The organism is Desulfovibrio sp. OH1186_COT-070 (assembly GCF_003860215.1).
Taxonomy (GTDB): domain Bacteria; phylum Desulfobacterota; class Desulfovibrionia; order Desulfovibrionales; family Desulfovibrionaceae; genus Desulfovibrio.
This window is the reverse complement of record NZ_RQYH01000006.1, coordinates 56,269-113,939: the sequence shown is the minus strand read 5'-3', so window position 1 is coordinate 113,939 and position 57,671 is coordinate 56,269. Positions and strand designations below refer to the sequence as shown.

41 protein-coding genes (2 of these 41 only partly in view) are annotated in these 57,671 nt (G+C 62.9%); 22 read left to right on the top strand and 19 right to left on the bottom strand.

What is annotated here, in order from left to right:
* The 3 genes from EII23_RS03595 to EII23_RS03585 form a co-directional block, all read right to left on the bottom strand.
* Positions 1–294 carry the 5' portion of a thiazole synthase gene (locus EII23_RS03595; RefSeq protein ID WP_124792021.1) on the bottom strand. 492 nt of this gene lie to the left of the window's left edge, so 294 of the gene's 786 nt are visible here — the first part of the coding sequence; its start codon is at positions 292–294; the stop codon falls past the left edge of the window.
* Between the two features lie 75 nt (positions 295–369).
* The gene (thiS, locus tag EII23_RS03590) at positions 370–570 is read right to left on the bottom strand and encodes a sulfur carrier protein ThiS (protein WP_124792020.1); all 201 of its coding nucleotides are present in this window, start codon (positions 568–570) and stop codon (positions 370–372) included.
* A 245-nt stretch (positions 571–815) separates the two neighbouring features.
* A complete protein-coding gene (locus EII23_RS03585) occupies positions 816–2,876 on the bottom strand; it encodes a methyl-accepting chemotaxis protein (RefSeq protein WP_124792045.1) in 2,061 nt (686 codons plus the stop codon).
* A 252-nt stretch (positions 2,877–3,128) separates the two neighbouring features.
* Here EII23_RS03585 and EII23_RS03580 point away from each other — a divergent pair, with 252 nt between their 5' ends.
* From EII23_RS03580 to adhE, 7 genes are all read left to right on the top strand, one after another.
* Positions 3,129–4,202, top strand: a complete 1,074-nt coding sequence (locus EII23_RS03580) for a DUF814 domain-containing protein (protein ID WP_124792019.1) — start codon at positions 3,129–3,131, stop codon at positions 4,200–4,202.
* A gap of 128 nt (positions 4,203–4,330) precedes the next feature.
* Positions 4,331–4,693: an RNA polymerase-binding protein DksA gene (dksA, locus tag EII23_RS03575; protein WP_124792018.1), complete on the top strand. Its 363-nt coding sequence runs from the start codon at positions 4,331–4,333 to the stop codon at positions 4,691–4,693.
* Positions 4,694–4,777: 84 nt separating this feature from the next.
* Positions 4,778–6,433, top strand: coding sequence for an NFACT RNA binding domain-containing protein (locus tag EII23_RS03570; protein ID WP_124792017.1), 1,656 nt, complete (start codon positions 4,778–4,780; stop codon positions 6,431–6,433).
* Positions 6,434–6,739: 306 nt separating this feature from the next.
* Complete coding sequence (gene nifJ / locus EII23_RS03565) at positions 6,740–10,279, top strand: pyruvate:ferredoxin (flavodoxin) oxidoreductase (RefSeq protein WP_124792016.1); 3,540 nt, start codon at positions 6,740–6,742, stop codon at positions 10,277–10,279.
* 131 nt (positions 10,280–10,410) lie between these two features.
* Entirely contained in the window at positions 10,411–12,519 is a 2,109-nt protein-coding gene (gene pta, locus EII23_RS03560) for a phosphate acetyltransferase (RefSeq protein ID WP_124792015.1), read from the top strand.
* A gap of 48 nt (positions 12,520–12,567) precedes the next feature.
* Complete coding sequence (locus EII23_RS03555) at positions 12,568–13,788, top strand: acetate kinase (RefSeq protein ID WP_124792014.1); 1,221 nt, start codon at positions 12,568–12,570, stop codon at positions 13,786–13,788.
* 183 nt (positions 13,789–13,971) lie between these two features.
* On the top strand, positions 13,972–16,599 hold the full coding sequence (gene adhE, locus EII23_RS03550) for a bifunctional acetaldehyde-CoA/alcohol dehydrogenase (protein ID WP_124792013.1): 2,628 nt from the start codon (positions 13,972–13,974) through the stop codon (positions 16,597–16,599).
* A 69-nt stretch (positions 16,600–16,668) separates the two neighbouring features.
* Here adhE and EII23_RS03545 read toward each other — a convergent pair whose 3' ends face one another.
* The 6 genes from EII23_RS03545 to EII23_RS03520 all read right to left on the bottom strand — a co-directional run bounded on the left by EII23_RS03545 (position 16,669) and on the right by EII23_RS03520 (position 25,374).
* A complete protein-coding gene (locus EII23_RS03545; RefSeq protein ID WP_124792012.1) occupies positions 16,669–18,378 on the bottom strand; it encodes an FAD-dependent oxidoreductase in 1,710 nt (569 codons plus the stop codon).
* Between the two features lie 49 nt (positions 18,379–18,427).
* On the bottom strand, positions 18,428–20,401 hold the full coding sequence (gene selB / locus EII23_RS03540) for a selenocysteine-specific translation elongation factor (protein WP_124792011.1): 1,974 nt from the start codon (positions 20,399–20,401) through the stop codon (positions 18,428–18,430).
* Between the two features lie 149 nt (positions 20,402–20,550).
* A complete protein-coding gene (locus EII23_RS03535; protein ID WP_124792010.1) occupies positions 20,551–21,543 on the bottom strand; it encodes a chemotaxis protein in 993 nt (330 codons plus the stop codon).
* Positions 21,544–21,657: 114 nt separating this feature from the next.
* Entirely contained in the window at positions 21,658–22,506 is an 849-nt protein-coding gene (ispH, locus tag EII23_RS03530; protein WP_124792009.1) for a 4-hydroxy-3-methylbut-2-enyl diphosphate reductase, read from the bottom strand.
* A gap of 34 nt (positions 22,507–22,540) precedes the next feature.
* Complete coding sequence (locus EII23_RS03525; protein WP_311768150.1) at positions 22,541–23,557, bottom strand: tRNA-dihydrouridine synthase family protein; 1,017 nt, start codon at positions 23,555–23,557, stop codon at positions 22,541–22,543.
* A gap of 2 nt (positions 23,558–23,559) precedes the next feature.
* Positions 23,560–25,374, bottom strand: a complete 1,815-nt coding sequence (locus EII23_RS03520) for a SulP family inorganic anion transporter (protein WP_124792008.1) — start codon at positions 25,372–25,374, stop codon at positions 23,560–23,562.
* Positions 25,375–25,802: 428 nt separating this feature from the next.
* Here EII23_RS03520 and EII23_RS03515 point away from each other — a divergent pair, with 428 nt between their 5' ends.
* Positions 25,803–26,912 (top strand): transglycosylase SLT domain-containing protein, encoded by a 1,110-nt coding sequence (locus EII23_RS03515; protein WP_124792007.1) that lies wholly within the window; start codon positions 25,803–25,805, stop codon positions 26,910–26,912.
* 102 nt (positions 26,913–27,014) lie between these two features.
* On the top strand, positions 27,015–27,617 hold the full coding sequence (locus EII23_RS03510) for an OmpH family outer membrane protein (RefSeq protein WP_124792006.1): 603 nt from the start codon (positions 27,015–27,017) through the stop codon (positions 27,615–27,617).
* An 83-nt stretch (positions 27,618–27,700) separates the two neighbouring features.
* Here EII23_RS03510 and EII23_RS03505 read toward each other — a convergent pair whose 3' ends face one another.
* Together EII23_RS03505 and EII23_RS03500 are read right to left on the bottom strand one after the other, a co-directional pair.
* Positions 27,701–28,882, bottom strand: a complete 1,182-nt coding sequence (locus EII23_RS03505) for a pyridoxal phosphate-dependent aminotransferase (RefSeq protein WP_124792005.1) — start codon at positions 28,880–28,882, stop codon at positions 27,701–27,703.
* A gap of 147 nt (positions 28,883–29,029) precedes the next feature.
* Entirely contained in the window at positions 29,030–29,314 is a 285-nt protein-coding gene (locus EII23_RS03500; protein ID WP_124792004.1) for a DUF1640 domain-containing protein, read from the bottom strand.
* A 111-nt stretch (positions 29,315–29,425) separates the two neighbouring features.
* On the opposite strand from EII23_RS03500, the gene EII23_RS03495 reads away from it, so the two are divergent.
* From EII23_RS03495 to EII23_RS03485, 3 genes are all read left to right on the top strand, one after another.
* Positions 29,426–30,256, top strand: coding sequence for a DNA/RNA nuclease SfsA (locus EII23_RS03495; RefSeq protein WP_124792003.1), 831 nt, complete (start codon positions 29,426–29,428; stop codon positions 30,254–30,256).
* A 186-nt stretch (positions 30,257–30,442) separates the two neighbouring features.
* A complete protein-coding gene (locus EII23_RS13575) occupies positions 30,443–31,930 on the top strand; it encodes a calcium-binding protein (RefSeq protein WP_124792002.1) in 1,488 nt (495 codons plus the stop codon).
* A 63-nt stretch (positions 31,931–31,993) separates the two neighbouring features.
* Positions 31,994–32,260: a hypothetical protein gene (locus EII23_RS03485; RefSeq protein ID WP_124792001.1), complete on the top strand. Its 267-nt coding sequence runs from the start codon at positions 31,994–31,996 to the stop codon at positions 32,258–32,260.
* Between the two features lie 252 nt (positions 32,261–32,512).
* Here EII23_RS03485 and EII23_RS03475 read toward each other — a convergent pair whose 3' ends face one another.
* A complete protein-coding gene (locus EII23_RS03475; protein WP_124791999.1) occupies positions 32,513–33,805 on the bottom strand; it encodes a BPL-N domain-containing protein in 1,293 nt (430 codons plus the stop codon).
* A 38-nt stretch (positions 33,806–33,843) separates the two neighbouring features.
* Here EII23_RS03475 and EII23_RS03470 point away from each other — a divergent pair, with 38 nt between their 5' ends.
* From EII23_RS03470 to argJ, 5 genes are all read left to right on the top strand, one after another.
* Positions 33,844–36,522: a valine--tRNA ligase gene (locus tag EII23_RS03470; RefSeq protein WP_124791998.1), complete on the top strand. Its 2,679-nt coding sequence runs from the start codon at positions 33,844–33,846 to the stop codon at positions 36,520–36,522.
* 118 nt (positions 36,523–36,640) lie between these two features.
* A complete protein-coding gene (rpsL, locus tag EII23_RS03465; protein ID WP_124791997.1) occupies positions 36,641–37,012 on the top strand; it encodes a 30S ribosomal protein S12 in 372 nt (123 codons plus the stop codon).
* A gap of 102 nt (positions 37,013–37,114) precedes the next feature.
* Positions 37,115–37,585 (top strand): 30S ribosomal protein S7, encoded by a 471-nt coding sequence (rpsG, locus tag EII23_RS03460; protein ID WP_124791996.1) that lies wholly within the window; start codon positions 37,115–37,117, stop codon positions 37,583–37,585.
* Between the two features lie 96 nt (positions 37,586–37,681).
* Positions 37,682–39,760, top strand: a complete 2,079-nt coding sequence (fusA, locus tag EII23_RS03455; RefSeq protein WP_124791995.1) for an elongation factor G — start codon at positions 37,682–37,684, stop codon at positions 39,758–39,760.
* A 100-nt stretch (positions 39,761–39,860) separates the two neighbouring features.
* On the top strand, positions 39,861–41,048 hold the full coding sequence (gene argJ, locus EII23_RS03450; protein WP_124791994.1) for a bifunctional glutamate N-acetyltransferase/amino-acid acetyltransferase ArgJ: 1,188 nt from the start codon (positions 39,861–39,863) through the stop codon (positions 41,046–41,048).
* Between the two features lie 91 nt (positions 41,049–41,139).
* Here argJ and EII23_RS03445 read toward each other — a convergent pair whose 3' ends face one another.
* The 7 genes from EII23_RS03445 to EII23_RS03415 all read right to left on the bottom strand — a co-directional run bounded on the left by EII23_RS03445 (position 41,140) and on the right by EII23_RS03415 (position 49,563).
* Complete coding sequence (locus EII23_RS03445) at positions 41,140–41,523, bottom strand: DVU_2496 family lipoprotein (RefSeq protein ID WP_124791993.1); 384 nt, start codon at positions 41,521–41,523, stop codon at positions 41,140–41,142.
* A gap of 56 nt (positions 41,524–41,579) precedes the next feature.
* Positions 41,580–42,437 (bottom strand): zinc metalloprotease HtpX, encoded by an 858-nt coding sequence (locus EII23_RS03440; RefSeq protein WP_124791992.1) that lies wholly within the window; start codon positions 42,435–42,437, stop codon positions 41,580–41,582.
* A 129-nt stretch (positions 42,438–42,566) separates the two neighbouring features.
* Entirely contained in the window at positions 42,567–44,483 is a 1,917-nt protein-coding gene (gene asnB, locus EII23_RS03435) for an asparagine synthase (glutamine-hydrolyzing) (protein ID WP_124791991.1), read from the bottom strand.
* Entirely contained in the window at positions 44,471–45,811 is a 1,341-nt protein-coding gene (locus tag EII23_RS03430) for a glycosyltransferase family 4 protein (RefSeq protein ID WP_124792043.1), read from the bottom strand. The genes asnB and EII23_RS03430 overlap by 13 nt, the downstream gene beginning before the upstream one ends.
* Before the next feature lie 56 nt (positions 45,812–45,867).
* Positions 45,868–46,887 (bottom strand): glycosyl transferase family 1, encoded by a 1,020-nt coding sequence (locus EII23_RS03425; RefSeq protein WP_124791990.1) that lies wholly within the window; start codon positions 46,885–46,887, stop codon positions 45,868–45,870.
* Entirely contained in the window at positions 46,880–48,160 is a 1,281-nt protein-coding gene (locus EII23_RS03420) for a glycosyltransferase (protein ID WP_124791989.1), read from the bottom strand. The genes EII23_RS03425 and EII23_RS03420 overlap by 8 nt, the downstream gene beginning before the upstream one ends.
* 92 nt (positions 48,161–48,252) lie before the next feature.
* Positions 48,253–49,563 carry an aminotransferase class I/II-fold pyridoxal phosphate-dependent enzyme gene (locus tag EII23_RS03415; RefSeq protein ID WP_124791988.1) on the bottom strand — a complete coding sequence of 437 codons (1,311 nt, stop codon included), beginning with the start codon at positions 49,561–49,563 and terminating at the stop codon, positions 48,253–48,255.
* Between the two features lie 263 nt (positions 49,564–49,826).
* Between EII23_RS03415 and EII23_RS03410 the strand changes: the two genes are divergently transcribed.
* The 5 genes from EII23_RS03410 to era form a co-directional block, all read left to right on the top strand.
* Positions 49,827–53,222: an acyltransferase domain-containing protein gene (locus EII23_RS03410; protein ID WP_260424575.1), complete on the top strand. Its 3,396-nt coding sequence runs from the start codon at positions 49,827–49,829 to the stop codon at positions 53,220–53,222.
* A gap of 29 nt (positions 53,223–53,251) precedes the next feature.
* Positions 53,252–54,715 carry a TolC family protein gene (locus tag EII23_RS03405; protein ID WP_124791986.1) on the top strand — a complete coding sequence of 488 codons (1,464 nt, stop codon included), beginning with the start codon at positions 53,252–53,254 and terminating at the stop codon, positions 54,713–54,715.
* Positions 54,715–55,629, top strand: a complete 915-nt coding sequence (locus tag EII23_RS03400) for an efflux RND transporter periplasmic adaptor subunit (protein WP_124791985.1) — start codon at positions 54,715–54,717, stop codon at positions 55,627–55,629. The genes EII23_RS03405 and EII23_RS03400 overlap by 1 nt, the downstream gene beginning before the upstream one ends.
* 9 nt (positions 55,630–55,638) lie before the next feature.
* Complete coding sequence (locus tag EII23_RS03395; RefSeq protein ID WP_124791984.1) at positions 55,639–57,051, top strand: lipopolysaccharide biosynthesis protein; 1,413 nt, start codon at positions 55,639–55,641, stop codon at positions 57,049–57,051.
* Between the two features lie 128 nt (positions 57,052–57,179).
* On the top strand, positions 57,180–57,671 hold the 5' portion of the coding sequence (era, locus tag EII23_RS03390) for a GTPase Era (protein WP_124791983.1). The gene runs 432 nt beyond the window's last position; the window shows 492 of its 924 coding nt (coding positions 1–492); its start codon is at positions 57,180–57,182; its stop codon lies off the right edge, out of view.

Genomic DNA, 57,671 nt, shown 5'->3' with positions numbered 1-57,671 from the left:
CCAGTCGCCGCAGCCCGCGGCGCGCGCCAGCCGTGCAAGACGGACGGCCTCTTCGGCGGTACGCGCTCCGGAGGTATTGGGCAAAAGGCGCATGTGGGGAGGAATGTGCTCCATGACGTCCTGACGGGGCCGTCCGTCCGTGGTTTTGTCTACACGTCGCACAGCCACGGTGATGACCTGGGCGCCGCTGGCTTCGGCTACGGCGGGGATGAAACTGTCCGAAGCGTATTTTCCTGTACCGATAAAAAGGCGGCTTTGCAGCGAAATACCGCCGATGACAAGGGGATCGTGCATGGGATGGTGCCGGAAAGTTGCGGGTTGAAAACGTGCGGCAATGGCCGGAGCCGGGGAGCGTGTGGGACGGCGGGGTTAGCCTCCGCCGACAAAGTGGACGATTTCCAGGCGGTCGCCTGCGTGCAGCAGCGTTGTTTGCCGGGCTTCGTGCGGGACAATCTGCCCGTTGAGCTCCGTGACCACGGTTTGGGCCGTATGCCCCCGCTGGTGCAGCAAGTCCGCCAGACTGGTGTTTTCGGCGCAGGTTTCTGTTTCGCCGTTGACGATGACGTCCATACATTCTCCGCTGCGCCTGGAATGGCGGCAAAAGGCAACTGTCCGAAACAGGCCGGAACGGCTGCGAAAAAGGGATGCGCGGGAAAATTCTTTTCCGCGCGGAGCGCGGGAGGGCGTGCGTTGAGCCGAAAATTTTTCCGCAGGGCAAAGGTAGCCCCGCGTGTGACAAAAGGCAAGAAAAGACTGGAAGGGGAAAGTGTCCGGGGCTCCGGCATTCCGGAGCCACGGACACTTGCGGTGCATGCTTACGCCCGCTTCATTTCATCAATCAGGCCGGAAAGGTTTTGGGCCTGGGCAGAGAGGCCCTGTACGGATTCGGCCGCGCTGCGCATGGCTTCGGCGATCTGGCTCGACATGTCGTTGACAGTGACAATGGTCCGGTTGATCTCTTCGCTGGCCGCGGACTGCTCTTCGCTGGCCGTGGCAATGGCGCGCACCTGGTCGGCCGTGTTTTCGGCATAGGCCACGATGCTGCGCAGGGATTCGCGTGACTGCTCCGTGAATCCGGTGGCTTTTTCCACTGCGGCAAGGGCTTCTTCCATCTTGCTGGCGCTCTGCCCGGCGCTTTCCTGAATGGCGGAAATGGCCTGGCTGACCTCGTTGGTGGAAGCCATGGTTTTTTCGGCCAGCTTGCGCACCTCGTCGGCCACCACGGCGAAGCCTCGCCCGGCCTCGCCCGCGCGGGCCGCCTCAATGGCGGCGTTCAAGGCCAGAAGATTGGTCTGGTCCGCTATGTCGGAAATGACGTTCATGATGCGCCCGATGGCCTGCGTGTGTTCGTTCAGAGTGCCCATGTCCTTCTTGAGTTCAAGAGATACCTGATACGCCTGACCAACGCTTTCCAGGGAGTCCAGCAGAATTTTTTCACCCTCTTCCGCCTTGGCCCGTGTTTCCGCCGAAACCGAGGATGCAGCCGAGGCGTTGCTGGCCACTTCTCGCACGGTGGCATTCATCTCGCCCATGGCAGTGGCAGCCTCAGCCATATGTCGGGCGGCTTCCGCCGAACTGTGGTCGGACTGCTCAATGGCGGACGAAAGTTCTGCGGACCTGGAGGCCACAACGCCTGCCACGGTTTCCAATTGTCCGGCTGCGGCCAGCATGCCTTCGCGTTTGGCGCTCTCGGCGCGGCGCGCGGCGTCCTCGGCCCGGGCTGTGGCTGCGCGGGCTTCTTCGGTGGCCGCCGCGGCCTCGGCGGTTTTTTGCGTGCTTTCGTCAAACAGTTTTCTGAGGTTTTCCCGCATGATGGTCATGTTGCGGACCAGGCGGCCGACTTCATCGGAGCGTAGGCCGTCTTTGTCCAGGGCCGCGGCTATTTCCTGCGGAGTGTCCAGATGCCCCCCGGCCATGTGCTCGGCAAAGGCCGCGCTGTCGCGTATGGCGGTGGAGACATTGCGGGAGAAAAGGAGAATGATCACGGCCACGGCCACGGCGCATACGGCAAAGATCAGGATGCTGCCGCGTATCAGGGCACTTACCGGGGAGAGCATTTCCTCGGTATCCAGCGAAAGAACCATGATCCAGTCGGTGTGGGGAATTTCGGTGAAGAAGGCTTCCTTCTCCTGCCCCTTCCACTGGTAGTGCAGGGAGCCGGTGCGCTGTTGGGTCATCTGGCGCACCCAGTCCAGCCCGCGATCGTCATCGCCGATATAGTCCTTGTTGGGGTGCAGCAGCAGAAGGCCCTCGCCGCTGTAGACCATGCCGTAACCCTTCTGGCCGATCCTGATGCTGTCCACGTTTTTTGTGCTGATCTCCTCAAGGTCCAGGGTCGTGTACAGCACGCCCGCAGCCTTGCCTTTGTCCAGCACAGGCGCGGACAGGATAAAGGCGCTCTTTCCGGTGCTCCGGGAAACGACAGCCTGCGCGCCCGGCTTGCCCGCCATGGACTGCTTGTAGTACTCGCGGTCACTCATGCTTGCGCCGAGCAGCTTGGGATTGGTATGGGCGACAACCCGGCCCGAGGCATCGGTGAGTCCCACATTCGCGAAATCCGGAAAATCCGCCTTCAGATCGTCCAATGCCTTTTGCGCGGCGGGCAGGTCGGCCTGGGCCTCTTCGGGGGTCTCGGCCTTGAGAAAGCGCAAAATGCGGGTACTGCGCGCGGTGTTGGACGTGATTTCATGCAGCAGTTTTGCGTGATTGCCCATTTGGACGGCCTGGGCGGAGACCATCAGGGTGCTGTCGGACACGATTTTCTGCCTCAGGATGGTGGAGGCGGAATTGTAGCTGAACCAGGACAGCGCCCCCAGCCCGATCATGACCGGAACCAGGATGAAAAGCAGCATTTTCCCCATCAGGCCAAGTTTCATGGCGTACCTCTTGTTTTTGTCGAGAATGTGGTGATTCATGCGCGAAAGCTGCGCTGCTTCAGCCTGATCGGCTCTTTCTCCGAAGTCTTTATGGCACGGCAAAAAAATATCGGCGCAAGGCCAACCTCCGGCGGACACGGTATACACCGGACGCCGGCGGAAGTACATATTCGTCCCTGCCGCCGCGAAACCGCTTTCTCGCATGCGGGATACGGCTTGCGGATGCCGCCTTGCTGGCGTACAAAGCCGACCATGAAATCTCATCCGGACATTGTTGTGCTGTTCTCCGGTGGGCTGGACAGCATTCTTGCGGCCAAGGTTCTGGAAGGGCAAGGGCTTTCCGTGCGCTGCCTGCACTGCACATCGCCTTTTTTCGGCGCGCCCGAGGCCGTGGACTCCTGGAAGGCCCTGTACGGCTTGGATGTGGTGGTTCGCGATGTGGGCGAGGATTTTGCGGCGATGCTGCGCGCGCGCCCTGCGCACGGCTTCGGCAAGGCGCTCAACCCCTGCGTGGACTGCAAGATTTTGCTGCTGCGCAAGGCGCGGCTCTATATGGAAGAACAGGGCGCAAAAGCTTTGGCCACGGGCGAAGTGCTGGGGCAGAGGCCCATGTCCCAGCGGCGTGATGCCCTGCATGTGATCACGCGCGAGGCAGGCGTGGGAGATGTGCTGCTGCGCCCTTTGTGCGCCCTGCACCTGCCGCCCACAGGCGTGGAGCAGAGCGGCCTTGTGGACCGCTCCCGCCTGCTGGGCATGTGGGGGCGGGGGCGCAGTGCCCAACTGGAACTGGCTCGTGAATATGGCCTTGCGGACACTCCGACTCCGGGCGGGGGTTGCCGCCTGACCGAACGCGAGAACGCCCGCCGTTACTGGCAGGTGCTCACGCGGCTTTCCCGCCCCCATGCCGGAGATTTTGCCTTGGCCAATATGGGACGCCAATTCTGGCACTGCGCGAACGCTGCCCACTACTGGCTCTGCGTGGGGCGCAACAGCGCGGACAACGAGCGGCTGGCCCGCGCCGCCGGGCCGGAGGATGCCCTGCTGCGCCTGCGCGACATGCCGGGGCCGCTGGCGCTGGCGCGGGGGGGGGCGCTGTGGCCGGAGGAAGTTTTGCGCTCCGCGGCGGGCATGGCGGCTTCGTATGCGCCGAAGGCTGTGGCGGCAGGCACGGTGCATGTTCACATGCGGCGGGGAGAGGAGGTCGAGGATGCGGAGGTTCTTCCCGCACGGCGTTCCGACATCTGGGGGGAGCCTGCCTGGGAGGAAGTCAGAAGCCAGATCCGGGCCGAGGCCAGAGAGCGTGCCGCCCGGGCAGGGCGGAAGTAGGGGGCTTTTTTTCGAGTGTCCGCAGTTGCCGCCGGAATGTCTTTACAAAATGGCTTTGAGCAGATATGCTCCGAGCTTTATGGTCATGACGCGCACCACTGTCTGTACGGCATTGGCGGAGGTTTTGTATGAACCACACGGATATGGAATATTTTCGCAAGCTCCTCACCGAAATGCTGGAAGAAGCCCAGCAGAAGGGAGACAGCACACTTGAGGAACTGACCGACAGCAATGAGGTTTTTGCCGATCCGGCGGACCGCGCCACTGCGGAATCGGACCGGGCCTTCACCCTGCGCATCCGTGACCGCGAAAGGCGGCTGATCCGCAAAATCCAGGCTGCCCTGACACGCATTGACGACGGCACATACGGCGTTTGCGAAGACTGCGGGGACGATATCGGCGTTCCGCGCCTCAAGGCCCGCCCCGTGACGCGCCTGTGCATCAACTGCAAGGCCAGGCAGGAGGCCGACGAGCATCTGCGCGGCGACTAGGCGGCCCCGGCCGCGCCGCACGCCTCCAGCGCCGCGCCCCGCCGATTTCTGCCTTTTTGCGTGCGGGGCTTTGGGGACGCGCCCATGGACGCCCATCTTTTCCGCTCCTTCTGCCGTGCCGCCTGCCCCCTGCTTGCGGGTGCGCGGCTGGAGAAAATCCGCGAGCCGCTTTCCGGCCTGCTGGCCCTGACATTCCGCAAGGCCGGGGAAAAACGCCAATTTCTCCTCCATCCCGGCCGCAAAGACCCTTTCTGCTTTTTTTCATCGGCCCGCCTCAATGCGGGCCGCACTCCCTCCGCCGCAGTCATGCGGCTGCGCAAGTACGCTGCCGGGCGCAAGATCGCGGCCTGCGTGCCGCACGATTTCGGGCGCAGGCTGTGGCTGCTGCTTGAGGGCGGCCCTGCCGTTCCGCCGGAGCAGGCCGGGGCAGAGCCTCTCCTGGTCTGGCTTCTGCTGGATCTGCGCGAAGGGGCATCCCTGCATTTTCTGGAAGAGTCCCGCTGCCCGCAGGAAGAACAAGTCCGCTGGCCGGAGCCGGAGCATCTGGCGCAGGCCCTGGATTTTTGGCGCGACTGGCCTGTGCTGACTCCGGCTCTACGGCGCACCCTGCTCCATCTGGAAGAAGCGGAGCAATGGGCCCTGCTGGAAGATCTGCGCCTCGGCGGAGGGGATGTGTTCTCCTACCACCTTGAGGTGCAGGGCACCTTGCGGGAGGAAGGCCCAGGCCCCGTCAGGGCAATTTTTTGCTGGCCCCTGCCCGGCAAAGCGCAGCAGGCATTGTTGGATAGGGTCGGGGAGGGCACGCGCATACGGGAAATACATGGGCAGGACGTTCTGGCCCTGACGGAAAGAGCCGGGCAAGATCTTGTGCTGGCGCGTCTGGCCGCCGATGCGGCCAGAGATGCGGCGCGTCCGCTGGGCAGGCGGCGGCGCAAGCTGGAGCGTTTGCTGCACAAGCTTGCGGAAGAAGAAGCCCGTCTTGAGGGCATGCTGGCCGGACAGGCCGACGGGCTGGCCCTGCAATCCGAACTCTGGCGCTGTCCTGCGGATTTTCGGGCAGAGAGCGTGCGCGTGGGGCAGGCAAACGGCCTGCCGGAGCGGGAAATCGCACTGGACCAGCGCCTGACGGTGCGCCAGTGCATGCTGCGTTTTTTTCATCAGGCCCGCAGGGGGCGGCGCGGGCTGGAATGTCTGCGACAGCGGCGCGCCCTGCTGAAAAACGAACTGGCGGCTCTGGAAGGTGCGCTGCCTGCGGGACCTGCCGTGCTCCCCGGAGGCGGAGGCTCCTCCCGGCCCGCAGAGCACGGCGAGGCAGTCTGGACTTTGCCGCGCGGCGTGCAGGCTTTTGCGAGTTCCGACGGTTTTGTGCTCCTGCGCGGGCGTGACTCCGGGGGCAACCGCACTGTCCGCAGGCTGGCCGCACCCCACGATATCTGGCTGCATGTGGAAAACGGCCCCGGAGCGCATGTGGTCATTCGCCGGGCACACGGCGCGCAGGAGGTACCTGTGCGCACGCTGGACGAGGCCGGTTGTCTGGCTGCCTGCAAAAGCTGGCAGAAGGACGCGGCCCGCGCCCGCGTCCAGTATGCCGAGGCGCGTCATGTGCGTGCCCTGCGCAACGCTCCCGCAGGGACAGTGCGTATCGACAAAACCCTTTTTTCGCGCGAGGTTTTTGTGGATGCTTCTCTGGAGGAAAAGCTGGCGCAAAAAATACCCGAAAGAAGTGACGAAAAAAAATGAAGAAAAATTTTTTCTCCCGTACGCTTTTTTGACTGTTCAAACAAACAATTCTGGGGTATGGTCACAGCAATTCCGGAGAAACTCCGGGTTTTTTCCTGCCCGGAGTCTGGCGCTTTTTTGTGGACGGGCGCAGACGTTCTGGGATAGGATTTTCACAAAAGGTTTCCCGGCGCATCCGCAGTTGTGAACCCCGAAAATCCGGTGTTCACGGGCCGGACGCGCCGCTCCGGTTTTGAAATTCCGCGGGGCAAGGCGCCCCGAAAGCAACAGTGCCCGCCTGCTTTGCAGGGGCACAAGGAGGTTCAGATGGCTCACATGAAAACCATGGACGGCAATAACGCCGCGGCGTACATTGCCTATGCCCTGTCGGAAACGGCAGCCATTTATCCCATCACGCCCTCGTCGGTCATGGGCGAAGTCATGGACGAAATGGCTGCCAAAGGCGTCAAGAACCTGCTGGGGCAGACCGTCATCGTGCGGGAAATGCAGTCCGAGGCCGGTGCGGCGGGCGTTGTGCACGGCATGCTTGCCGGAGGCACGCTCACTTCCACCTATACGGCGTCCCAGGGCCTTTTGCTGATGATCCCCAACATGTACAAAATCGCCGGTGAATTGCTCCCCGGCGTTTTTCATGTGGCGGCCCGCGCGCTGGCCTCCCATGCCCTGTCCATTTTCGGCGATCATCAGGACGTCATGGCCGCGCGCCAGACGGGCTTCTGCTTTTTGGCTTCCGCTTCGGTGCAGGAGTGTATGGATCTGGCGCTGGTGGCCCACTTGTCGGCCATTGATGCCAGCCTGCCGTTCTGCCACTTCTTCGACGGCTTCCGCACGTCCCACGAAGTGCAGAAGATCGAAGTCATCGACTATGAAGACATCAAGCCTCTGGTGGACTGGGAAAAAGTGGCCGAATTCCGCGCCATGGCCATGAATCCCGAGCATCCCCATGTGCGGGGCACTGCCCAGAACCCCGACATCTATTTCCAGAACCGCGAGGCGGCCAACCTTTATTACGACGCCGTGCCCGGCATCGTGATGAAGAACATGAAAAAGGTCGAGGCGCTCACCGGCCGCAAGTACCACCTCTTCGACTATGTGGGCCACCCCGAGGCCGACCGCGTTGTGATTTCCATGGGGTCAAGCTGTGACGTCATCGAGGAAACGGTCAATTACCTCAACGCCAAGGGCCAGCGCGTGGGTCTGGTCAAGGTGCGGCTGTTCCGCCCCTTCTCCACCGAGCATTTGCTGCGCGTTCTTCCCGCCACGGTTTCCACCATCACCGTGCTTGACCGCACCAAGGAAAGCGGCGCGCTGGGCGATCCCCTGTATCAGGATGTCTGCACGGCCTTCCTTGAAAAGGGTGAGGCCCCCACGCTGGTGGGCGGCCGCTACGGCCTGGGCTCCAAGGACTTTACGCCGGGCATGGCCAAGGCCGTGTTCGACAACATGCTGGCCCTGCAACCCAGAAACCACTTCACCGTGGGCATTACCGACGATGTGACCCACCTTTCCCTGGATGTGGAAGAAGAGGTGGACACCGTCCCCGCGGGCACCGTGCAGTGCAAGTTCTTCGGCCTCGGCGCCGACGGCACCGTGGGCGCCAACAAGCAGGCCATCAAGATCATCGGCGACAATACCGACCTGTATGCCCAGGCCTACTTTGCCTACGATTCCAAGAAATCCGGCGGCTTTACCGTTTCGCACCTGCGTTTTGGCAAAGAGCCCATCAAGTCCTCCTATCTTGTGACCAGGGCTGACTATGTGGCCTGCCACAAGTCCGCCTATGTGACGCAGTACGATATTCTTGAGGGCATCAAGGACGGCGGCACCTTTGTGCTCAATTCCAACTGGTCCCTGGCCGACATGGAAAAGCATCTGCCCGCCGCCATGAAGCGCGTCATCGCCCGCAAGAAGCTCAAGTTCTACAATGTGGACGCGGTCAAGGTGGCTCAGGAGGTGGGCCTTGGCGGCCGCATCAACATGATCATGCAGACCGCCTTCTTCAAACTGGCCAATGTGCTGGACTTTGAAAAAGCGGTGGCCCTGCTCAAGGAGTCCATCAAAAAGACCTACGGCAACAAGGGCGACAAAATCGTCAACATGAACATTGCCGCTGTGGACAAGGGCATGTCCGCTCTGGAAAAGATCGACTATCCCGCTGCCTGGGAAAATGCCACGGAAGGCGCGCAAACCTGCCACTGCGGCGACGACGAATACATCCGCAGCGTGGTGCGTCCCATTCTGGCGCAGCAGGGCGACAAACTGCCTGTTTCCGCCATGGATCCGGCGGGCTTCATGCCTCTGGGCACGGCGGCCTGCGAGAAGCGCGGTGTGGCCATTGACCTGCCGGAGTGGCAGCCCGAAAACTGCATCCAGTGCTGCCAGTGCTCCTTTGTCTGCCCGCACGCCGCCATCCGTCCGGTGCTGGCCAGCGAGGCGGAGTTGGAGGGCGCTCCCGCATCCTTTGTCACCCGTCCGGCCACGGGCAAGGAACTCAAGGGGCTCAAACTCCGCATCCAGGTCTATCCCGAAGATTGCCTGGGCTGCGGTTCCTGTGCCGAGGTCTGCCCGGCCAAGGTCAAGGCCCTGGTCATGAAGCCGCAGGAAAGCCAGATGGAGGCCCAAAAGGCCAATCTGGCCTTTGCCGAGGAAAATATCAGCCTCAAGGACGACCTCCTGCCCCGCGAAACCGTGAAAGGCTCGCAATTCCAGCAGCCCCTGTGCGAGTTCTCGGGCGCCTGCGCCGGCTGCGGCGAAACTCCCTACGTCAAGGTGCTCACCCAGTTGTTCGGCGAGCGCATGCTCATTGCCAATGCCACGGGCTGCTCCTCCATCTGGGGAGCGTCTTCGCCCACCACGCCGTACTGCACCAACAAGGACGGCTTTGGTCCGGCCTGGGGCAACTCGCTTTTTGAAGACGCCGCCGAATACGGCTGCGGCATGGCGCTTGCCTATGTGCACCGCCGCAACGGCCTGGCTTTGGCAGTGGAAAAAGCTCTGAAGGACGAAAGCGCCTCTCCCGCCCTGAAAGAAGCCCTGCAGGGCTGGCTGGACAACAAGGACGATGCTGTTGCTTCCCGGAAGTACGGGGAGATGGTGCTGGCCAATCTGGACGGCTTTGAAAACCATGCGCTGCTCCACCAGCTCTGGGAGAGCGAAGACCTGTATACCAAGAAGAGCGTCTGGATCTTTGGCGGCGACGGCTGGGGATACGACATCGGCTACGGCGGCCTGGACCATGTGCTGGCCTGCGGCGATGACATCAATGTGCTGCTCATGGATACCGAAGTGTATTCCAATACCGGCGGTCAGGCCTCCAAGGCCACGCCTCTGGGCGCGGTGGCGCAGTTTTCCGCAGCGGGCAAGCGCACCGGCAAGAAAGATCTGGGGCGCATGGCCATGACCTACGGTTACGTGTATGTTGCTTCCGTGTCCATGGGTGCGGACAAGCAGCAGATGCTCAAGGCCTTCCGCGAGGCCGAGGCCTACAAGGGACCTTCGCTGATCATCGCCTACGCTCCCTGCATCAACCAGGGGCTGCGCAAGGGCATGGGCAGAAGCCAGGAAGAAGCCAAGCTGGCCGTGCAGACCGGCTACTGGCCCCTGTACCGTTACAACCCCGAGCTGGCCAGCGAAAAGAAAAATCCCTTCCAACTGGACTGCAAGGCGCCTTCGGTGGACATTCAGGAATTCCTGCGGGACGAAGTGCGCTTCGCCTCTCTGGAAAAGAAGGACCCTGAAGCTTCCCGGCGTCTGCGCGAGGAACTGGCGCGGGCCTATGCCGAGCGTTACGCCATGTTCCGGCAGTTGGCGGACCTTCCCTTCCCTGATCCCGAAAACCTCAAGTAAGACCATACCGGGCACGGCCCCCGCAAGGGGGCCGTGCCCGCGCCGGGCCGCAGAGCCGCGCCGCGAGAAAGGCAATGTTGCCGCGGCGCGCTTCATGTTTTGTCGAACCGCAGCGCAAAGAAGGAAAAGCCATGTACAACGGCCTCTATATCACAGCGACAGGCCCCATGTCGGGCAAGAGCTCCATTGCGTTGGGAGCCATGCAGCTTCTTAGCCGCAGCAGGCGCAAGGTGGCTTTTTTCCGTCCCATCATCAACGAGCCGGTGTGGGACGACCGCGACCCTGATATCCATCTGATCCTCGAGCACTTCAAGATCAGGATGGACTATGCGGACGCCTTTGCCTACACCCACCACGAGGCGCGTCAGATCATCAACAGCGGCTCACGTAATGTACTTCTGGAAAACATCATCAGGAAGTACAAAAAGCTCTTGGAAACATTTGACTTTGTTCTCTGTGTGGGCACGGATTTTCTGGGCAAGGACCCGGTATTCGAGTTCGAACTCAATGCCGAGATCGCCGCCAATCTCGGCTGCCCCATCCTGCTGGTTGTCAGCGGGTACGAAACCAGCGCCGAAGACATTCACGATTCCCTGCAAGTCACCATGGAGGGGCTCAAGCCCTACGGGCTGGATGTGGTGGCCTCCATCATCAACCGCCGCAGCCTTACCCAGAGCGAACTGGACGATCTGCGCAACCATTTCAGCACCGAGGAGCGCCGCGCCCTCATCTATTCCGTGCCCAACGAGCCGGCCATCGGTCAGCCCACCATGGCCGATGTCCAGAAAGGTTTGAACGCCAAGGTGCTCTTTGGCGAAAAACGCCTGGACGCTCTGGTGGGGGACTACCTCATCGCAGCCATGCATGTGGACAATATTCTGGGCTATATCGACAAGGATCAACTTCTGGTCACACCCGGTGATCGCAGCGATGTTCTGCTGGCCGCCATCGCGTCGCGCCTGTCGTCCTCCACGCCGGACATTGCCGGTGTGCTGCTCACCGGCGGTCTGGAACCGCCGGAAGTTGTGTGCAAATTCATTGAGGGCTGGACAGGCTCGCCCCTGCCCATCCTGCTTACCGAGCACCATACCTACAAGGCCATCATGGCCCTGCAGGAGGTTTATGGGTTCATCGAACCCGGCGACTCGCGCAAGGTCAACAGCGCACTGGGCCTGTTTGAGCAGTACGTCAACGGCAAGGAAATCGAGAACCGCATCGGGGGGCAGCGCAGCATGCGCATCACGCCCATGATGTTTGAATTTGAACTTATCGAGCGCGCCAAAAGTCGCAAGATGCGCATTGTTCTGGCCGAAGGGCTTGACGAGCGCATTCTGCGCGCCACGGACATTCTGCTGCGCCGCGATGTGGCCGAGATCATACTGCTGGGCAATGTGGAGGAAATCCGCGCCAGAGCCAATGCCCTGGGGCTGGACATAGGCCAGGCAAGAATCATTGATCCCGTGCACTCGGAGCTTTTCGAGAAGTACGTTGCCTCCTACCACGAACTGCGCAAGAAGAAGGGCATCACGCCGGAGCAGGCCCGCGACACCATGAGTGATGCTACCTATTTTGCCAGCATGATGGTCAAGATGGACGATGCCGACGGCATGGTTTCCGGCGCGGTCAACACCACGGCCCACACCATCCGTCCGGCTTTCGAGTTCATCAAGGCCAAGCCGGGTTTCTCCGTGGTTTCCTCGGTCTTTCTCATGTGCCTCAAGGACCGTGTGCTGGTGTTCGGCGACTGCGCGGTGAACCCCAATCCCACGGCGCAGCAGCTTGCCGAAATTGCCGTGGCCTCGGCCTATACGGCGCGGGTCTTCGGCATCGAGCCGCGGGTGGCCATGCTTTCATACTCCACGGGCACGTCCGGCAAGGGCGCGGATGTGGATATTGTGGTGGAAGCCACAAAAATAGCCCAGGAAATGGATCCGGAGCTGGATCTGGAAGGTCCCCTGCAATACGACGCCGCCATTGATCCCGGCGTGGCCAAGACCAAAATGCCCGACAGCAAGGTGGCCGGAAGAGCCACGGTCTTCATCTTCCCCGATCTGAACACGGGCAACAATACCTACAAGGCCGTGCAGCGCGCCGCCGGAGCCGTGGCCATCGGCCCTGTGCTTCAGGGGCTGAACAAGCCGGTCAACGATCTTTCGCGCGGCTGCACTGTTCCCGATATTGTCAACACCGTGGCCATCACGGCGGTGCAGGCCGCCGCAGAAAAAGATGCGGGCAGATAGCCGCGCGGCATCTGCCCCAAGGCTGCACAGCAAAAAAGGAAATCTGTCATGAAAATTCTGGTCATCAATGCCGGTTCCTCCTCCTGCAAATACCAACTGCTGGAGATGGAAAACAGCCAGGTTCTCTGCTCCGGTCTGGCGGAGCGTATCGGGCAGGGGCAGGGCCGTCTCACGCACAAGATCGCGCCCGATACGGAGCGCGAAGAAAAAATCGTGCGCGAAGCGGCTTTTCCCACCCATGTGGAGGCCATGGAACTGGTGATCTCCCTGCTTACCGATAGCGCCAAGGGCGTTATCCGCGACAAGTCCGAAATTGCGGGCATCGGGCACCGCGTGCTGCACGGCGGCGAGGCCGTGACGGACCCGGTGCTGGTGGACGAAAAGGTCAAGCAGATCATCAGGGATTGCGCTGTGCTCGGGCCTTTGCACAATCCGGCCAACCTGATGGGCATTGAAGTGGCGCAAAAGCTTTTTGCGGGCGTTCCCAATGTGGCCGTGTTTGATACGGAGTTCGGCATGGGCATGCCCAAGGAAGCCTTCATGTACGCGCTGCCCTGCGAACTGTATGAGGAACTTCGCATCCGCCGCTACGGCTTCCACGGCACATCGCACAAGTATATTGCACGCAAGACTGCGGAGTTTTTGAAAAAGCCTCTTTCCCAGCTGCGTTCCATCACCATGCATCTGGGCAACGGCTCGTCCATGAGCTGCGTGCGCGATGGCAAGTGCTTTGACACGAGCATGGGCCTCACGCCTCTGGAAGGCCTGATCATGGGCACGCGCTGCGGCAGCATTGACCCGGCCATTGTGCCCTTTGTCATGGAAAAGAAGGGCCTTTCCCCGCGGGAGATGGACACGCTCATGAACAAGCAGTCCGGTCTTTTGGGCCTTTGTGGTTATACCGACATGCGCGACGTGCATGCCCAGGTGGAAAAAGGCAACGAGCGCGCCAAGCTGGCTCTGGACATGCTGGTGCGCAGCATCAGGAAGATCTTGGGCAGCTATGTGTTTTTGCTGGAGGGCAGGGTGGACGCTCTGGTCTTCACCGCGGGCATCGGCGAAAACGACGACATTGTGCGGGCTGAAGTCTGCCGGGGGCTCGAAAAGCTCGGCATCTGCCTGGACACGCAGGAAAACGCCACCCGCAAGCCCGGCGCGCGGGCCATTTCCACACCGGACAGCAACATTCCCGTGCTGGTTCTCCCCACCAACGAGGAATTGCAGATCGCCCAGGCCACGGTGGAGGTTCTGGGCGCATCACGGGGCTGAAACCAGCCTTGAGTCAAAAGACAATCCGGCGGCAAGCGCATGCTTGCCGCCGGATTGTCTTTTGTGTGCGGCCAGGCGTATTCTCCGGCCTTTCCATCAGGATGCCGCACGGGCATGCTCTTGCCGTTTTTTCCGAAGCCGTGCAGACTGCAAAAGCACATCCAACAACACAGAGGTGAACCTATGGGAAATCCCGCCATTGAGGCGCTTGACGCCCTGATCGGGCGCGTATGCGCGGCGCAGCGCCGGTTTGCGGAATACACGCAGGAAGAGGTGGACAAAATTTTCCGCCACGCAGCGGCAGCGGCCACGGCACAGCGCATCAGGCTCGCCCGCATGGCTGTGGAAGAAACCGGCATGGGCATCATGGAAGACAAGGTCATCAAAAACCACTTTGCTTCCGAATATGTGTACAATCAGTACAAAAGCAGCCGTACCTGCGGCGTGCTCGAAGACGATCCCGTTTCCGGCTACCGGCGGATCGCCGCGCCTCTGGGCGTTGTGGCAGGCATCATCCCCACCACCAACCCCACCTCTACTGCCATTTTCAAGGCTCTGCTCTGCCTGAAAACCCGTAACGGCATCATTTTTTCCCCGCATCCCAGGGCAAAGGCCTGCACGCGCGAGGCGGCCATGGTCATTCTGCGGGCCGCGGAGGAAGCGGGCGCTCCCGAGGGCATCATCGGTCTGGTGGAAGAACCCAGCGTGGAACTGTCGCAGCACCTCATGGGGCACAGGGGCATCAGCCTCATCCTTGCCACGGGCGGCCCCGGCATGGTGCGCGCCGCTTACAGCTCCGGCACTCCGGCCATCGGCGTGGGCGCGGGCAACACGCCCGTGGTCATTGACGCCACGGCAGACATCCGCATGGCGGTCAACTCCATCCTGCTGAGCAAGACGTTTGACAACGGCATGATCTGCGCGTCAGAGCAGGCTGTGGTGGTGGAAGCCCCGGTCACGGACGCGGTGCGGCAGGAGTTTGCCTGGCGCGGCGCGCATTTTGCCAGTCCGTCCGAAGCGGAGCAACTGGCGGCTGTGGTCTTCAAAAACGGCAGCCTGAACAGCGCCATTGTGGGGCGTTCGGCGTGCGATATCGCGCGGCTGGCGGGTTTTTCGGTGCCTGAAGACACAAAGGTGCTCATTGCGGAGCGGGAGAGTGTGGACGCGGCGGATCCTTTTGCGCACGAGAAGCTCTCTCCGGTTCTGGGCTTCTACCGCGCGGAGAATTTCAGCGCGGCGGTGGACATGGCGCGTCAACTGGTGCTGTTGGGCGGTGCGGGGCACACCTCCGTGCTCTATACCGACGAGGCGGAGGACGGGCGCATCACCGAATTCCAGAACGCCATGTGCACGGGGCGGGTGCTGGTGAACATGCCCGCCTCGCAGGGCGCCATCGGCGATGTGTACAATTTCCGCATTGCCCCTTCCCTGACGCTGGGCTGCGGCAGTTGGGGAGGAAATTCCGTCAGCGAGAACATCGGAGTCAAGCACCTCATGAATATCAAAAGTGTGGCCTGCCGCCGGGAGAATATGCTCTGGTACCGTGTGCCCAACAGGGTCTACTTCAAGCCGGGATGCCTGCGCCCGGCGCTGGAGGAATACGGCGACCGCCGCCGCGCCCTCATCGTGACTGACGCCACCATGGAAAAACTTGGATACGTTGGCCGGGTGACGCAGATTCTGGAGAGCATGGGCGTGCAGTTCCGGATTTTTTCCGACGTGCAGCCGGATCCGGACATGGCCACAGCTCTCCGGGCGCTGGAACTGGCCAACAGCTTTCAGCCGGACATGTTTGTCGCGCTTGGCGGCGGCTCGCCCATGGACGCCGCCAAGATTGTCTGGTTGATGTACGAGGTTCCCGGCATGCGTCTGGGCGATATTGCCCTGCGCTTCATGGATATCCGCAAGAGGGTGATTTCTTTTCCCGAACTGGGGCGCAAAGCGGTCATGATTGCCATTCCCACCACATCGGGAACCGGCTCCGAGGTGACGCCCTTTGCCGTCATTACCGACGAAACCACCGGGCAGAAATACCCCGTGGCCGACTATGCCCTGACGCCGGACATGGCCATTGTGGACCCGGAATTTGTCACCAACATGCCGCCCTCATTGGTGGCCGGGGCGGGTCTTGACGTGCTGACCCACGCCATTGAGGCTTATACGTCCACCTTGGCCAGCAACTTTTCCGACGGTCAGGCTCTGGAGGCCATCCGGCTGGTCTTCAAGCATTTGCGGACCTCATACCGCAACGAGGCCAATGCCTTGCAGGCCAGGGAAAAAATGCACTATGCCGCGAGCATTGCGGGCATGGCCTTTGCCAATGCTTTTCTCGGTGTCTGCCATTCCCTGGCCCATGCACTGGGCTCTGCCTTCCATTTGCAGCACGGCCTTGCCAATGCGCTGATGCTCTCCCACGTCATAGAATACAATGCCACAGACAAGCCCACCAAGCAGGGCATGCTGCCCCAGTACCGGTATCCGTGGGTCAAGGGCCGCTATGCCCGCATTGCCGACATGCTGCATCTGGCCGACGATCTGGAAGGAGATTCCCCGGAAATCCGTGCGGAAAAAACGGCACGGCTGGTGCGGGCCATCGAACAGCTCAAGCGGGATGTGGGCATTCCCTGCTCGCTGCGTGAAGCCGGGGTCAGCGAGGGAGCTTTTCTGGAAAAACTGGACGCCATGGCCGAGCTTGCCTTTGACGACCAGTGCACCGGCGCGAACCCGCGCTATCCCCTGATCAGCGAATTGAAAGAATTGTACCGCAAGGCTTTCTACGGGGAGCCGCCCGCAGCTCTGCGCGGGGAGTAGGGATGGTTGGCATTTCACTCCGGGGGCAGAGCAGCCCCCGGAGTGAAATATTCCTAATCGCGGCCGTGCTTACGGTTCCAGGCCCATTTTTATCACCGCCTGCATGCCGCCTGTGGCATTGACCACATCGGTGATGCCGTTGCGGGCCAGAATGAGCAGGCTGTCGTAGGCGCGCAGGCCGGTATTGCAGATGATGGCCACGGGCCTGTCGGTGGGGATTTCTCCGATACGCGCGGCGGTTTCTTCCAGCGGGATGGAGTGCCAGAGGGGGTGTTTTTCCTGCACGGCTTTTCCTCCGGCAGCCGGGCGGGCGTCGATGAAGAAAATCTGGTTGGAGTCCCGTTCCGCCCAGAGCTTCATGAACTGGTCGGCCCCCACGGGCGTGAAGCGCCCCGCCAGGGCATTGTCCGCCACATTGGCCACCACATTGACCACATCCATTGCCGAGGCAAAGGGCGGGGCATAGGCCACTTCCAGATTGGAAATGTCCGCCACCGTGGGGCGGGCGTATTGCAGTGCGGCGGCCACGGCATCCACGCGGGCCTTGAGGCTTGCGGAGTCAACGCAGGCTCCCTGCATGCCCAGCACACGACGGCTGGCCCTGTCCACCACCAATTCCAGGCTCATCATGGATTTTTCCGGATAAAAATGGGCGCGGTCCAGTTGTTCCACGCTCACGCTCAGGGCATCAAAGCCTTCCTGCCGGGCGCGGTCCACCGTCATGCCCACTCCGCAGAAGGAGAGGTCAAAGAGCTTGACAGCCCATGTGCCCACATAGCCGGGAAAAACCGCCTGTCCTCCGGCAAGGTTGGTGCCGATAACGCGGCCCTGGCGGTTGGCCATGCTCCCCAGGGGCAGATATCCGGGTTTTCCGGTAAGGAGATTTTTGACAGACGCGCAGTCGCCCCCGGCAAAAATGCAGGGATCTGTGGTGCGCATCTGTTCGTCCACCACCACCGCGCCGGAGGGCGTCACCGCAAGCCCGGCGTCCTTGGCCAACTGGCCGTTGGGCAGGAAACCCGCGGCAAAAATGACCAGTTGCGCCGGGATGCGGCGTTTGTCCGTCACCACGGCAGAGACAGCCCCGTTGACGCCTTCCAGGCGCAGAACCTTTTCGGCGGTGTGCACGGCCACCTTGTGGCTCTGGCAGTCGTGGGCCGCCATGCGGGCCAGGGAGACGGAGAGCGCGCCGGGCAAAAGCTGGTCCGTCATTTCCACCACGCTCACGGCCACTCCCCACATGTCGGCCAAAGCCACCGCTGCCTCAAGGCCGATAAAACCTCCGCCCACGATAACAGCCTCAGCCACCTTGCCTTCCTGACAGGCCGTGCGGATGCTTTGGGCCGCTTCCAGCCGGGTGAGGGAGAGCACATTGTCCAGATCTTTGCCCTCAATGTCGGGCACACGCGGGCGGGCGCCCGTGGCCAGCACCAGCTTGTCGTAGGGCAGGTCTTCTTCCGCTCCGCTTTTCAGGTCTTTGACGCGCAGGGTTTTGGCATCGCGGTCAATGCGCAGGGCGCGGGTCTGGTCCCGCACGGCAACTCCCTTCATGTCGCGGAAAAAAGCCGCATCACGTATGGTGTGGTAGGGGGTTGCGCGCAGATCGTCCAGGTTTTGGACTTCGCCCGAAACATAGTAGGGAATGCCGCATCCTCCGTAGGAGATATAGGAATTTTCGTCCACCAGCGTGACGTCGGCATCGGGCATGAGCCGCTTGCAGCGGCAGGCCGCCTTGGGGCCAAGGGCCACGCCGCCCACCACCAGGATTTTTTCAGACATGCCATACTCCTTTGGGGCAAAATGCCCCGTGCAATTTTTTGCGGCGCGGTCAGCGGCCGCGGTAGCGGCGCTGGTCGCCCACGCGCACGGTGATATGCTCGTTGTCCATATATTCCAGCAAGGCAATGAGATACTTGCGCGAAAGTCCCAGAATTTCCTTGAGAGAGGCCACATCAAGATTGTCGTGACTCTGGAACCAGAGGCGCACGCGCTCCAGAATATCCCCCAATGCAGGGCCGTGGTAGTACATCCCCTCGCGGACGCAGACCAGCAGCCCCTCCCTGACCAGCAGCCGCAGCACGGGCGCGGCCTCCCTGGAGGAGATATGCAGATCTGCCAGCACCTCGCTGATGTTGGGAGGCGTCAGCCCGGCGGCGGCGTGGACGTCCAGCAGCTTCTGGCGCACGGTGGTCTGATCCGCCGCCAGGCTCACGCTGTGGGATTTGACGCGCAGGCCATCGCCTTCTGTCGCAAGTTCTCCGCTTTTCAGCAGATGGTCCAGAATTTTTTGTTTCAGGCGCTGGGGGAGGCTGTTGCTCCAGCCGGTGCAGAGCGCGCCGCGTGAAAAAGCGGGTGCGAGGGGGGTGCGCCGGTGCAGTTCGCGTGCCCTGTCCAGACAGGCGGCGGTCAGTTGCTCAAAGGCGTTTTTTCCGATCCAGGCGCGGTTTTCCTTGTCCCAGCAAAGGGCTGCACCGCGTGTGGACAAAAGATGCAGTCCACTTTCCAGAGCGGGGCGGGCAAGGCCTGTGAGTACGCGCAAATGTGTTTCGTCAGCGCCGTGCCCGGCCTGCACCTCCAGAACAGCCTCCAGCAGGGCGGCCCGGGCCTGGTCGTGGTTTTTGTTTCCGGCCTTGCCGTCGCCGGGGGCATCGGCGGCATCGCGCAGGGCGGTCAGGCCGCGCAGCACTTCCAGCTTGCGCTCCCTTTGCGGGTCCTTGCGACGCAGTTGCGGGGGCAAGGGGCTGACCAGGCTTCCGCCCGCCACGGTGCGTAAGGGAGAATAGGCGCGCAGGACGCAGTGATCGCCAAAAATTCCCACCAGGGGCTCCCGGAAGCGGAGTTCAGCCAGGGCTTCTTCCCCTGGAGCCAGCTTGTCCCTGTCCGGAAAGACCACACGGGCCAGACATTCCCGCGTACCGTGGTGAAAGTGGATTTCTGTGCGCTGGCGCAAGGGGCGGGGAGCCGAGGACAGGCAGGCGAGGTTGACCAGCCAGCGGTCGGAAGGCAGCAGGGTTCCGGGATGCGCCAGCACCTGGCCGCGTTCCACCTGCGCCACTTCCAGCCCCTGCACGTTGACGGCGCAGCGTTGGCCGGGGCGTACTTCCTGCACGGAGGTTCCGTGGTGCTGCAAGGTGCGGGCGCGGGCAGGCAGCCCGGCGGGCATGACGCACAGTGCGTCCCCTGCCCGGCACAGACCGGAAACAACGGTTCCCGTGACCACGGTTCCGTAGCCTTTCATGCTGAAAACACGGTCTGCGGGCAGGCGAAAAATATCGCTGCGTCTGCGGTCGGGCAGTTCTGCGGCAAGACGTATCAGGTGCGCGCGCAGGGCGTCCACCCCTTCTCCTGTCTGGGCGGAAACAGGAAAGACCGGCGCGTCTTCCAGAAAGCTGCCTTCCAGAAAGCGGGCCAGGTCTTCGCGCACCATTGCCAGCCAGTCGGCGTCCGCCATGTCGGTCTTGGTCAGGGCCACAAGGCCGCTGCGGATGCCCAGCAGGGTGCAGATTTCAAGATGCTCGCGCGTTTGGGGCATGACGCCCTCATCCGCTGCAACAACCAGCATGACGCAGTCCACCCCCGCAGATCCGGCCACCATGTTTCTGACAAAACGTTCGTGGCCAGGCACATCCACAATGCCCAGCCGCCCGCCGTCGGGGAGGTCCAGCCAGGCAAAGCCCAGTTCGATGGTGATGCCGCGGCGCTTTTCCTCTTCCAGGCGGTCGCAGTCCATGCCGGTCAGCGCGCGCACCAGGGATGTCTTGCCGTGGTCAATGTGGCCCGCTGTGCCCAGCACTACAGACATGCGCAGTCCTCCTGCGGGAATTTTTCTGCATACTATACCCGAAAAACAGGGATGGCAATTCCCGCGCCTTTTTCCGTGACGTGCGCAGCGCGCAAAAAAGCGGAGCCCCTTGGGAGGCTCCGCCCGTATTCTGTTGCGTGCAGGGACGCCTAGGTATTTTCTCTGGACTTGATAAGATCCACGGCGCGCCGGGCGAGGTGCGTGACTTCGGGCTTGGAGATCTGGTCGTCAGCGCCAACGCTTTCGCCCCGGTGGCGCAGCTTGTCGGTAATGATGGAAGAAAACAGGATGACCGGCAGCTTTTTGAGGACACTGTCCTCCTTGACGCGCTGGGTCAGGTTGAGGCCGTCCATAACCGGCATTTCGATGTCCGAAACCAGAATATGCACAAAGTCCGACAGGGGGCGTCCGTCTTCTTCCACAGAGCGTTTGAAGGTTTCCAGGCGTTCCCAGGCCGCGCGCCCGTCAGAAACCACTTCTACGGTAAAACCCGCTTTTTCCAGCAAATCGCGCAGCATTTCGCGCACCAGGGAGGAGTCGTCCGCCACCAGCGCGCGGTAGCCGGAGTTGGCCCAGTTCTCGCCGAGATCGTCCAGATTCAGCTTGAGCTTGGGATTGAGGCTGGCCACCACTTTTTCCAGATCCAGCAGAAAGCCGATGCGTCCTTCAAGCTGGATCACGCCAATGACGGTATTGTTGGAAGCTGCGGCCACATATTTGTTGGGCGGCTCCACCTGTTCCCAACTGATGCGGTGAATGCGGTTCACGCCCGAAACCATGAAGGCGGTGGTCACGTTGTTGAATTCCGTCACAATGGTCTTGGGTGCGTCGGCGTCCGGCGGCGGTGTTTTGCCCAGCCACATGGCCAGATCCACCAGCGGAATGATGCGCGAGCGCAGGTTGAACGCGCCCCGCACGCTGGGGTGCTGCACTTCGGGCATTTCCGTGACCTTGGGCATGCGGATGATTTCCAGCACCTTGGCCACGTTGACACCGTAGTAGCCCCTGTAAGGCTTGAGGTTGGGGACGCCGTTTTCCGAAACGGGATCTTCGTCCAGCGGCGGGGTCATTTCATCCAGATAGAACTCCACCACTTCCAGTTCGTTGGTGCCGGCTTCCAGCAGGATATTGGTCTGGGCCATGATGCCTCCAGAAAAGAATGAACCCCGTGGGGCAGCATGCGCGGGGCGGGGATTTGCGCACGCATCCCCGCGCATCGCGGCGGCAGGGGTTTGGCCTGCGGTTTGGGGCGGGGGCTAGTGCGCCCGCAGCCATACTTCCGCGGCGTCTATGAGACTTTTCGGTGTAGATGCGCCAGCCGTTAGGCCTGCACGCGTTTTTTTGCAAAAATTTTCTGCCCGCAGGTCTTCGGCGCTCTCCACCAGGTGGGTGGCAATGCCGCACAAGGACGCCACATCGGCCAGGCGGCGGGTGTTCCCGCTCTGTTTGCCGCCCACAACCACCATAACGTCCACACGCGAGGCAATGTGCCGGGCTTCTTCCTGCCGTTCGCGCGTGGCATCGCAGATGGTGGAAAGCACCGTGAGATTGCGGGTGCGGCTGCGCAGGCTTTTTTCGATGTCCTGAAAAAGCTCCTTGTCCTGCGTGGTCTGCGAGGCCAGCACGCAGCTTTCTTCGGGCGGCGGCGCACAGGCGGCCAACTCGTCGACATTGCTGAAAACATGGGCCGGGCCGCAGGCGTACGACACCAGGCCGCGCACTTCGGGATGGTCCGCCTCGCCGAAAAGCAGCAGGCATTCCCCCCTGGCCGTGGCCCGCCCGATGGCGATCTGGGCTTTTTTGACCTTGGGGCAGGTCGCGTCCACAATGGCGACCCCGCTTTCGTGCAAGTCCCGCTCCACTTCGCGTGTGATGCCGTGGGCGCGGATCACGACCACATCGCCCGCAGCCAGTTCCGCCACGTCCCTGACGCAGACCACGCCTCTGGCGGCATAGTCCGCCAGAACCTGGGGATTATGGATGATGGGGCCAAGGGTACAGATGCGCCCCGACGGCCCGGCGGATTCCAGGGCGGTGTTGAGCTTTTGCAGCGCCAGGCTGACGCCCATGCAGAAGCCTGCTGTCTTCGCGCGATATACGTCCATGCTGTTTTTTCCGGGGAGCGCGGCGCCTGCCGTGTCAGGATTCGGCCTCCGCATCCGCGGGGGCTTCGCTGAAAAATCTGTCCAGAGCTTCTTCTGTTTCCTGCCAGTCCTTACACCGGCACAGCGCCTGACGCAAGGCCCGCGCTCCGGGCACAGCCCGGACATAGCGCGGAGCGGCCGAGCGCATTTTCCACACGGCAGCCTGGCCGCAGCCGTGCTCCCGTGCCAGTTCCATATGGCGGAGGATCATGGCCCTGGTGCGCGCCACATCGGGAGGCAGGGGATCCCTGCCTGCCCGCAGGGCGGCATGGTCCGCAAAAATGGCGGGATTGGACATGGCCCCCCGCGCGTACATCACGCCGTGCACGCCGCACTGGCGCAGGCAGCGCAGCCCGTCGGCCGCAGTAAAAAGATCGCCGCTTGCCAGCAGCGGAACAGACAGGCGCGGCGCGAGCCGTGCCAGTTCTTCCGTGCGGGCGTGCCCTCCAAAGCCCTGCCGCGCCGTGCGTGGATGCAGGGTCAGCCAGCCTGCGCCCGCGTCTTCCAGCCGCAGGGCCAGGTCGGGCAGCACCGGGCGGGAATCGTCCACCCCCAGGCGGAGTTTGAAGCCCACCCGTCCAGGCCCGGCGGCTTCCAGCATGGCCCGCGCGATTTCCAGCAGCAGGTCTGTCTGCCCCAGCAGCGCTGCCCCGGCTTTTTGGCGCAGCACCTTGGGTACGGAGCAGCCCACGTTCAGGTCAAACCAGCCAAATCCCGCCTCCCGCAGCAGGCGGACGGCCTGTGCCAGAAAGGGCGGCTCCGCGCCGAAAAGCTGCACCACCAGCGGCTGGTCCTGTGGCAGGGTCTTGAGCAGATCGGCTGTGCCGGGGCTCTGGTAGACCAGACCCTTGGCGCTGACCATTTCCGTCACGCAGACTGCCGCGCCGTATTCTCTGCAAAGCAGTCTGAAGGGCAGATCGCTGTATCCCGCCAGAGGCGCCAGCCAGGGGTGATCCGGGCCCATGGGCAGCGCGGGAGGATTGGCGGGGCAGAGCGGCAGATTGTGGGCCACGGTCAGGCATCCTTGCCCGGCGTGTCCGGCAGGGGAGTGGTTTCATCCGCCCGGTCGTTGTGGGCATGGGCAGCGGCGGGGCTGCTCTTTGCCCGGCATTGTGCGGACGAACATGAGGCCTGCCCGCAACTGCACGTGATGCGGTTGAGCAGGCTGGATGCCTGGCGCAGGGCATCGTCAATATTGGTGGGGGTAAAGCCGTCGCTCAAATGCTCCAGCAGGCCTGTGCGCTGCAAGACGCCGCGCATGGCGGCATTGTCGATGATCAGGATGATGGGCAGGCTGCGCGCGTGGCAGCGTTCCACAAATTGGGCAAGGGCATGCGCGCCCGAAGCGTCGATCCAGAAAACGCGGCTCAGATGCAGGATGACCAGGGCGGCGGGGGGAGAGCTTTCTTCATACAACTGGCGCTCCATCTCATGGATGGCGCCAAAAAAGAGCGTGCCCTCCACCGCGTACACAACAACGCCTTCGGGCAGATCCGGGGGGGCGTCGCGCAGCAGGGTGTCGTTGCGTTCCAGACGGCGCACGCGCGGATGCGCTGTCTTGTAGATGAACAGCGTCAGCGACAGGAGCACGCCGATAAAAATGGCTTTTTCGAGATCCAGCAGCAGGGTGGAGGCAAAGGTCAGCAGCAGGACGGTACGGTCAATGCGGGTGGCCACCAGGCAGAGCCGGATGGATTCCACATGGATCATCTGGAACGCGATCAGCAGCAGAATGCCGCTCAGGGCGGGCAGGGGCAACCAGGCAATGGCGGGGGAAAGCAGAAAGAGCAGGGGCAGGGCCAGAAGGCCCGAAAAAATTGCGGCCATGCGGGTGCGCCCGCCTGATGTGAAGACCAGGGTGCTGCGCGTGAAGGAGCCGCAGCCGGGAATGCCCGAGGTCAGCCCTGCGGCCACATTGCCGAGCCCCTGCCCGACAAGCTCCCGGCTGCCGTCAAAGCTGTCGCCTCTGGCGGCGGCCAGTTGTTTGCCGATGGCCAGGGATTCCACCGTGCCCAGCATGGCCAGGGCCAGCGCGGGCAGAAAAAGGTCGCGCAGCGCGTTCAGGTCAAAGGCGGGCGGCAGCGACAGGGGGGGCACGATGTTGGGCACGGCCCCCACCAGCGCAACGCCGCGCCCCCCTGCGTCAAACAGCGCGGCAATGGCGCTCACAACCACCAGCGCGGCCAGCATGGCCGGGAACTTGCGCGAGATGCGCCGGAAGGCCAGCGAAAGCACAATGGTCAGCAGGGTCAGGGCAAGGCTCGGGAGGCTGGCCTGGGGCAGGCCGTTCAGGGCGGCCAGAATCTGAGCGAAAAAGCCCGAGGGTTTGGGGCCGGGCAGGCCCAGAATCGTGCCCAACTGCCCTGCGGCAATGAGCAGCGCGGCTCCGGTGGAAAAGGCCACAATCACCGCGCGGGAAATGAAGTTGGCCAGTTCGCCCAGCCGGGCCAGGCCCATGCCGATCTGGATGAGGCCGCAGAGCAGCGCCAGACCGAAAACGTAGGCCATGCGCAGGTCTTCCGGCATGTCGGCAATGAGCACCCCCCCCACGCTCACCGTGGCCAGAGTGGAGAAAACCACCATGGAAACAGCGTTGGTGGGGCCGGAAGCCATGTAGCGCGAAGACCCCCAGAGCGCGGCCAGCACCACGGGCAGCATGCAGCTGTAAATGCCGTACTGCGGATGCACTCCCGCAATGACGGCATAGGCCATGGCCTGGGGCACGGCCACAGGCGTGAGGGTGAGCGCGGCCATGATGTCTGCCCGCGCGTCCTTGCCCGTGTATGTGCGCAGGGTTTCGAGAAAAGGGAAAAAGCGCGTCATGCCCATGACTTGCCCCGTGGGAGCGGCACTGCCGCAGAAACATCGGGTTTTGCGGGGTACAAATGCGGAGGGCCGCTGTCCCGCGCGGCGGGCCCTTTGCGTTTGCCGGAACACCCAGTATAGGCCGGAAAACATCCTCGGTCAACGGATGCGGCGTTTTGCGCTGCCTGCTTTTCCCTTCCCTCCCTTTTTTGCGGTATTTTTCTCCGCGTCCTGCCCCCGCATTCCGTTTCGGGGTCGCCGGGAACGCGGGCTGTCAATATCCGGACAGTCCGGCATTGGGGCCGCAGGCGGCGTCGAGCATTGGACCGCGTTTGTCGGGAGGGGAGTTTTCTGGCAAAATATTTGCAAGAGTCATGGCGGGGTTGCACGCCGGACTTTTGTTTTTGTCCGGCCCGCAGCCGCCCGCCGGCTCTGCCCGGCACGGGGGTGGTATGACACATTGCAGAAAATTTTCTTTTTTCCTGCCCGGCCTGGGCTGCCTGGGGGGACTGGCACTGGTGCTGGCTCTGGCAGGTTTTGTGCCGCAGCGCGAAAGCTGGGAGGTACGCCGCAAGGTGAGCGGCCATGTGGCTTCCCTGCATGCGGACGACATGCCTGCGCCCATTGCGCACAGCGGCAGCGCGCAGCAACCGTGGGCGGTGCGCCTTCCGGCGGGCGACCATCCTCCGCCGGAGGATGTGCCGCAACTGCCGACATTTTCTTCCGGGCGCGGCGGCCCTGTGGTGGTTTTTGTTCCCGGCGGCGCGTATCCGGACACGGGAGGGGGCATGCCGCCCGGATCTTTGGCGGAAAATTTTGCCCCTCTTCTGGCGCTGGACGGCCGCATGCCGCACTTGCTCGTCCGCCAGCCGCAGGGCTATGGCGATGCGCTGGATGCCAGAGGCAGGCCCGTGCGCTGGCAGGCGTCCGCGGCGCTGCTCGGCGGCTATGCGCCCCTGCCCGCAACCAGCCGCGACAGCCGCGATGCGCATGCGGGCGAGTTTTTTTCGCTTGCGCACAGCGGGAGGGTGCCCGGCAGCGCGGGACGCTACCGGGAACTGGTGGAAAACTTTGCGCAACGCTACGGGCTGGACGTGGATCTGGTCTATGCCATCATCCACAGCGAAAGCAATTTTTCCACAACTCTGGTCAGCCACAAGTCGGCCATGGGCCTCATGCAGCTCATGCCCGATACGGCGGGCGGCGAGGTGCACAGGTATCTGTACGGCAAATCCGGCGTTGTGAGCTTTGAGGAACTGAGCGTTCCGGAGATCAACATCCGCTACGGCACCACCTACCTGCACCTGCTTTTTTCCCGCTATTTCGGTGGGGTGCGCGACGCCCGCGCGCGGGAATACTGCGTTGTGGCCGCCTACAACATGGGGCCCAACCGCTTTTTGCGCTTTTACGGCCAGAGCGGTGCCGAGGCCGTGGAGCGCATCAATGCCATGAGTCCCGCAGAACTGTACGAAGACATCACGGCGAGGCTGCCTGTGCGCGAAACGCGCTTTTACCTGGCAAAGGTGCAGAGAATGAAGGAGCACTACGCAATGCTGCGTTGAGCGCTCACCAGAAAAAAGCTTGTGAAGCGCGGCGAAAGTCTGTATGCAGGAAGACTGCATGTACATTTTTTGAGAGTATTTTTGCGAGGAGTGGGCAATACCATGCAAATCCGTCTGTTTCTGCCGTTGATTCTGGTGCTGAGCCTTGGCCTTCTTGCCTGCCAGCAGGCCGACAATGCGGCTGCCAAACCGGGAATCGCGGTTGTGGATATGGCGCGCGTCATGCGCGACAGCGAGCCGGGCAAGGCTGGCGTCAAGTTTCTTGAAGGCCTGCAATCCGACATGCAGGAAAAACTCACGGGCATTCAGAACCGCCTGGAAGCCAAACCTGACGATGCGGAAGCCCAGAAGGAACTGCAAGCCACCTACATGGAGGCGCAGCAGCGCATGCAGGCCGAGCAGCAGAATGTCATCAACCTGCTCTATGACACCATGCAGCGCGTCATCAACGCCTACCGAGCCGAAAAGGGCTTTTCGGTTGTTTTGAATGCCGAAGCCGTGGTTTCCTTTGACTCCGGGGCTGACGTGACCGGCGACATCATTGCCGCCGTGAACAAGCAGAAGATGGATTTCAAGCCCGTGACCGCCTCTGGCGCGGCTTCCAACGCCGCTGCCCCCGTCCCGCAGAATGCCGACAAGGCCGACAGCGAAAAGGACGCCCCTGCGGACAAAAAACCCGAAAGCCCCAAGAACGGCAAAAAATAGCTGCCTTTCAGGCACACGTTTGCGCCCCGCCGAAATTTTTTCGGCGGGGTTTTCTTTTTCGGGCTACAGATGGTGCAAAGCTGTCAGGACGCCAGCCTGCCCAGCACGTGGCCCATGCGTTCCAGCCCCTGGGTGAGCGCCGCATCGGCCACGGCATAGGAAATGCGGATGCAGTTGTCGTCCCCAAAGGCCGCGCCGGGCACAACAGCCACACGGGCCTCGTCCAGCAGCAGGGTGCACAGTTCCGTGGAGTTGCGACAGGTTTTGCCGTAACACGCGCGCACGTCAGGGAAGAGATAAAATGCTCCGTCCGGTTTGGGGCAGACGGCAAAGGGCCACTCCCGGATAATGGCAAGGGCCGCGTCGCGGCGGCGGGCAAAGGCCGCGCGCATTTCCTCCACGGGCTGCATGGGGCCGGTGAGGGCAGCCAGCGCCGCCCTTTGGGAGATGGAACAGATGCTGGACGTGCTGTGCCCCTGCATGCCCGCAATATGTTTGACAAGATCGGGATGCGCGGCCAGAAAGCCCACGCGCCAGCCTGTCATGGCAAAACTTTTGGACAGGCCGTTGAGCACGGCCACCTGCCGGGGATAGCGGGAAAACCATTCAATGGCGCTGGTCATGACAGCCGGAGCAAAGACCAGTTGGTCATAGATTTCGTCCGAAAGCACAAAAATGCCGCGCTCCATCGCCCAGTCCATGATGGCCGTGAATTCCTCCCTGCCGTACACTACACCGGTGGGGTTGCTGGGCGAGTTGAGGACAAGCAGCCGTGTTTTGGGCGTGAAGCGGGCCTCCAGCATGGCGGGAGTGACCTTGAAGCCCGCTTCTGCTCCGGCGGGAACCTCCACCGGCACGCCGCCCGCCAGCAAAACCATGTCCGGATAGCTGACCCAGCAGGGAGCGGGAATGAGCACCTCGTCGTCGGGATCAATGGTGGCCTGAAGAAAATTGTACAGACAGTGCTTGCCGCCTGCGCCGATGGCAATGGCCTCCCCCGGCACGGCAACGCCATAATTTTTTTCAAAATAGTCCCCGGCGGCCTTGCGCAGCGCCGGTATGCCGGACACTTCGGTATACCGGCAGAAATTTTCGTCAATGGCGGCCTTGGCCGCAGCGCAGATGTGGGGGGGGGTGGGAAAATCCGGCTCGCCCACAGCCAGGCTGGTGACGGCAATGCCACGGGCTTTCAGTTCCAGGGCGCGGCTGTTGACGCTGAGGGTCAGGGACGGCTTGATGCTGCTCAGGCGGCGGGAGATCTGCATGCAAAGGCTCCTGAAAAGGATGTGCGCTCCCGCCCGCAAATCGCGTCACTGCGCAAAGCGGGCTGAAGCGCCCGCAACGTATCAGTTCTGCATACGGGTGTAAATGTGTTCCCGGCGGGGCTGCGTGCAACGGCAGGGACAGGAGGGCTATTTGAGAAAGGCCATGACAGCGACGATGAGCGCGGTCTGGGCAACCATCGTGCCGATGACCCATTTCAGGACTTCATGTTTGTTGGCTTCGATCTTTTCGGCAAGCCGCATTTCCGCTTGAACTACATCAACTTTGGTGGCGAGTTCCTTGCGGGCATTTTCTTCCTGTATGACCGTAAACTCACGAAAAGCGGCGGCCTGCACCTTGGCCTGTTCTTCGGGCACTCCTGCGGCCTTGAGCTTTTCAAAGTATCCCAAGGTATCGAATGTTGCGGCGGTCATGGCGTGGCCTCCTGCATACCGTACAGATAAGCGCCTTTGTGCCGCTTGTCAAAGCTCCCGGCGTGGGGTAGGCACGGGCAATGCCATTTTTGCGCGCAGGAGTAAAAACGCATGCCTCATAGAGCGGAAACAACAGGGCCCAACGTGGGGCAGACGGGCTCTGCGCCCCTGGTTCCTTTTTCGCCGGGGTGCCGGGTAGGTTCTCTTGTGCGCCGGGTCAAGCGCTTCAGCGTGGAACTTGTGCTGGACAATGCCTCTGCCTGGGCCCACAGCAACAATTCCGGCAGCATGCTGGGGCTGACCCGCCCCGGAACACCCGTGCTTGTTTCTCCGGCGTCCACGCCCGGACGCAAGTTGCCCTGGACGCAGGAGTGCGTCTGGCTGTCCGGGCAGCCCCAGCCGCCCGCAGTCACAACATCTTCCGCTGCCTTTGCGCCCGGCGGGCAGGGCTTTTGGGTGGGCGTCAATACTTCCGTGCCCAACAGGATGCTGGCGGCAGCCTTTGCCGCCGGGCGGCTGCCCTTTGCTGCGGGCTATACCTCTCTCGCGCGCGAGGCCGTGCGCGGGGCGAGCCGGCTTGACGGGCTGTTTACCGACCCGAATCTGCCGCCGTTGTGGGTGGAATGCAAAAACGTGACCATGGTGGAAGACGGTATTGCCTGCTTTCCCGATGCGGCATCCGCGCGGGGGCAAAAGCACTTGCGCGAGCTCATGGACATTGCGGCCCACGGGGAACGCGCGGCCATGTTCTATCTGGTGCAGCGTCCGGACGGAAAGTGCTTTGCGCCCGCAGACTTCATTGATTCGGAATATGCGGCCCTGTTTTATGCCGCATTGGCTGCCGGGGTGGAAGTTTTTGTTTTTCGCGCCCTCGTCAACTCCACTGGCGTGGATTTGGGGGGCCGGCTGCCTGTGCTGCCTGCGGAGCACATGCGTGCCTGACGCGCAACTGCATGTGAAATTCTTTTTCTGTTCTCCCGGGCGCTGTTTCCCCAAAAAGGCCCTGTCCGGGCCGCACAGCTCCTGCTCCGGACACTCTGAAGCATTGACGAAGGGTATTTTGCAGGCTATATTTAAGGGCGGCGTTCTCCCGCGTGGTGCGGAAGCCTTTTTCACGGGAGCCTTGTCATGGCAGATCTTCTTCTTGAGCGTCCTTTGGCGGGTGAGCAGCGTGCTGTTTCGGTTCAGGCGGATTCCCGCCTTGTGCTGCAATTCCCCGTGGAGCAGGCCGCCCTTGAAAAAGTGGGGGATGGCCTGCTCTTCCGTTTTGCCGACGGCTCCAGCGTGCAGATATACAATTTTTACACGCAGTTCTCCGGGGCGATCCTTCCGGTTTTTGTGGTGAATGGCCAGAGCATGCTTGGCACAGACTTTTTTAGTGCCTTCGGGCCGGGGCTTGATCCCGATGCCGCCCTGTCGCCACGCGCATCCCGCCGGGAGGAATGGACCGACGATCATGCGGTTTCCGCCCCTCTTGTCCCCGCGCAGGGCGCTGCGGAGGAACAAGCCTCTCCGGAAGGCGGCTCTGCCGCAGTCAGACGGGCCAAGGGGGCTGCGGCGAGCGCGCGCCAGGCCGCTGACGATGATGTGCTGCTTTTTGCTCCCGACATTGGCATGGATATGCCGGAAAAGCCGGACGCTCCGCCCCTTCCTTCCGGCGGCAACAGCGCGCCCCGTATCACCGCTCTGGCCGAAGGTGCTCCCTGGTGGGGACAGTACGCAGTGGATGCGGACGGCGACCTCCTGACCTTCACCCCGGCCGAACCTGCGGGCACATGGGGGCACCTGACCACAAGCGGGGACGGCAGCTACACGTACTCCCTGAAGCTTGACGAAGATTCCCTTGCCGTGCTCAACGCTGACCTGCGCAATAGTGCCGACCACAAGCTCACCGACAGCTTTGTCTTTACGGTGAGCGACGGGCACGAAACGGTCAGCGGTGTTCTGGGGCCGGACATTGTGGGGCATATGGGAGAAAAGGACGATATTTTCCGGGTTGACCTGGATCTTGAGGACCGCCACTTTCTGTTTTTGGGCGGCGAGGACGGGGACGTGATCAACGCTGGAAGCGGCAACGATGTGCTGTACGGCGGTAAAGGGGCCGACACCCTGCACGGCGGCGCGGGCAACGACGTCCTCTGGGGTGGTGACGGAGACGATATCCTTCACGGCGGCGATGGCGACGATATGCTCTGCGGCGGTGGCGGCAACGACTTGCTTTATGGCGGCAACGGCAACGATATCCTCTGGCACAGCTATGATGATACCATTGACGGCGGCGCGGGCACGGACGTGTTGTTGGCCTCTATTTTTAAAGACGACACCTTCTCTGAATCCGTGATGAAGAGCTTTTTGCACACGCTTGGCGGTACCGGACCCCAAAATATTGAAATTGTGGTCAACGGAAAGGGCGCTGGCAGCCTGACCGACATGGGCAAGCTGGGTGCTGCAGGCCTTACGGTATACGCTGACGGCGAGGTTGAGGTGAATGCGGAACTGTGGAGCACGAGTGAAGATGTACACGGCTTCACGGTATACACGCCCACCTCTGAAAACAGTGCCTCCCTGACATTTTTGGCCGTCAAGGCGGCGGAATTGGAACTGGGTGGCTGCTGACCCAGCGCTCTTTACGGCGGCGACGGCACGGAGGCGCTGCTTACGTCCGTCAACAACAGCGATTTGCAAGGCCTCAACAGCGGCAACACCAGGGCCATTGACATTGTGCCCAACGGGGTGGATACCGCCAGCCTGACCAGCATGAACGATCTGTCGGGCAAGGGCATCAATACCGGGGAGGACGGCACGTTCAGCCAGAACACCGCCGACGGCTGGACCAGCGCCGGAAGCAGCACGGACGCCGCAGGCACATCCTCTGGGGGCTATACCAACGAGGATCTTGATCTGACCCTTGCCGTGGAAAGCGCAAAAACCGGAACCGGCGTCTGAACGCGGAAAAAGCTCAAAAAGCCCCGTCCCGGCCAGGAGTGCCGGGGCGGGGGGATTCCGGGCAGGTTGGCCTTCAGCGGTTCGGGTTTGCCTGCATGCCCGCTGCATATCCTTGATGGCATGCGGATACGCTTGAGTGTCTGCCTGTTGGTACTGTGCCAATACAGCCAGTCGTCCCAAGCGGCCATGCGCGCTGCCGGGCGGAGTTTTTATGCCTGCAAAGCCCCAAGAGGCTGGTGGGCACAAGGCGGGTTACAGCTTGTGGGGGAGCAGGTCGCAGGGCGTGTTTTCCTGCGAGAGGTAGATGAGTTCCTCGGCCATGTGCAGCAGCTGGTTTACCAGCCCGCCCCCGGTCATGGGATGGCCGAAAATTTCCTGCCGCCGGTGGTCCAGTCCGCGCCGCCCCACGGCATCGGGCACAATGGGCGAAAGCGTGTCTGCCAGGCGGCAGGCCAGCAGATAGTCCTCGGCGCTGGCAGCGAACAGGCGCATCAAGGGCTCAAAACGGGCCCGCGTTTCTTCCCACCAGGCAAGGGCTTTTGCGGAAGGCGGCAGGGCGGCGGCCGTGCAGAGCGCGGCATACAGATTGTTGCAGGCCGCTCCGGGCAGGCCGCTCCGCCAGCCCCAGAGCCAGTGGGTGCGGGCAAAAAACAGGCGGTGCTCCACAGCCAGATCCAGAAGGGCGCGCACACGCTCAAGCCCGTGCAGCAGGGGCGCGCCGGGGCCATCGGGCCAGACGGCGCGGGGGGAGCGCAACTGCCAGAGGGGCACACGGCAGCCCGCAGGCTCCAGCCCCGCGCTTTGCAGCACATGGGCAAGCCATGCGTTGGCGTCGGGGCTGTGCGGCGTTTCCAGATGGGAATAGCTCAGGATGTATTGGCCCCTGCCGTACTGCCCGCTGACGATCATGGGCTGGCCTTCCAGAAAATCCGCCGAAAGATCAACACCGTACATGGCCTGCCAGCTTTCAAAGATATGGCGCGGCACAAGGTGCAGGGGCAGGTCTGCCAACCAGAAGTCGTCGTCGGGCCTGCCGTAGGAGGCCAGAGTCCGCACCTGCGGGTCAGGGGTGGGCGCAAAGCGTCCCGGCCACCACACGGGCAGGGCCGGAGCGTCGGGCAGGCCCGGAGCCGGAGCTCCGCCTTCGCAATGCGCCCGCACATGGCCGGAAACAAGATGGTGCAGGCGCTGACGGTATCCGGCTCTCTGCCAGGGGCAGAGGCCCAGCCCGTGGTCAGAGTCCGCATGGGTCAGGGCCAGTCCGGCCCCGCCGCAAAAACCCAGATACCGCCCCCCCTCGGCGACCCAGCGGCGGACGGCCTCGCGCCCTTTGGCCCCCAGAGCCTGCGCCTTGAGCCGCGCGGAACCGCCGGGAACAAGCAGCAGGGCCGTGCCCGCCTGCTTGCGTAAAAACGCGCCTTCGGCTATTTCTTTGCCCTTCACCAGGCGGCAGGGCAGCCCCAGGGCGCGCACGGCACGCCAGGCCATAAGCCCCCAGATATGGGAGGCATCCCACAAAAGACAAATCGGATGCGCGGCAGACATGGTGTTGCAGTATCCTCGCCTTTTACGGAGAAAGCAAGATGGCGGAATCCCTTTCCAAGGGCTATGAGCCCCATGACGTTGAAGCTCGCTGGCGCAGGCACTGGGAAGAAAACCGGACGTTTGTCGCCAATCCCGAAAACGGGGGCGAGCCTTTTGCCATTGTCATTCCGCCGCCCAACGTCACCGGAGCCCTGCACATCGGCCACGCGCTCAACCTCACGCTCATTGACGTGCTCTGCCGCCATGCTCGCCAGAAGGGAAAAAACGTCCTGTGGGTTCCGGGCACGGACCATGCGGGCATTGCCACCCAGAACGTGGTGGAGCGAGCCTTGGGCAAGGAAGGCCTGAGCCGCGGGCAACTGGGGCGCGAAGCCTTTGTGGAGCGCGTGTGGGCGTGGCGCGAGGACTACGGGCACCGCATTCTGGATCAGATCTCGGCCATGGGAGCTTCCGTGGACTGGTCGCGCCTGCGCTTCACCATGGACGAAGGCCTTTCTGCGGCGGTACGCAAGGTTTTTGTGCAACTCTACCGTGAGGGGCTGATCTACCGCGGCGACTATATCATCAACTGGTGCTCGCGCTGCCATACGGCCCTGGCCGACGACGAGGTGGAGCACGAACCGTCGCGGGGGCGCCTCTGGAAGGTGCGCTATCGCCTGGCGGACGGCAGCGGCCACATCACGGTGGCCACCACCCGCCCTGAAACCATCCCCGGCGATACGGCGGTTTGCGTACATCCTGAAGACGAGCGCTATGCCCAATATGTGGGCAGAACGGTTCTGGTCCCTGTGCTGGGGCGTGAAGTGCCTGTTATTGCCGACAGTTATGTGGATCGTGAGTTCGGAACAGGCGCGCTCAAGGTGACGCCCTGCCATGACCCCAACGACTGGCTGCTGGGCAAAAAACACGGCCTCGCCTTTGTGCAGGTCATTGACGACAACGGCGTCATGACTGCCGAAGCCGGGCCTTGCGCGGGCATGCGCAAGGAGGAATGCCGCGATGCCATTGTCGCCCGCATGGAGGCTGACGGCCTTCTTGAGGGCGTGGAGGAGATCGAGCATGCCGTGGGCCATTGCTACCGCTGCCATACGGTGGTGGAGCCGCACGTTTCCACCCAGTGGTTCGTGGCCGCCACAAAAATGGCGAAGGCCGCGCGCGAGGCCGTGCCCGGCCTGACGGAAGTGTATCCCGAAAGCTGGTGCAAGACCTACTACCACTGGCTGGACAATATCCGCGACTGGTGCATCAGCCGCCAGATATGGTGGGGGCACCGCATCCCTGCCTGGACGTGCCGGCAGTGCGGCGAGCTTGTGGTGAACGAAGAGGCTCCCCAGGTCTGCCCCGCCTGCGGGGGAGCAGAGCTTGATCAGGAAGAGGATGTGCTGGACACCTGGTTCTCGTCCGCGCTCTGGCCCTTTTCCACCCTGGGCTGGCCGGAGCGGGGCAGGGATCTTGCGTGCTGGTATCCCACGGCCGTGCTGGTCACGGGCTTTGACATTCTTTTTTTCTGGGTGGCCCGCATGATGATGATGGGCATGCACTTCATGGGCAGGCCGCCTTTCCGGCATGTTTACCTGCACGCCCTGGTGCGCGATGCGTCGGGGCGAAAGATGTCCAAGTCCACGGGCAATGTCATTGACCCGCTGCAAATGATCGACAAATACGGCTGTGATGCCCTGCGTTTCACCCTTGTCTCTTTTGCGGCCATGGGGCGCGACATACGCCTTTCGGAAGACCGCATCGAAGGCTACCGCCATTTTGTGAACAAGCTCTGGAATGCGGCCCGCTTTGCCCTCATGAATCTTTCCGGGGAGGCTCCCGCCGCCGTGGAGCCGGACAGGGTTGCGGGTCTGCACCACCAGTGGCTGCTGCACCGCCTTGAAGCCGTGAAAGAAGAAATGGACCGGGCGCTGGAGGAATACCGCTTCAACGATGCGGCCCAGGTGGGCTACAAATTCTTGTGGAACGAATTCTGCGACTGGTATCTGGAACTCATCAAGTCTGATATGCAGCCCGGGTCGGACGCAGAGTTGGGCGGGGAGCGCCGGGAGCAGGCCCGCCATGTGCTCTGGCTGGCCCTGCGCGAGATACTGGTGCTGCTGCATCCCCTGATGCCTTTTGTCACTGCCGAGATCTGGTCCGCCCTGCCCGTGCCCGCAGGCGGGCAGACCACGGATATTGCTCTGGAGGTTTATCCACAGCCGCGCCCCCGCTGCGTGCGGCCCGTGGAGGCGGCCCGCATGGAATTTGTGCAGGGGGTCATTGTGGCTGTGCGCACCATCAGGGCGGAACTGGGCATCAGTCCGGGGCAGAGGATCAGCCTGCTGCTGCGGCCCGCGGATGCGGCGCAAGGGGCGCTGCTGGAGGAAAACAGGCAGCATGTGACGACCCTGGCCAGGGTGGAGAGCCTTGCCGTGGACGCGGCCCTGCAAACGCCAAAAGCCTCTGCCTCCGCCGTGGTGGACGGCTGCCAGATATTTGTGCCCCTCAAGGGCACGGTGGACCTCAACGGCGAACTGGCCCGGCTGGACAAGGAACTGGCCCGGCTGGCCAAAGACATGGCGGCCGTGAACCTGAAGCTGATGAACGAAAGCTTTGTCAGCCGGGCTCCGGCGGATGTTGTGGCCCGCGAGAGGGAGCGCGCGGAAAAACTGTGCGATACCCGGACGAAACTGGAAGCCCTGCGGCAGCGTTTTGCCGAGGCTCTGGAAGAATAGCGGCAGAGGTTTTTTCGGCGAAACGCGCGGGCACAGCGGCAAAAGGCTTGACTATCTTTTCTGGACGGGATATGTCATGCCTCTTGAAATCATTTCAACACCCCGTATGGAGGGAAGAATGCCCACGATCAACCAGCTTATCCGCATTGAGCGGAAGGCCGTGGTCAAGCGCAAGAAAACGCCCGCCCTGCAGGCCTGCCCGCAGCGCCGTGGCGTGTGTACCCGCGTGTATACCACCACGCCCAAAAAGCCCAACTCGGCCCTGCGCAAGGTCGCCCGTGTGCGCCTGACCAACGGCATCGAGGTAACGGCCTACATCCCCGGCGAAGGCCACAACCTGCAGGAGCACTCTGTGGTCATCATCCGCGGCGGCCGCGTCAAGGACCTGCCCGGTGTGCGCTACCACATTGTGCGCGGCACGCTGGATACCTCCGGTGTGGCCGACCGCCGTCAGGGACGTTCCAAGTACGGCGCCAAGCGCCCCAAATAAATATGTATTCCACCGGCGGACGCCATGCGCCGCTCCGCCCCTTGCGGGGGCGGTGTGTCGCGGGGTTGGTGACGCCGCAGTATTTGCACAAGGAGAAACCCCATGCCCCGTAAAGGTCCTGTTCCCAAGAGGGAAGTTCTGCCCGATCCGCTGTACTCCAGCCGTCTGGTCACCAAATTCGTGAACCGCCTCATGTACAACGGCAAAAAGGGCGCGGCCGAAAAAATTTTTTACAGCTCCCTTGAGGCTCTGGCCGAAAAAACCGGCGACGATGCCATGCGCGCCTTTGAAAAGGCGCTGGACAACGTGAAGCCCCATATGGAAGTCAAGGCCCGCCGCGTTGGCGGAGCCACCTATCAGGTCCCGATGGAAGTGCGCCCCGAGCGGCAGATTTCCCTGTCCATCCGTTGGCTCATCAACTACGCCCGTTCGCGCGGCGAAAAGGGAATGACCGCCAAACTTTCCGCAGAGTTGCTGGACGCGTACAACGGGCGCGGCGGCGCGGTGAAGAAGCGTGAGGACACTCACCGCATGGCCGACGCCAACAAGGCTTTTTCCCACTACCGCTGGTAAGGGGCCTTCTGTTTTCGAGTACCGCCCGACGCCGCCTCCTTACGGATGCGGCGTCGGTTTTGCACCACAGCGCATCCGCAGCATGGAGGAACTACCGTGTCCCGCACCATACCCGTCGAAAAACAGCGCAATATCGGGATCATGGCCCATATTGACGCAGGCAAGACCACGACCACTGAGCGCATCCTCTTTTATACCGGCGTAACCCACAAGCTCGGCGAAACGCATGACGGCGGCGCCACCATGGACTGGATGGAGCAGGAGCAGGAGCGCGGCATCACCATCACGTCCGCAGCCACCACATGCTTCTGGAAGGACTGCCGCATCAATATCATCGACACTCCGGGGCACGTGGACTTTACCATCGAGGTGGAGCGCTCCCTGCGTGTGCTGGACGGCGCGGTCTGCGTTTTTGACGCGGTGGCCGGTGTGGAGCCCCAGTCGGAAACCGTGTGGCGGCAAGCCGACCGCTATCAGGTGCCGCGGATTTGTTTTGTGAACAAGATGGACCGCATCGGCGCCAACTTTTTCCGCTGTGTGGACATGATCCACGACCGCCTGGGCGCCAAGGCCGTTCCCCTGCAACTGCCCATCGGCTCCGAAGACAAGTTCGAGGGCGTGGTGGATCTGGTGCGCGGCAAGGCCATCCGCTTTGACAAGAGCAGCAAGGGCATGGACTTTGTGGTGGAAGACGTGCCCGCCGACATGCAGACCCTGTACGACGAAAAACACCACGAACTCGTGGAAGCCGTGGCCGAAGAAGACGAAGCCCTGCTGGAAAAATATCTTGGCGGTGAAAGCCTGACCGAGGAAGAAATCGTCTCCTGCATCCGCAAGGCGACCATCTCCCGCAGCATTGTACCGGTCATGCTGGGCTCGGCCTTCCGCAACATGGGTGTGCAGCCCCTGCTGGACGCCGTGGTGGACTATCTGCCCTCTCCGGTGGACATTCCGCCCATGCCGGGCCACGAGCCGGATGCCGAAGACAAGATCATCCAGTGCCCCTGTGACGACAAGGAACCTCTGGCCGGGCTGGTATTCAAGCTTTTTTCCGACCCCTTCATCGGGCATCTGTCCTTTTTCCGCATCTATTCGGGCTTTGTCGAATCGGGCATGGCCGCCTACAACGCCAACACCGGCAAGCGCGAGCGCATCGGCCGCATCCTGAAGATGCACGCCAACAAGCGTGAAGATGTCAAATGGGCGGGTGCGGGCGATATTGTGGCTCTGGTGGGCCTGAAAAACGCCTCCACCGGCGATACCCTTTGCGACGAAAAGCGCCCGGTTGTTCTGGAATCCCTGAACATTCCCGAGCCGGTCATCGAGGTGGCCATCGAACCCAAGACCAAGGCCGACCGTGACGCCCTCTCCGCCGCGCTGAACAAGCTGGCCAAGGAAGATCCGTCCTTCCGCGTCAAGGGCGATGAAGAAACCAACCAGACCCTCATTGCGGGCATGGGCGAGTTGCATCTGGAAATCATTGTGGACCGCCTGACCCGCGAGTTCAACGTCAATGCCAATGTGGGCAAGCCCCAGGTGGCGTACCGCGAAACCATTTCCAAGTCCGCCAAGTCCGACCTCAAGTATGCCAAGCAGTCCGGCGGGCGCGGCCAGTACGGCCATGTGGTTATCGAAATCGAGCCCAACCCGGCGGGAGGCTACGAATTCGTCAACTCCATTTCCGGCGGCGTCATTCCCAAGGAATACATTCCCGCTGTGGACAAGGGCATGCAGGATGCCCTGAAATCGGGTGTGCTGGCCAGTTTTCCTGTGGTGGACGTGAAGGTCAACCTGGTTTTCGGCTCCTACCACGAGGTGGACTCCTCGGAACAGGCCTTCTACATTGCCGGTTCCATGGCCATCAAGGACGCCATGGGCAAGGCTTCTCCGGTGTTGCTGGAGCCCATCATGGATGTGGAGGTGGTTACGCCGGAGGAATATCTGGGCGACGTCATGGGCGATCTCAACGGCCGCCGCGGGCGGGTGCAGAGCATGGAGGCCCGCGCCGGAGGGGCGCAGAGCGTGCGTGCCCAGGTGCCGCTGTCGGCCATGTTCGGCTATGCCACGGACTTGCGCTCGCGCACCCAGGGCCGCGCCACCTTTACCATGCAGTTTGACCATTACGAGCGTGTGCCCCAGGCCATTGCCGAGGAAATTCAGAAAACCAGAACGTAGTCGCGTCCCGCGGTACGGTTTTGCGCGTCGCCCGGGGGTTCTCCGGGCGCGTGCTTTTTGGGAACCGTGCGTCTGCGGCGGCGCATCGCAGGAGGCGACCATGCAGAGCGATTTGCCCAAGGGCTTTGCGGCGGGAACGGCCGCCGCCGGATTCCGGAAGGAAGGCCGGGACGATCTGGGCCTGATTGTTTCGGACTGCCCCGCCGTGCTGGCGGGCATGTTTACCAAAAACGTGTTCAAGGCCGCGCCGGTTCTTGTTTGTCAGGAGATACTGCGCGGCAACGGGCCTGTGCGGGCGGTGCTGGCCAATGCCGGTCAGGCCAATGCCTGCACCGGTCAGGAAGGACTGGAAAACTGCCGCGCCACCCAGAGCATGCTCGCCCAAAGCACAGGCCTGCCTGTGGAGCAGATTTTGCCCCTGTCCACCGGGGTGGTGGGAGCGCACCTCAAGATGGATCTCTGGCAAAAGGCCCTTCCGGCGCTGGTGGACAGTTTGGGCAGCCGGGATGCCGAAGGGTTTACGCGCTCTTTCATGACCACCGACGCCTTTCCCAAATTTTCCTCGCGCGATGTGCGCCTTTCCGGCGGGACAGTGCGCCTGACCGTGATGGCCAAGGGCGCGGGCATGATCTGCCCCGACATGGCCACCATGCTTTGTGTGGCTCTTGCCGATGCGGAAGTGGAGCGCTCGGCCTGGCAGGCCATGTTCGCCCGCGCGGTGGAAAGCACCTTCAACCGGGTGAGCGTTGACGGCGATACCTCCACCAACGACACCATACTGGGCCTTGCCAACGGCGCGTCAGGCGTGAGCGCGGCACAGCCCCAAGACGCGGCCCTGCTGGAAGAAGCCCTGACCGACATTCTGCGCACAGTGGCCCTGATGCTGGTCAGGGACGGCGAAGGCGCGCGCAAGGTCATCCACATTACGGTGACGGGCGCGGCAAACGACAGCGATGCCCGGCGCGTGGCCCGCAGTGTGGGGCATTCGCAACTGGTCAAGACCGCCATGTACGGGGGCGACGCCAACTGGGGGCGCATTGTGACCGCCGTGGGCTACAGCGGGGCGGAGGTTGATCCGGAACAGGTCAGCATGAAGCTCTGCGGCATTGAGCGTTTTCGCCACGGATGCCCGGTCAATGAGGATCAGGAGGAAAAGCTGGCGCAACTGCTCGCGGCCGGAGATGTGGAAGTGGAAATCACACTGGGCAGCGGGCCGGGCTTCTATGTTTTTCACGCATCGGATCTGGGGCACGAATACGTTTCGCTCAATGCGGACTACCGGTCCTGACGCAAACTGCCCACAAAATATTCCGTCCGGTCCGGAGGGAGCGCCTTTCTGCTCCCTCCGGACCGGACGTTTTGATCCGCGCAAGGTGCAGCTATATTTCCGTAACCCAGTCCACAATCTGCGCCATGCGGCGCAGCACATAGCGCCGCTGGGGCAGGGGCTGGGCCAGATCCTCCAGATCTCCGGCCAGGCGGTAGATGCGCCAGTCGCCTTCAGGGGCAGCGCCCTGCCGCACAGCTTCGGTAACTGCGGCGCGCGCTTCGCCGGGGGAGCAGAAAAGCTCGAATTCCTGCACGCCGGGGTCCAGAATGACCTGATCCCCCCCCGCAATATCCACGATATAATTGCCCGGCGCGTAGACGTAAACAAAGGGGCACGGCTCCGGCGGCGGATCGTTTTGCGGCGGCAGGGACTGGGAGCGGGCACAGGCCAGCAGGGAGCACAGCAGAAGCGGCAGCAGAAGGCGCGGCAACATATCCACCTCGGTTTTTGGGCAAACTACAGCAAAAGGGTTCGCGGCCGCAACCGTTTTCAGCGGCCCGCAGCCATGGCCCGCAACCGCTGGATGCGTTCTTCCAGGGGAGGGTGCGTGCTGAAGAGGCTGGCCATGCCGCCGCGCCCGAACAGGGGGGCCACAATGAACATCTGCTCCGTGCTGGGATTGCCCTGCTGCATGGGCACACGCCCGCTGGCCGCGCCCAGCTTGGCCAGAGCTCCGGCCAGGGCCAGCGGCTGTCCGCACAGGGCGGCTCCGGTATCGTCGGCCAGATACTCGCGCGAGCGCGAAATGGCCATCTGGATAATGCCTGCGGCAAGAGGGGCCAGAAGGGCCAGCGCCAGTGCGGCCAGCGGGTTGCCGCCGCCTTCTCCGTCCCGGTTACCGCCGCCGAAAATGGCCGTGAACTGAAAAATATTGGCCAGGGTCACAATGGCCGAAGCCATGACTCCGGCAATGGTCTGGACAAGAATGTCGCGGTTGACAATGTGGCCGATTTCGTGGGCCAGCACGCCGCGCAGTTCTTCGGGCGAGAGTATGCGCACAATGCCCTCGGTCACGGCGACCACCGCATTTTCCGGGTTGCGCCCGGTGGCAAAGGCGTTGGGCGCGGCCTCGGGCACCACGCAGACGCGGGGCTTGGGAATACCCGCTTTTCGGGAAAGCTCTTCCACCATACTGTGGATCTGGGGGGCTTCTTCGGGGGCCAGTTCGCGCGCGCGGTACATGGAAAGCACGATCTTGTCCGAATACCAGTAGCTGCCCAGGTTCATGGCAAGGGCCAGGCCAAAGGCGATGATGATGCCGGAGCGTCCGCCCAGCATGCCGCCCAGAGCGATGATGATGCCCGAAAGAAGGGCCAGGAGCAGCAGGGTCTTGAGTTGGCTGGTCATGGTATTCTCGTTGTCTGTAGTGTGCGGCTTGCGGCGTGGATTCCGCGAAGCGGGGTTTGGCATCAGTTTGGAGCGGGCGTTTGCCCGCCTGTTGTGCATGATAAGCACGGAAACGGCACAGGCAAGCTGTCAGGCCCGGCGCGCCCGCCACCACAACTGGAATACCAGCAAGGTCCAGAGGGGCTTGCGCAAATCCTCCTTGCCGGAAAAATGCCTGTCCATCAATGCGCGCACCGCCTGTGGCTGGAATATCCCCTGGGCTTTGAGGGCGGCGGGGGAGAGCAGATCTTCCATCAGGGGCCGCAGGCGGCCGCGCAGCCACTGGGCCACGGGGATCTGGAAACCGCGCTTGTTGCGGTGCAGGATTTCCGGGGGCAAAAGATCGGCAAAAGCTCTCTTGAGAAGCCACTTGCGGCGGAAGCCGCGCAGCTTGTGCTTCAGGGGCAGGCGCGCGGCAAATTCCGCTGCGTCCCTGTCCAGAAAAGGCGCGCGCACTTCCAGGCTGTGCAGCATGGAGCAGCGGTCTACCTTGACCAGGATATCGTCCAGCAGGAACTGGCGCGCATAGACATGAAAAGCCCGCGCCAGCGGGGTGGCCGCCTGCGGGGGCTGCCAGTGCTCGTAGTGCTCGCGGGTGGGCGCAAAAAGGTTTTCCGGGGCAAGAAGCGCGGTGTTTTTTCCCGGAAAGGCCGAATCCAGGATCGCGTGCTGCACGTCCGGGGCAAGGGCCGTGAGCATGGTCTGCACGCGCTGCCAGGCCGGGGCATGGGCCGCGCGCAGAAAGGTGCTCACGGCCAGGCGGGGATTGATGTATCCGGCTCCCGAGGGCAGCAGACGGCACAGCGGTTCGATGATGCCGCGCCGCAAGGGGCCGGGGAGGCGGTTGTACCACTGGGCCAGCAGAAAGCCGATATAGTGCTCGTACCCGGCCCACAATTCGTCCGCGCCGTCGCCGCCGAGAGCCACGGTGACCTTTTGCCGCGTGACGCCCGAAAGCAGCCAGGTGGGGGCCACCGAGGCATCCGCCATGGGCACGTCCATGCTGCTGATGATGCCGGGCAGGCTGTCGGCGCATTCGTCGGCGTCGAGCACGCGTTCGTGGTGTTCTGTGCCGAAGGCGCGGGCGACAATGCGGGCATAACGGGATTCGTCGTAGCTGGCCTCGCGAAAGCCGATGGAAAACGTCCTGACAGGCGTGGGAGACTGGTGGGCCATAAGCCCGGCCACAATGGAGGAATCGATGCCGCCCGAGAGAAAAACGCCCAGGGGAACATCACTGACCATGCGCCGCCGCACGGCGCGGGTCAGCAGAAAACGGAGTTCTTCGCACAAACTGTCCGGATCGCGCCGGTCATCCTCATCGGGGCAGGGGAGATCCCAGTACCGCCGGATGCGCAGGCGGCCGTCCTCCAGAAGCAGCATGTGGGCCGGTTCCAGGCTGCGCGCCTCGGCATAGAGGGTGGCGGGCGTGGGCACGTATTCGTAGGCCAGATAGCGCACAATGGCCTGCGGGTCCGGGGTCAGGGGCAGTTCCCGAATCTGTTCCAGCGCGCTCAACTCCGAGGCGAAGAAAAGGCGTCCGCCCCACAGCGTGTAGAAAAACGGTTTTTTCCCGAAGCGGTCCCGCGCGCAGAACAGGCGCTGCCTGGCCTGATCCCAGAGGGCAAAGGCAAACATGCCGTCAAAGCGGGCCAGGCAGTCAACGCCCCACAGGCGGTAGGCCTCCAGAATGACTTCGGTGTCGGAGTCGGTGGCAAAGCGTGCGCCCTGTGCGGCCAGTTGCTCCTTCAGTCGGGCAAAATTGTAGATTTCGCCGTTGAAGGTGATGGTCAGGTCGCCGTCGGCGCTGCTCATGGGCTGGGCGCCCCCGGACAGGTCAATGATGGACAGCCGCCGGTGGCCGAAGCAGGCCCGCGCGCCGTCCCAAAAACCTTCGCCGTCAGGGCCGCGATGGGCCATGCGGGCGGTCATGGCCCTGACCCAGTGCATGCACTGCGGCGGCAGGGGAGAAGCGTCCGTCTGGCAGATTCCGGCTATGCCGCACATGTGCGTTTCCAGAGGGAAAAATGGTGGATGAAAATGCGGGCTGTCTCAAGGCTGTTGCGCTCGGAGTCAAACATGGTTCTGGCCAGATCCCGGCCGTTGCTGGCCAGGCGGGCGGCCATGCCCGCATCGTCAGCCAGGCATTGCAGGGCATCGGCCAGGGCTGCCGGGTCATTGGGCGGAACGCCCAGGCCGGTCTGCCCGTTGCGCACCACTTCCGGCAGGGCATTGACTGTGGTGCTGACGACCGGCAGGCCGCAGGACATGGCCTCGATGACGGTATTGGGAATGCCGTCGCGGCGGCCCGAGGAGTGCATCACGCAGGGCGCGACAAAGATATCGTGCTCGGCGAGCATGCGCGGCAGGTCGTTGTGGTTGACGAGGCCGGGCAGAAAGATGTGTTCTTCCAGGCCCAGATCCTTGCGCAGACGGAGAATTTGTCTGTCCATGTGCCCCAGCCCCATGGCGGCCCCGCCTCCCCCGGCCAGGGTCAGGCGAAAATCCATTCCCCTGTCGCGCAAAAGTCCGCATGCCCTGACGAGCACGTCAAAGCCCTTGGTCACGTCAAAGCGTCCCAGAGCCAGCAGCCGCACGGGGCGCTGCATGGGCTGTTGTCCGCCGGGAGCCTGCGTTCCACACGTTTTTTCCGGAGCCGGAGCTGGCAGGGGCAGGGTCAGGCAGTTGTAGACCAGCTCCACCTTGCCCCGCGCCTGTCCCTGGTCAAATTCCTCAATGCGCTTTTTGTCCGCGGCATTGTTGGCCCGCAGAAAAAGGGCTGCCCGGAATTTGTCTCCCAGGTCGGGATCGGCCGGGTCCAGATTGTCGCCGCGGGCCGATGTGGCAAAGGGCAGCCCGGCCAAACTGGCCGCGACCCAAGCCGCGCTGGCTGTGCCGCGCGGCCAGGGAGCGTACACCATGTCAATGCCGGCCTCGACAAAGAGGCGGCCCAGATACACCCCGACACAAAAAGCCCACAAATTTTCCCCCAGGGTTTCCAGACTGTTCCAGCGATGCCCCATGGTGCGGAAAAACAGGCGTGACGTGCGCAGGGGATGGAAAAACATCTGGCGGCAGATTTCGGCCAGCAGGCGGGGCAGGGAGCGTATGCCGAAAGTGTGCGTCTGTCCGGCAGCCTCCCGCATTTCTGTGGAGCAGTGCCGCAGGTTGTGGCTGTACAGGCTGAACACGGAAAGAGGCAGATGCTCCCTGAGGCCCTGTACTTCGCGAAAAATGAACGGCTGGGTAAAAAGGGGATACCACAACAGCACATAGGCCACATGGGGCAGTCCGGCCGCATGCGCCTGCCTGTTTTGCCGGGAAGAGGAGGTCATGCATGTCTCCAGTGTGCGTGTTTGCGCGTGGCCGCTGACAGCGGCAAAAGCGGCGTTCATTCTTCCGCGTCCTGCCCGGCGGTCCAATCGCCTTCGCCATGCGGCGAGGGGGCATGGCTTCCGGTCAGGGCGGGCAGTTCGCTCATGCTGACGCAGCGCACGGTATGGCGCGTCCGCAGCCAGTCCAACCATGCGCCAACCTTGCGCAGCAGGCGGTCTGCAGCCGCAGAATCCCGGATGTGCGGCGCTCCTCCGGGCATCATTTCGGAGGAATGCCAGGTCAGGGACAATACCCTGCCGCCGCGTGCCGTGTACAGACGCGTGACGGCCTGCATGACGGCAAGGGGGTGGTACGCGGGCAGCAGGGCCAGCGCGCCCCATGTGTGGAATCCGGCGCGCAGCACCGGCCCGGCGGGGGCGGGCAGTGCCCTGAGCGCGCGCGGCAGAATGCGCAGCAGGGGCGTCACGGTCAGCGGGACTTCAAAAATTTTTCGGGAACCCGTGTTCACCCAGTAGGGCGAGGACGGAGCGTCAAAATGGTTGGGGCCGTGGGCTGTGGATGCCGCGTGCAGAGGGCGCACCGAGGCGTCGCACACAACGCCTTCTTTGGCCAGCAGGGGCCAATGCTCGCGGCGCAGGTCCCACCGTCCCATGCGAAAGGAGGTCAGAGGTGCGGACTGGAAGTCGCGCCCCGCGTCAAAAAGGCTTTTCAGCTTGGCGGCCATCAGCGGCAGGGGAACATCTCCGGAAGACACATTGCGGGCTGTGTCAGGCAGGGAGTCGTCGCGGTTGTCCAGGGTCAGCGGCGGGGTATTCCAGTGGTGGAGGTGCGCGCCTATTTCCGCGCCGAAAGTGTCGCGCAGCCGGGCCAACTCCCGCCGCGCCGCAGCATCCCGAAAAACGCTGTAGGCGCAGAAAAGCGTTGGCCGCACCCCTTGTTCGCACAAGGGGTCAAGGCGCTTCAGGCAGGCGGTGTTGGCCACGGTGTACGCCCGGCGGGCATATTGCCCGGTGAACAGGCCTTCCTCCTCCACGTCCAGGCTGACGGCCACATGAACAACGGATTTTTCAGTCATGGCGGCAGGTACTGCCCTGCTCCGTATAGAGGCAAAGCAGGGCGGCGATATTGCGCTGGTGGTCGAACATATCTTCAACACGGGCGCGGCCCGCATCGGCCATGCGTCGCGCTCTGTCCGGGTCTTCCGCCATGCGGCGTATGGCGTCGGTCAGGGCGCGGGCATCACGCTGGGGAACAAGGAAACCGGTTTCGCCGTCCCGGATGACCTCGGAAATGCCGCTGACATCCGTGGCAATGACCGGCATGCGGTGCGAGAGGGCTTCCATGATGACGTTGGGAATGCCGTCACGGTCGCCGTTGCCGTGCACCACGCTGGGCACGATCAGCATGTCGTGGCTGCACATGCAGTCGCAGATCTGGTCGTGGGGGATAAAGCCGGGCATGTCCACCACGTCCTGAAGCCCCAGGCGCTGGCGCATGGCCTGCAACCTGCGGTTCCAGTTGCCGTCGCCCACCAGCGTCAGGGTGACGGGCACGTTTTCGCGCCGCAGGCGGGCCATGGCCGTGAGCAGATAGGGAAAGCCCTTGGTGCGGGCAAAGCGCCCCACGGCCAGCAGCCGCCAGGGGGGGCGCATGGTCACGGGACAGAAGCCGCGGGGAACAAAGGTCAGGCTGTTGTAGACCAGATGCACTTTTTCTGTTTCGCCCGGCGGGCAGAAGCTGCGCAGCCAGTCCACATTGGCCTTGGTGTTGGTGCGGATGAAGCGCGCATCAGCGGCTTTTTCACGCAGCAGTCCGTCCTGGGGGTAAATGTCGCCAGCGCGTCCGGTAAAGGCAAAGGGAATTCCCGTAAGGCGCGAAGCCACCCAGGCTGCTGTGCCCGGCCCGTTGGCCCAGGGCGCGTGGATAAGGCTCACCTTGTCCCTGCGGCACAATTCCGCCAGCAGAAATCCGGCCAGAAAACACCACAGGTTTTCTCCCAGAGCTTCCAGATTGCGCATCCGCCGGAAAAAACCCTGCCCCATCAGGCGCAGAACCGGGCCGGGCTTGCGCCGCAGCGCGCGAAAAAAAGCCGCCATGATGCGTCCGGCGCTGCGCAGCCCCATGCGCTCCACAGGGCCGGAAAAGGCGCGCATCTCCGCGCTGCATCCCGCGAGGCGCTCGCCGTACATGGTATAGGCGCGGATGCGTGCTCCCCGCTCCATGAGCTGCGCCACTTCGCGAAAAATGAATGTCTCCGAAGACAGGGGAAACCAGAGCAGCACATAGGCAATGGAGGGCAGGGACGTTGCGCCGTGCGCATCGGGCTGCGGGCCGCTGGGGGCGGTCATGGCTTCCTCCGGGGAGTTTCGGGCCGGATACTCCCGCGTGCGCCAAAGCATTTGCCCGGCGCACACGGGGAAAAATCAGGGGGCAGGCCGCCCTATCCGTCGCTTTCCATATCGGGGCAGTTGCGCCGGTGCTCCTCCACGGCCTTGCAGACCTTGGGCAGTTCTTCCGCCAGGGCGTCCAGGGCCGTGCGGACATGCTCTTCGGTGTGGGCGGCGGAAATGAAGAAGCGCAGGCGGTCGGTGCCTTCCTTGACTGCGGGAAAGGTGATGGGCATGACGTAGATGCCGCGTTTGAAGAGCGCGTTGGACAAAAAGCCCGCCAGCATGGAGTCGCCCACCATGACGGGCACAACGGCATAGCCTTGGGCCGCGCCGGTATCAAGGCCTTTTTCCGCCGCATAGCGGACAAAAAACTGGGAAATATCCTGAAGCCTGCGCACCCGCTGCGGCTCACGCAGCATGATTTCCAGTGCCTTGCGGCAGGCTGCGGCAATGACCGGGGGCATGCCCACACTGAACACGAATCCCGGCGAGCCGTACTTGAGATACTCCACCAGTTCGCGCCGTCCCGCAATGAAGCCGCCGCATCCGCACATGGACTTGGAAAGGGTGCTCATCCACATGTCCACATCTGTGGGGTTGATCCCGAAAAATTCGTGGGCGCCGCGGCCGGTCGGCCCCAGCACGCCCAGAGAGTGGGCTTCGTCCACCAGCAGCATGCAGTCGTAGCGTTTTTTCAGTTCAATGATGCGCGGCAGGTCGGGAATGTTGCCGTCCATGCTGAACAGGCCCTCGGTGACAATGAGGGCGCGCTTGTGCTCGTGGCGTTTGGCCTGGAGCATGTTTTCCAAGGAGTCGCAGTCGTTGTGGAGGTAGGAATAGCGGGCGGCTCCGGACAGGCGCGCGCCCTGAATGAGGGAATTGTGGGCCAGACCGTCGTGGAAGATGGCGTCCCTGTGCCCCAGAAGAAAGCCCAGCGTGGAAACATTGGCGGCATGGCCGCTCACATAGGCAATACAGTCTTCCACACCGTAAAGATCCGCAAAGGCGCGCTCCAGTTCCCTGTGGGGGGGGCGCTCTCCGCCGACCAGCCGACTGGCTCCGGCCGACGTGCCGTAGCGGACGGCGGCCCTGGTCACCTCTTCGGTGATTTCGGGGTGTCCGTTGATGTCCAGATAGTCATAGGTGGAAAAATTGATGTATTCCTTGCCGTTGATCTGCGTGGTGGCTTTTGCCGCCTTGTCGTGGCACAGAAAGAGGGGGTTTTCCATGCCCAGTTTTGCGCCCATTGCCACAAGGCGGTCAAAGGCAAGTTTGGAGCGCATGCGCCCGAAGCCGGTGGCGCTGTTTTCAGCGGCGCTTGCCGCCTGCTGGTCGTCCTGGCCGGGGTGGTTGTTTTTCATGCCTTTCCCTCCGCAGCGTCGTCTCTGGAAGTACGGGCGGCGCTGGCCTTTGCGCGTTTTGTTGATAAAGTATCATCATAGCCAAAGCGAAAAATGAAAGCAAGGAGAATGTGCGCCGCAAGGGCTTGTTGCGCGTCTGCGGGGGAATGCGCACGGTCGGGAGGTCTTCTGGACAAATGCTGCGGATTTTTGCAGAGTGAAATCCTTTCCTTCCGGCGCTCTTTTTCGCCGGAGGCACATAACGGGTCGGAACAATGCAGCATGTGACGGAATCACTGGCCAACGCCTCACGGCCAAACGAACTCGCGCCAGAAGGATTTGTACCAGGCGGGCAGGCACCGGACGAATTCGCGCTGGACGGTGTGGTGTATGCCGAGCCACAGCAGGCGGGTCGCCTGTGGCGCCTTGCCGCCACCAATCCCCGCTGGCGGGAGGAGGTGCTGTCCCTGCCCGCCGATCCCGACGAGGAGTCGCTGGACGCCCTGCGCGAGCGCGGCCTCTGGCTTGCGCCCGATGCGCCACCGCCGCCGCTGGCGGTGATGTGCTGCGGGCTCGGCTCTGTGTGGCCGGGCATGGGGCGCGAATTGTATGACAATTTTCCCGTGGCCAGAGCGGCCATGGACCGTATTGCCGCAGTGGCGGATTGGGACGTTCTTGGCCTGATGGACGAGCGCGATGCGGAAAAAATCAGCATGACCCGCTGGCAGATTCCGTATCTTTTTTTGCTGGAACTGGCCCAGTGGAGCGTTTTTTCCTCTCTGGGGCTGCGGCCGTCGCTGTTTTGCGGGCACAGTCTGGGGGAGCTCATTGCCCTGTGTTTTGCGGGCGTCTATGCGCCGGAGGTGGCCTGGTACATTCTGGACACGCGGGCCGAACACATGGCCGAGTTGGAGGCTGCCGCCACGCGCGAAACCGGCATGATGGCGGTGCACGGCGATGGTGAAATCCTGCGCGAGGTGCTTGCCGCATGGCCGACCCTTTCTGTATCCAACTACAATACGCCCCGGCAGTTTATTCTTGGCGGGCCGCGCAACGCCCTGCAGGAGGCTCGCAAGAGTCTGCGCTCGCGGCGCATCCCCGCCATTGTGCTCAATGTGAGTCTGGCTTTTCACCATCCCGGCATGCGCGTGCTGCGCGACCTTTCGCTGCGGCGTCTCAACGCGCTGGACATGAGCCCGCCCGCGCGGGCCATGCTGAGCTGCGTCACCACCGGGCCGTATCCTGAAGACCAGCCTTCCGTCTGCCGGTATATCGCGGATCTGGACGAAAATCCCGTGCGATGGACAGAGTGCGTGCAGGCCATGTGGAACAGGGACGGCATCCGTCACTTTCTGGAACTGGGACCGCAGGATACCCTGTGCGGCCTGGTGCGCGACAATGAAGCGCGTGCCCTGTGCCTTTCTGCGGGGGGCAAGGGCCGGGAGGCCGAAGCTCTGCGCCAGGCCTGTGCGTGGCTGTATTCCCGGGGGCATCTGCGGCGTGCGGCCGTGGCCGCCCGGTGGCGGGAGGCGCGCACGGAAGGCGACGGCGTGGCGCCTGCGCCGCGCATGGGTCTCCGGCCTTTGAAGGCCGGGGAAGGGCGGGCAGCACCAGATCCGGAGCCGGATGCCCCCACCGGGGCCGTTGCCTGCGCGCCGCCGGAAGCCGTGCCCGTGGCGCTGGACATCCTGGCCCGCGCCTGCGGCAAGCAGGCTGCGGATTTGCGGCCGGAAATGGATTTGCGCCATGATCTGGCGCTCAGATCCAGCCGTTTTCCCCTGATCGTGCAGGAAGTGGAAAAGGCGCTGGGGATTTCTCTCGATTTTGAGGATCTGCTGCGGGTGTCCACCGTGGGCGATCTGTTGCGGCTGGCAAGCGGTCAGGGGCTTTTGCGCGGCGGCGAGGGTGCGGGGCCGCCTCCGCTGCTCCGCCGAACCGGCCCCCAGACTCCCCTCTGCCGTTTTTCCCCGGCAAGCCTGTGGCCGGACAAGGCCCCTGCGCCCGGCGAAGGAGCAGGGTGGAGTGCCCTGCCTCCCCTTTTGCCTCTGGATCCGTGCGGTCAGGGTTTGCCCCTGAAGAGCGGCGATGTGCTGCTCTGCGTGTTGGACGATGGTTTGTTGCCGTCTCTTTTGAGCGGGCTGGCTCCGCTGGGCTGTGTGCTGGCTGTGCCGCGCGACCAGCAGGATGTGTGCGCTCCGCTGGCGCGGGCCGGGGCGCGTCTGGAAATTCTGGATTTTTCCGCGCGGGACATGCGGGCGGGAGAGGTTGGCGCGGAGGCGGCGCTGCGCGCTCTGGCGGCGTCCTGCGGCAGGCCGGACGGCCTTTTGCTCGCTCCGCCCTGCGACACGGCGAAAGCTGCGGCCTGTCGGGGCCTGCTCGAAGGCATGCTGCTCGCGGCCTGTGACCTCGGCCTGCGTTACGCCTGCTTCTGCTCCCTGTTTTCACCGCAGTCGCGCCGGAGTGAAAAAGACTTTGCCCTGGAGCGCAGCCTGCTGGCCCTGGCCCTGGAGCGTGCCGTGCCCGCGCGCTCCATCCTGCTGCAAGACCATGCGGACAGGGCCGGGGCGGAAGAATGGGGCGACATGCTGGCCAGGGAGTTGACGCACGGCACGGAAAATCGCGTCCTCTGGGCGCGGCCCGAGGATTTTTTTTCCGAAGCGGCGGAGGGCGTGTTGCCTCCTGTGCCGCACGCCCTGCGCCTGGCGGAAAATTCCGCACATTTTCCCCTGGTTTTTCCCGATCCCGCCCCCGCATACCAGGGCACAGCCACCCTGTTTCAGGGAGCCTGCCATTTTTCCCGCTATGCCGACCCCGCCCTGTCTGCCCACGGAAAGGAAAACGGGGTGCCCTGCCTGCCTGTGTGCCGGGCGCTGGAAGCCTTGCAGGAAGGCGCGCGCCAGTTTTTGCCCTGGCTGACGGTTGCCGGTTTTTCCGACGTGCGTTTTTTGGCTCCGCCATCCCTGCCTGCGGGCATCACCCGCGAGTGCCGCCTGACGCTGGACGCCCAGCCCTGGCTGGCACAGGACGGCGTGATGGCGCGCATGTGCCGCGGCGCGCTTTTTGTGCGTGACCTGCGGCCCAACGGCCGCCATGCCGATGGCTGGTCCCCGGTGACGCACGGCATGGTGCTGCTGGCCGCAGAGCGGGGCGCGTTGCCGCCCCTGTGGCCGGACACTGCCGCATTTCCGGACTGTGGTGCGCCGGGCGGCCGACCGGACTGGCTGACAGCCGTGTACGAAGCCTGGGGCTTGGGAGAGGACTGGCGTTTGCTGGAAGATTTTTCCGCCATGCCCGGCGGGATGTTTGCCGCAACAGTGCGCACGCCGGAGCTTTCGCTTGCTTCCGGGGGGGATTGCGGATATTCTCATCAGGGCCTTTCGGACGTGGAGGGGGTGATCCAGGCCGCCCGCTTGGCCGTTGCCCACAGCGGGAGCGATGCCTTTGCCCATGCGGAGGAAGCCGTGGGGCGCTTTGTCCGCTGGCGGCTTTCCGCGGCGGGATTTCTGCGGTTTGGCCCGTCGCGGGCGGCAGGATTCTGGCGTCTTCTGGTGCGGCGTTCCTGGCACAGTGACAGGCTGCTGCGCTTTGACGCGCAGGGTATTGACAGCCAGGGCAATGTCTTTCTGACGCTGCACCATCTGGAATTTGACGGCCCTTCCCCGGAGGAAGCGGCGTATTGAAAGCCCGTACAACCAGACAAGGGTTCCCGATGTACACTGAGCAAGCCTTTTGTCGTTTTCGCCGGTTTCTTCCGTGTGTTCTGTTGCTGAGCCTCCTGCTCACGGCCTGTGCTTCCACCAAGGCCGGCCTCCAGTCCCCGCAGTTGCCGGCCCGGCACTGGCTTGAGGAGGCTCCCGGCGTTCCCGTGGAAAACAGGGGAAAATTGGCGTCGGCCGTGCCCGACCTCTACGATCCCAAGAAGGTGTTTGCCTTTGATGACTGCGTGTTTCTGGCCATCCAGCAGTCACCCCTGCTGGTCAAAAGTGCTGTGGATCTGGAAATCAGGCGCGTCGCCCTGACAGATTCCGTCTGGAAGTATCTGCCCGAGCCCCGCATGACCGTGACCGTGTCCAACAACCTCACGCGTTTCAATGAAGGCGAGAGGGACAAACCGGGCGATTACGGCCGGACCAAACTGGATGTGGGCTTTGCCGCCAATTTTCTCAATCCCGTAAGCACCTATTTTGACCATCAGGCCCAAAAAGCCATGGTCAATCTGGCCATTTCCACCCACCGCAAGGCCATGGGCGAAGCCATCTACAAAATCGCCCAGGCCTATATGCAACTGCAGGCCCAGCAGAAGATTGTGGAAGCCCAGAAGGAGCTTCTGCCCATCGGCAAGGAGCTGGTGGCCTACTGGCAGAAGGTGGAAGCCGTGGACGGGCGGCAGGGCGTGGCGGTCAATGTGGCCCAGCAGCGCCAGCGCGAATTTGACCTCAAACTGGAGCAGGCGCGCATGCAGGAAATCATGCAGCGCACCCGCCTCAAGATTCTGGTGGGGGTGGAGCCCCAGCAGCGTCTGGAGGTGGATACGGCGAGCGCCGACGGCATCCTGAAGGATTTTGACGGCAGCGCCGTGACCTGGGAAGACCGCTGGACGTCCACGGAAGACCAACTGCTTTTGCGCGGGCAGATCAAGCTGGCCGACTACAATATCATGGTGGCCTGGGCGCAGTACATCCCCGATCTTTCCCTGGTTCTCAACAGTTCCCCCCCCGCGGGGCAGTATCAGCCGAGCGGCGGCACGGAAGACAGGTTTCTGCACCTGAACTTCAGCTTCCCGCTCATTGACTGGGGGCGCAGATACCGCGGGGTGCAGACCGCGCGCATGAACAAGGCCAATGCCTTTCACGAACTGGCCCGCAAACGCACGGACTATGCCAACCAGTGGCTGCAGGCCGAACAGCGCGTGACCCTTGCCCGGACAGAACTGAAGCTCGCCCGCACGCGCCTTGACACGGCAAACATGCAGCACAGGGAAACCAGAATTTCTTTTGATCAGGGCATGGAAGACCTGCCCCTGCTCGTGGAGCGGGAGGAGGCCGTGACCAGCGCGCGCCTTGCCCACATCAAGGCGGAACTGGAGTACAAGCTGGCCCGGCTGGAATGGATGTATGTGGCCAACCTGCTTCAGGAGCGTTTTCTGGGGCTCCCGGCCAAGGAGATCTTGTGATGTTCACACTGCGTGCATACCTGCGGACGGCGCTTGCCGTGGCCCTGCTGGTGGTGCCCGGCGCGGCGGGGGGCGAGGCCCGCGCCGCCGATACCATCCTGACGGGCAAGGTGGTGGCCACGCTCACCCGTGCCACCCTGGTTCCTTTTGCTTCCATTGTGGAAGAAGTGCTGGTCAAGCCCGGCGACAAAGTGGCCAAGGGCGCACCCCTGTTGCGCTGTCGCCTGCACGAGGACGCCGAACGCGCCCTGCAGCGCGAGATGTATAACGGCGCGGGAACCGAAGACATGGACGGGCGCTTGCTGGATCTGCAACGCCAACTGGCCCAGACCCAGGCCCAGAGCAACAAGGCCCGCCAGTTGGCGGCATCGGGCCTGGGCTCCCGTCAGGCCGGGGAGCGCCTTGCGGAGGATGTGCATTCCCTGCAAAAGCGCATCGAGCTTTTGCGCAGATCCATCACCAAGGCGGAAAACAATTTCGCTCTCCGCCTCAAGGAGTTGAGCGGCCATTTTGGCACGGAAATCAGGGAAGGGGAGCAACTCCCCGAAAAGTGGGATCTGACTGCTCCCATTGACGGCCATGTTCTCTCCCTGGATTCCTCCTTGCACCCCGGATACCTTCTGGCGGCGGGCAGCGCCCCCATCCCTGTGGGACAGCTGGATCCCGTGCTCATTCAGGTTCCCGTGTACGAGGCAGAGGTCAGCGGTATCAAGGAAGGGGACGCTGTGGAGGTGGAAATTCCCTCCCTGCAGAACAAGCAGTTCCGGGGCACGGTCAACGAAGTGTCCTGGGTGTCCAGCGACATGACCGTGGCCAATCCCTCCTACTATACGGTGGAACTGCTGGTTCCCAACCCGGACCTTGAACTCAAGCCCGGTTTCAAGGCCGTGGCGCGCTTCAAGGGGAGCAGGTAAGCCGGGCGCATGAAGCTCAAGGCCATTCCCCGCAGGCTGGGCTATATCCTGGGCGCGCAGTGGACGCGCGATTTGGCTTGGGCCGTATTTACCATATCACTGGCGCGCCACAGCCCCGAAATCATGGGCCAGATTGTTCTGGCCCTGACTTTTGGCTATCTGGTCAAAACGTTCACTGATGTGGGGCTCAACGACTTTCTGCTCTCGGTTTTCGCTCGTGGCGAGGGCAGGCCGCGCGCGCTTCTGGGCGAAGTCACCTGGCTCAAGCTGGCGGTTCTTGTGCTGGCTCTGGGCCTTGCGTGGCTTGTCACCGGCTGGCAGAACTACAGCCCGGAATTGAGGCTCATCGTCCTGTGCATTGCCGCCGGTTTGGGGCTGGACGCGGTGAGCGATTCCTTTTTTGCCCTGTGTCAGGCCAGGGGGCGGCAGGATGTGGAAATGCGCATCCGTATTCCTTCGGCCCTGCTGGGCATAGGCTTCGGTATTGTCTGCGTCTGGCTGGACGCGCCGCCTCTGTGCATTGCCCTCTACAAACCCCTGGAATCTCTCTGCTGCATGGCTTTCGCTCTTGTGGCCCTGGGGCGCAATCCTCTGGCCGGGGTCGGCCGGTCGGGCATGGCAGATCTTGTGCGTCAGATGAAAAGCGGCCTTGTTTTTACCTGCATGGCAGCCTGCGCCATGTTTTACAACAAGGTCAACGTCATTTTTCTCAAGGAGTACGGCTCCGATGCTGATGTGGGCGGCTATGGCGTGGCCTGGGAGATGGTGGAAGGCCTTTCGGTACTTATTTCCAGCGCCCTGCTGGGCAAAGTGATTTTTCCTCTGCTGGCCCGCTTCTGGCAGCAGGACAGGGCAGCCTTTGCCCGGCTGGCCGGGCAGACAGCCCGTTCCCTCTGGGCTGCCGCGCTGCCGGTGATTTTTTTGCTCTGTGTGGAGAGCGACCGCTTCCTGCCCCTCATCTACGGGGACAAGTATACGGGGGCCGTAACGGCCCAGCGCCTGCTCACGCCCTGTCTGGCCACGGCTTTTCTGCACAATCTGGCCGCATACGCCATGATCGGCATGCGCCGACACCACCTTCTGCTCGGTTTTTATGCCAGCGGGCTGGTCTGCAATATCGTCTGCTGCATGACGCTCATTCCCCGCATGCCTCTGGAAGGAGCGGCCCTTGCCCTGACAGTCACCAAGGTATGGGTGGCTGTGCTCTCCGTGGGATTTTTCCAGTGGGCCGCGCGGCCCATGACTGCGGGCCAGTGGCTGCTCATGCTGGGGGCTGCGGCCGCAAGCGTGGCCCTGTGGCAGGGGACGGGCCTGTATGTGGGGCGCGAAATGGCGGAACTGGCCGGTCTTTTGCCCCTGCTGGCCCTGCTCTGGCATTGGCGCCCGCCGCCGCCGTTTGAGGCTGCGGCCGGGGCGCGGTAGCGGGCAAAGCCCGCAGATCCCCGCCTTGACCGCACTTCGCGGATATGGGACAGAAACGGGCAGGGCGTTTTGCCACACGGCGGTTTTGCCGGAATTTTGCGCGGAGGCCCGGCCCCGCAGGAGCAAGCATGAAGGATACGGAGTATCGTTGCGGATGGGTGGCGCTCATGGGGCCGCCCAATGCCGGAAAATCCACCCTGCTGAACGCCCTTCTGGGCCAGAAGGTGAGCATTGTCACGCCCAAGCCGCAGACCACACGCAACCAGATTGTGGGCATTTTGAGCGACAGGCATGCCCAGGCCATTTTCATGGACACCCCTGGTCTGACCCAGGTGCGCGGGCGCTTGAGCAAAACCATGATCCAGGCCGTATGGCAGAGTCTCGGACAGGCTCACGTCATCATGCCCGTGCTGGACTCCCACCTCTATATTCTGCATCCCGAATATCTGGAGCGTGATCTGGCGCCGGTGGCCGAAGCTCTGGCCGAGGACACGCGCCCCATGATCGTGGCTGTGAACAAGGTGGACCTTTTTGCGGACAAAAGCCGCATGCTGCCCCTGCTGACGCGCCTCGGGGAAATGTGGCCCAGAGCGGAGATTTTTCCTGTTTCCGCCCTGCTC

Coding starts and splice junctions, on each gene's coding strand:
- EII23_RS03430 (WP_124792043.1), bottom strand. CDS start 45,811: ATGACCTCCTCTTCCCGGCAAAACAGGCAGGCGCATGCGGCCGGACTG.
- argJ (WP_124791994.1), top strand. CDS start 39,861: ATGCAGAGCGATTTGCCCAAGGGCTTTGCGGCGGGAACGGCCGCCGCC.
- EII23_RS03440 (WP_124791992.1), bottom strand. CDS start 42,437: ATGACCAGCCAACTCAAGACCCTGCTGCTCCTGGCCCTTCTTTCGGGC.
- EII23_RS03420 (WP_124791989.1), bottom strand. CDS start 48,160: ATGACCGCCCCCAGCGGCCCGCAGCCCGATGCGCACGGCGCAACGTCC.
- EII23_RS03475 (WP_124791999.1), bottom strand. CDS start 33,805: ATGTCTGCCGCGCATCCGATTTGTCTTTTGTGGGATGCCTCCCATATC.
- EII23_RS03580 (WP_124792019.1), top strand. CDS start 3,129: ATGAAATCTCATCCGGACATTGTTGTGCTGTTCTCCGGTGGGCTGGAC.
- EII23_RS03445 (WP_124791993.1), bottom strand. CDS start 41,523: ATGTTGCCGCGCCTTCTGCTGCCGCTTCTGCTGTGCTCCCTGCTGGCC.
- thiS (WP_124792020.1), bottom strand. CDS start 570: ATGGACGTCATCGTCAACGGCGAAACAGAAACCTGCGCCGAAAACACC.
- EII23_RS03585 (WP_124792045.1), bottom strand. CDS start 2,876: ATGAAACTTGGCCTGATGGGGAAAATGCTGCTTTTCATCCTGGTTCCG.
- EII23_RS03515 (WP_124792007.1), top strand. CDS start 25,803: ATGACACATTGCAGAAAATTTTCTTTTTTCCTGCCCGGCCTGGGCTGC.
- EII23_RS03545 (WP_124792012.1), bottom strand. CDS start 18,378: ATGTCTGAAAAAATCCTGGTGGTGGGCGGCGTGGCCCTTGGCCCCAAG.
- pta (WP_124792015.1), top strand. CDS start 10,411: ATGTACAACGGCCTCTATATCACAGCGACAGGCCCCATGTCGGGCAAG.
- EII23_RS03500 (WP_124792004.1), bottom strand. CDS start 29,314: ATGACCGCCGCAACATTCGATACCTTGGGATACTTTGAAAAGCTCAAG.
- EII23_RS03535 (WP_124792010.1), bottom strand. CDS start 21,543: ATGGCCCAGACCAATATCCTGCTGGAAGCCGGCACCAACGAACTGGAA.
- EII23_RS13575 (WP_124792002.1), top strand. CDS start 30,443: ATGGCAGATCTTCTTCTTGAGCGTCCTTTGGCGGGTGAGCAGCGTGCT.
- adhE (WP_124792013.1), top strand. CDS start 13,972: ATGGGAAATCCCGCCATTGAGGCGCTTGACGCCCTGATCGGGCGCGTA.
- EII23_RS03510 (WP_124792006.1), top strand. CDS start 27,015: ATGCAAATCCGTCTGTTTCTGCCGTTGATTCTGGTGCTGAGCCTTGGC.
- EII23_RS03425 (WP_124791990.1), bottom strand. CDS start 46,887: ATGACTGAAAAATCCGTTGTTCATGTGGCCGTCAGCCTGGACGTGGAG.
- nifJ (WP_124792016.1), top strand. CDS start 6,740: ATGGCTCACATGAAAACCATGGACGGCAATAACGCCGCGGCGTACATT.
- EII23_RS03415 (WP_124791988.1), bottom strand. CDS start 49,563: ATGAAAAACAACCACCCCGGCCAGGACGACCAGCAGGCGGCAAGCGCC.
- EII23_RS03470 (WP_124791998.1), top strand. CDS start 33,844: ATGGCGGAATCCCTTTCCAAGGGCTATGAGCCCCATGACGTTGAAGCT.
- rpsG (WP_124791996.1), top strand. CDS start 37,115: ATGCCCCGTAAAGGTCCTGTTCCCAAGAGGGAAGTTCTGCCCGATCCG.
- asnB (WP_124791991.1), bottom strand. CDS start 44,483: ATGTGCGGCATAGCCGGAATCTGCCAGACGGACGCTTCTCCCCTGCCG.
- EII23_RS03400 (WP_124791985.1), top strand. CDS start 54,715: ATGTTCACACTGCGTGCATACCTGCGGACGGCGCTTGCCGTGGCCCTG.
- EII23_RS03520 (WP_124792008.1), bottom strand. CDS start 25,374: ATGGGCATGACGCGCTTTTTCCCTTTTCTCGAAACCCTGCGCACATAC.
- dksA (WP_124792018.1), top strand. CDS start 4,331: ATGAACCACACGGATATGGAATATTTTCGCAAGCTCCTCACCGAAATG.
- EII23_RS03405 (WP_124791986.1), top strand. CDS start 53,252: ATGTACACTGAGCAAGCCTTTTGTCGTTTTCGCCGGTTTCTTCCGTGT.
- EII23_RS03395 (WP_124791984.1), top strand. CDS start 55,639: ATGAAGCTCAAGGCCATTCCCCGCAGGCTGGGCTATATCCTGGGCGCG.
- EII23_RS03505 (WP_124792005.1), bottom strand. CDS start 28,882: ATGCAGATCTCCCGCCGCCTGAGCAGCATCAAGCCGTCCCTGACCCTC.
- rpsL (WP_124791997.1), top strand. CDS start 36,641: ATGCCCACGATCAACCAGCTTATCCGCATTGAGCGGAAGGCCGTGGTC.
- ispH (WP_124792009.1), bottom strand. CDS start 22,506: ATGGACGTATATCGCGCGAAGACAGCAGGCTTCTGCATGGGCGTCAGC.
- EII23_RS03555 (WP_124792014.1), top strand. CDS start 12,568: ATGAAAATTCTGGTCATCAATGCCGGTTCCTCCTCCTGCAAATACCAA.
- EII23_RS03495 (WP_124792003.1), top strand. CDS start 29,426: ATGCCTCATAGAGCGGAAACAACAGGGCCCAACGTGGGGCAGACGGGC.
- EII23_RS03570 (WP_124792017.1), top strand. CDS start 4,778: ATGGACGCCCATCTTTTCCGCTCCTTCTGCCGTGCCGCCTGCCCCCTG.
- selB (WP_124792011.1), bottom strand. CDS start 20,401: ATGTCTGTAGTGCTGGGCACAGCGGGCCACATTGACCACGGCAAGACA.